This window comes from Pantoea sp. (assembly GCF_039594315.1).
Lineage (GTDB): Bacteria > Pseudomonadota > Gammaproteobacteria > Enterobacterales > Enterobacteriaceae > Pantoea.
Genome location: NZ_JBCNNP010000014.1, coordinates 1 through 57671 on the forward strand (window position 1 = coordinate 1; position 57671 = coordinate 57671).

The window sequence follows — 57671 nt, forward strand, 5'->3', positions numbered from 1 at the left end:
TTGCCAAGCTGGAAGCGCTCCAGGAACGCCACGAGGAAGTGGAAGCGTTGCTGGGCGATGCCGGCGTGATTGCCGATCAGGATCGTTTCCGTGCGTTATCACGCGAATATGCCCAGCTTAGCGACGTAACCCGTTGTTTCCGCGAATGGCAGCAAGTGCAGGAAGATGTCGAAACGGCCGAAATGATGCTGGACGACCCGGAAATGCGCGAAATGGCGCAGGAAGAGTTAAAACTGTCACGCGAGAAGCGCGAAGAGTTAGAACAGCAACTGCAAGTGCTGCTGCTGCCAAAAGATCCCGATGATGAGCGCCCCTGCTTTATCGAAGTGCGCGCCGGGACTGGCGGCGATGAAGCGGCGATTTTTGCTGGCGATCTGTTCCGTATGTACAGCCGTTACGCCGAAGCGCGTCGCTGGCAGGTGGAAATCATCAGCGCCAACGAAGGTGAGCACGGCGGCTATAAAGAAGTGATTGCGCGTGTGATTGGCGATGGCGCTTATGGTCGCTTTAAGTTTGAATCGGGCGGCCACCGCGTGCAACGCGTGCCGGAAACTGAATCGCAAGGCCGTATTCACACCTCAGCTTGCACCGTTGCGGTGATGCCGGAACTGCCGGAAGCAGAGATGCCGGAAATCAACGCGGGCGATTTGAAAATTGATACTTTCCGTTCGTCCGGTGCCGGTGGTCAGCACGTTAACACCACCGATTCCGCCATTCGCATCACCCACTTACCAACCGGTATCGTGGTTGAATGCCAGGATGAGCGTTCGCAGCATAAAAACAAAGCCAAAGCCTTGGCAGTATTGGGCGCGCGTATTCACGCTGCTGAAACCGCTAAGCGTAATGCCGCTGAAGCCTCAACGCGCCGCAATTTGTTGGGCAGTGGCGATCGTTCCGACCGCAATCGTACCTATAACTTCCCGCAGGGCCGCGTCACCGATCACCGCATCAACCTGACCGTTTATCGTCTCGACGAAGTAATGGAAGGCAAGCTGGATACGCTGATTGAGCCGATTGTGCAGGAATATCAAGCCGATCAGCTGGCTGCACTGGCTGGACAGGATTGATGAACATCCGTCGCTGGCTGCAACACGCTGTGGTTGCGCTGTGTGGCGGCGATAGCCCGAAGCGTGATGCCGAGATTTTACTTGGCTTCGTGACGGGCAAATCGCGCAGTTGGATCGTGGCGTTTGATAACGCAGAGTTGGATGACGCGCAGATAGCCCAATTGAATGCGCTGCTGGCGCGACGCGTCGAGGGCCAGCCGATTGCGCATCTGGTTGGTGAGCGTGAATTCTGGTCGCTGCCGCTGCGTGTTAACGCGGCGACGCTGATTCCGCGTCCCGATACCGAAGTGTTGGTCGAACAAGCGTTAGCACATTTGCCAGCTAACGCCGCCTCGCTGCTGGATCTCGGCACCGGCACCGGCGCTATCGCTTTGGCGTTAGCCAGCGAGCGGCCAGATTGTCAGGTCATCGGCTGCGATCGTATTCCCGCCGCGGTGGAACTGGCGCAGGAAAACGCACAGCGTCTGCACATCAATAATGCCCAGTTCATACTCAGCCACTGGTTTAACGATCTTCCCACTCGACGTTTTGACCTGATTGTCAGCAATCCCCCTTATATCGATGCCGCAGATGAACATTTGCAGCAGGGCGACGTGCGTTTTGAGCCGCTGAGTGCGTTGGTGGCCGACGATCAGGGTTTGGCCGATTTGCGTTACATCATTCACACCGCGCCGCAGTGGCTGCAAGCTGGCGGCTGGCTGCTGCTGGAACACGGTTGGCAACAAGGTGAGGCCGTACGCGCCATTATGACGCAGCACGGTTATCACGCGGTGAGTACCGTTGACGATTACGGCGGCAATCCGCGCGTCACGTTAGGACAATTTTTTCAATAAGGAAGCACCATGGCGAGCTGGTATCCCCTGATTAAACATTTTCATCTGTTGACGGTAGCGATTACCATCAGCCTGTTTTTACTGCGTTTTTACTGGCAGTGCACCGGTTCAGCGCTGCTGCAACGCAAGTGGGTGCGCATTGCGCCGCACATCAACGACACCTTTTTGCTGCTAAGCGGCGCATTGCTGGTGATGATTACCCACTTTTATCCGTTCACGCCACAAGGAAGCTGGCTGACGGAGAAGCTGTTAGCGGTTATTATCTACATCGCCTTAGGTTCCGTGGCATTGAGCCGTCGCCCACGTAAAATGGGGACCCGTTGGATCGCTTGCCTGATTGCAATCGTTGCATTGCTGTTTGTGATCAAGTTAGCGATGACCAAAATGCCGTTATTGGGGATTGTATGACCTCGCCAGAGCAACTCGATTACAGTGAAACACCGTTGAGTGAAGCGGTGATTGGCGCCACATGCGCCATACGTAATGATTTTTCCGCGCCGTCAGTGCAACAGCAGTTGGCGGCGTTAGTCGATGAAGCCCGCGCATTCATCAGCAATGAAAAGGATGCCGATCTGCAGCTCGAGAAGCTGCTTGAGCTGTTCTATCGTCAATGGGGATTTGGCGGCGCCAGCGGCGTCTACAATCTGTCTGACGCGCTGTGGATCGACAAAGTATTGAAGAGTCGTCAAGGTACTGCGGTATCGCTGGGCGTGATTCTGCTGCACATTGCCGATGAGCTGGAATTGCCGCTGATGCCAGTCATTTTCCCGACGCAACTGATTCTGCGAGCAGATTGGCTCGACGGCGAAATGTGGCTGATCAACCCGTTTAACGGTGAAACGCTGGACACCCACACGCTGGAAGTATGGCTAAAAGGCAATATCAGCCCAACTGCGAAGCTGTATAACGATGACCTCGACGAAGCAAAAACCGTCAACGTGATGCGCAAGATGCTGGACACCTTGAAGTCCGCATTGATGGAAGAGAAGCAAATGGAACTGGCGCTCAACGTGAGCCAGGTTCTGTTGCGTATCGATCCTGATGATCCCTATGAGATTCGCGATCGTGGTTTGATCTATGCGCAACTTGAGTGTGAACACATCGCGCTGACCGATTTGACCTATTTTGTTGAACAGTGTCCTGAAGACCCGGTCAGCGAAATGATTAAAGTGCAGATTCACGCTATTGAACAGAAACAGGTCACGCTGCACTAAGCGCGACCCGAAAACAGGAAAGGAAAGGGCATGACACAGAAAGTAGTGAAAATCGGCGATATCAAGGTCGCAAACGATCTGCCATTCGTTCTCTTCGGCGGCATGAACGTGCTGGAATCGCGCGATCTCGCCATGCGCATCTGCGAACATTACGTGAAAGTGACCGAAAAACTCGGCATTCCTTACGTGTTCAAAGCCTCTTTTGACAAAGCTAACCGCTCTTCCATCAAATCCTATCGCGGTCCGGGTTTGGAAGCGGGCATGAAGATTTTCCAGGAGCTGAAGCAGACCTTTGGCGTGAAAATCATCACCGATGTGCATGAAGCTTCACAGGCGCAGCCAGTGGCGGATGTGGTGGATGTGATTCAGTTGCCTGCGTTCCTCGCACGCCAGACCGATCTGGTGGAAGCGATGGCGAAAACCGGCGCGGTGATCAACGTGAAGAAACCCCAATTCGTTAGCCCAGGACAAATGGGTAACATCTACGACAAGTTTGTCGAAGGTGGTAACGATCAGGTGATTCTGTGCGATCGCGGTAGCAACTTCGGTTATGACAACCTGGTTGTCGATATGCTCGGCTTCAACGTGATGAAGAACGTTACGCAAAACAGCCCGGTGATCTTCGACGTCACGCACGCGCTGCAAACCCGCGATCCGTTCGGCGCGGCATCGGGCGGTCGTCGTGCACAAGTGGCTGAACTGGCACGAGCTGGTATGGCGGTGGGCATCGCTGGTCTGTTCATCGAAGCGCACCCAGAGCCAAACAGCGCGAAATGCGACGGTCCATCCGCGCTGCCGCTGGATAAGCTGGAGCCGTTCCTGGTGCAGATGAAAGCGATTGACGATTTGGTGAAAGGTTTCCCAGAGCTGGATACCAGCAACTGATTGTTTTCAGATGTGAAAAAGGCGCCGATGGCGCCTTTTTTTATTTTCTGATCACCCTAAATGGCAACCGACAACGTTAAAGCATAATCGTCAACAAATACCCTGCAAACAGCGCCAGATGCGCCGCGCCGTTCAACACGTTGGTGCGTCCGGTGGAGAACGAAATGTGGCACAGGATCAGCACCGCACTCATCATCACCATCTGCGGCGGCTCAAGACCAAATACCAGCTGCTGACCGGTTAAAGTGGCAATGATGGTCACCGCAGGAACGGTCAATGAAATCGTCGCCAGCACCGAACCAAAGAACAGGTTCATCGCACGCTGTACCTGATTCATCAATACTGCTCTGATCGCGCCCAATCCTTCTGGCGACAGAATCAATAGCGCGACCAGGAAGCCGGTGAACTGTTTTGGCGCATCCATGGTTGTCAGCAAGCTTTCCAGTGGATTCGCATTCATTTTGGTCACGCTGATAACCGCAATCAGGTGCACGATCAGCCATGCGGTGTGCCACAACGAACTGTGCGCAGAAGGTTTGCCGTGATGCGGATCGCCATCATCGCCTTCATCTTCATGCTCATAAATAAACAGGCTTTGGTGGGTTTTGGTCTGAATCAACAAGAACACGCCATACATCGCCGCTGAGATCGCTGAGATAATCAGTGCTTGCGTAGTAGTGAAATTGCCGCCAGGTAATGCATTGGGGAACACCAGTACAAGAATCGCCAACGGGAAAATGGCAATCATGTACTGTTTAACGCCCGCCAAATTGACGTACTGCGTAGCAAACTTGCGGCCACCGAGCAGCAGGGCAAAACCAACCAAACCGGCGGTGACAATCATGATGATCGAGTAGAGCGTATCGCGCATCAGGGCGGGTGCGGCATCGCCAGTGGCCATCAGCGCGGAGATCAGGCTGACCTCCAAAATCACCACGGAAAGACTCAGAATCAGCGAGCCAAACGGTTCGCCTAAACGGTGTGCCAGCACATCGGCGTGACGCACTACGCTAAAGGCACTGCTTAAAATGGCGACCAGCGCCAGTAAGTTGATGCCGATCACCGGCAATAGCGCTGTCTGGTTACCGAAGAAGCTCAGCACCGCCAGCGCAGCGACAGGGAAGATCAGTGAGTATTCCGTATGGCGGGTTTTTTCATGTGCAGGCATTTACCATCCTCTCCGGCAAAAAGAACAAATCAGGCATTCATTGCCTGATAAATATAATGAGTTTTCTAGCGCTTAGCAGTTTAACTTTTCATCAGCCTGACTGCTGAGGCTTTACGCGATTTTACCAAAACGGAAAAATAGCCATAACATGATGAAACCCAATGTTATCGTCAGATAAAGCCTAATTTTCATTATGTTGAGGAAGGGTTTAAAAACATATAAATCGACGATATAAGTGATTAATCCTCAATATAACTATTACTTATCTCACTTTATATTTATTTCCTATTTATTGTGGCCGAAAATCGATGTTTACCCGGCTTGAGGCTTCAATGCCAAGCCATCCACAACTTGAGCACGCCGCAGTGATTGCGGCACGCTTCGCAATTATTTGCGCGTTATTCAAGTTCCTCGCCAGGCAGCCGATGCTATTTACAAACAATTTCCCTTTTGTGATCGGGGTCAATCTTGAAATTTTTGTTAAAAATGAATTAATGTCTTTTATTAAGACGATGCAGTTAGCGTCGCCTGTAGACATCATTTCAGAGAACCACACCAATAAGATGTCAGCGCAGTAGAGGAGACCACAGTGTTAACGCGGGAATTTTTGTTAAAAGCAGATTGTAAAACATCCTTCGGCGATATCGATGAAGCGCTGTTGTGGAGCTGCGAAAAACGCGCGGCTTCGTTATCCGCGACGCTGGCGTGTCGTCCTGACCAAAGTCCAGTGTGGATTTTTGGCTATGGTTCGCTGATGTGGAACCCTATTTTTGAAGCAGAAGAAGTGGCATCGGGTCGACTGGAAGGTTGGCATCGCGCATTTTGCCTGCGTCTCACCGCTGGTCGTGGCACCGTGACCGCGCCTGGCCGCATGCTGGCGTTGAAAGAGGGCGGTTCAACCAGCGGATTGGCGTTCCGTCTGCCGGAATCTCGCTTGCATGATGAACTTGAACTGCTGTGGAAGCGCGAGATGATCACCGGCTGCTATTTACCCACCTGGTGCGAACTGGAGCTGGATGATGGGCGCAGCGTCACTGCGCTGGTGTTTATCATGGATCCGCGTCATCCGCTGTATGAAAGTGACTCTTGCCGCCGCACTATTGCGCCGCTGATTGCGCAGGCGAGTGGGCCGCTTGGCACCAACGCGCAGTATCTCTACGCGCTGGAGCAAGAATTAGGTAAGCGTGGCATGCAAGAAGACGCGTTAACGCGGTTGGCCGCCGAGGTTCGCGCGCTACAGCAGAATACCGCAGCGCGTTAAGCGATTATTGTGCGGGATTAATCAGCCAGGTTCCGGGTTTATCAATGGTCAGCGATTGGCTGTGCACTTCGCTGCCATTGTGAACTTCAATACGGTAATTTCCCGCAGCCAGATTCAATGACGCAAAGCCGCTGGTTGACGGTTTGACATCTTTAGCTTCACCATTCAGCACCACGTTCTCTCCCGCTTGCAAGCGCAGATAAACCGTTGCCATGGTCGGCGCACTAGTCGCCGCATTGCTGTTTGCTGCCGCAGGCGGCGCGGCTGGCGTGGTACTGGCAGCCACTGGCGGCACATCGCTATGACGATTGGTTTTCCACACCACCAAAATCACCGCCAGCAGTGCGACGGCGGCAGCCGCCACTAAGCCCGGCGACAAGCGGCGCACGTTGCGCGGCGTTAACGGTTCTACAGATGCAGAGGCATGATTGACCGCCAACACTTGCGGCTCTGGCGTCACCATTACAGGTTCAGCAGGGGCGACAGGTTCAGCCACGGCCGGGAAGGTGGTCGACAGAGCCTCCACATCGCTCACCGGCAAATCAATCAAATTGGCGAAGGCATCAATGCTTTGCGGACGATCTTGCGGCTTCATGGCTAACGCGCAGTCGATAGCGTGCAGCAGCGGCAGCGAATAGCCTTCTGGTTTACGTTCTACCAACGGCTGATAATTATCTTCGATGCAACGCACCACGCTGACCGGCGGCGCATGGCCGGTGATCAAGTTGTGCAGCACTGCGCCTAACGCGTAAATATCGGTCCACGGACCTTGCTCGATTTCACCTTCTTCGCTGTATTGTTCAATCGGCGCAAAACCGGGCTTCAGCATGATCTCGGTTTCGTCAGACAGGTTGCCGATCTCTTTACGTGCTGAACCGAAATCCAACAATACTGGCAGCTGATTTTCCTGAATCTGAATATTGTCTAAAGAGATATCGCGGTGCAGATAACCAGCGGCATGAATGGTATCAATGGCACCAAACAGCGGCGGCAACAGGCGGCGAATCCAGCTTTCATCAATGCTATCAGGGCTAGTGATTTGCCACTCTTTCAGCGTCATGCCGCTGTAATACAGCGTGCCCATGTAGGCGGTGCCATTCTCTTCCCAGAAGCGCAGCACATGCAGCAAACCCGGATGATTGAAGCGCGCCAGCAGACGCGCCTCCTGGATGAAGCTATTGCGACCGGCGGTGAACAGTTTATTAAAACGTTCGCCACGCAGTTCCAGCGTCATATCAGCCGCGCGAACTGCCAGTGAAACCGGCATGTACTCTTTGATGGCGATGGTACGCTCGAGCTGATGATCCCAGGCACGGTAAACAATGCCGAATCCGCCGCCGCCAATCACTTCCTTGATTTCAAATTCATTAAACCGGTAGCCCGCAGGCAGGGCGTTAGGTGTATGGTTTTCGTTTGCCGACATAGTGAACTCTCTGAACACGTCCTGTAGCGCCCCGCCAAGTTCTTGACGGTAGCGACGACCGCTAATTAATTAATGTTACGCCAGGCACCAATCGCCGGATCGGCCAGATCCGCATGCAGGGTGTCAATCAGTAACACAGTCACTTTTTGCTGTGGCATAAATTGCGGCGACCACACGCCGCGTAACGTCTCAACCCGCTGTTTGATCGTATCGTTATCTTGATCCGCGGTTTTATCCATCTTTACTAACAACGTGCCATTGAAACGCCAGACATGTTGTTGCGCGTCAAACGGCAGCACCAGCCAGCTATCCTCGGCATCCGGGCGCGAAACAATCATGCGCTGATTATTCACCGAAACCACTTCCAGCGGCGGCCCGCTGAGTTTCAGGTTAGCGATCGGATAGCCTTGATAGAAATTCAGCGCCACGCTACGAGCTTTGCCATCGCTCATCAGCGTCATGTCGCTTGGGCCTTCCAGCCAACCTTCGGTCGAGCAGTGCTGCTGTGGGTTGTCTGGGATGAACAGCGATTCACCTTTGTCATCCCACCAGGTACGGAAATGGCAGCCGCCGGGCAGGGCAAAATGCTGCAATGGCGTGCTATCTGCCGGGCGCGACAGATCGAGCGGCGCAGCGTTATTGGCGGTGGCGCTGGCAGTGGCATCGTTCAGGACAATCGGACGCCAGTTCTGCAATTTAGCTGCGCTACCGTTTGCTAACACGCTGCCGTCTTTGTTGGTCATTTGCCACGGAAGCTCATCCAGCAAGCCGCATTGATTCGCCAGCAACGTGCCGACGCGCGGCAAGAAACTGGTGAGAATACTGGAATCGGTGCTTTTACCCGACACAATGCGCAACGGTAGCGTCTCTTTACACCAGTCGTTTGGCGCCTTGCTGGCCACGTCATCAATGTAGACTTCCAATGACAGGCTGGGTGAATACACCACTCGATAATCTTCTGCCTGCGCATTAAAGGCCAGCAACAGGGTTGCAAAGCCCGTCAACCACACTTTCATAAGAGTCCTATCAATAACGTGACGGCATAAAACGTGCCGCATCAGCCTGGGAGTAAAGCAGCGTCGCTTCCTGCGGTTCGCCAATCCAGACTGCCAGGGCGCTGAGATTGTCGCTTTTCACACTGCGGTTAACGGCTTGTTCCATCAAAGTCAGCCACTCTTCGCAGGCATTCACCATGCGCAGTGCCAGTTCCATTTCGTGGGTGGTGAGATTGAGCCAAAATCCGTCGCTGCACACCAAAAACGCATCGCCGTCGGTCAAGGCGATCACCTCGCTAAAGGTGGCCGGACGGGCGGGCTCAATACCGAGCGCATTATAAAGTAAATTACTGTTAATGCCGGTATTTTCATAGCCCGCTTCGCGCAATTGCTGGGCCAAACTGTGATCGCGTGTGACCTGATTTAGCACCCCATGACGGAAGTGATAAACCCGGCTATCACCAGCGTGCGCCCACCATGCGAGCTGTTTTTCACGGTCAATAAATAGCGCGGCAAGGGTGGTGCTCATGCGTGAAAAATTCGGATTGTTTCCCTGCGCTTCAACCAGCACCTGCTGGCAGCGTTCAATCGCTGCACGGGTGCTTTCTGGCGTGAATACAGCACTTTCATGCAGCTGTTTCAGCAAGGTGTCACGCACCAACTGTGCCGCCATATCGCCGCCGGGCAGGCCAGCAACGCCATCGCACACTAAAAAACAGGCTTTGTGATCATCTAACTCAGCGCCGGTGCGATCTTGATTTTCATCGCGCATGCCTTGCTGGCAGCGGCTGGCAAACATCATTTTCATGCGTCTTCAGTCCGCGTTTGGGAATCTTTGTACTGATTCACTTCCATATCGTAGGCATGCAGGAAGGCTTCACCGAACAGCGTGTGGAAGTCATCTTCGATCTCGCCAGCGGTGCGCTGATAGTGGCGCGAGAAATAGTCCCACAGCGCTGCTTTACGCCCGCCGCTGAACGCCAGCTTTGGCAAAACGCCATCTTTGCGCGCTTCCTCTTCCAGGCGCTGCGGATTGAAGGATTGCAGCATCGCCGCAATGATGGCGCGGATGCCGGCAATCATACCGAGCTGATGCGCCTGCAAATCGACCAGCGCATCACGCACCGCTGGTTCTGGCGGCATAAAGCCGGGCATCTGGCTTTGGTACATCTGCATCAACACGGTTTTGCCCGACGGCAAAATTTTGAAGGGATTATTCGCTTCATTGAGGATCATCGTCATGTCGGCTTTCACGCCGCGTTTGAGAATCGAACGCGAAGACAGCAGGGCGACGGTGCCTTGGGAAAACAGGCTCAGCATGCGTCCGGTGACGCGCATTTGCTCTTCGGTAATGGCGGTTTGATGGCCGTTATTCAGCCCCATCCCTTCCAGCAACGCGGCAATGAGTTTGTCTTGATCGACACCCGGCTGCACGCTGGGCAACGTTGGCGCATCGCTTTGCGGATCAATCGCCAAACGCGGGTCGTTGCGGCGTTCCTGGCGTGCGGCGGGTTCGGGAACGATCTCCGGCTCCTGCAACATGCCCAGCGGATCTGCATGACTCTCAGCAAACAATGCCAGCGGATCATCATGCTGACCATTAAGTTGAAGGGGATCGCGCACTTCCAATCCATAATCGCCAATTTGCAGCGTATCGCCATCGTGCAGCGCCACTTGCGATCCGCGCGCCAACGCGACGCCATTCAGCACCACCGAGGTGACGCTGCCTTGATTGGTCAAGCGGCATTCACCCTCTGCAGACAGGTGCACCAGCGCCTGCAAACGCGATATTGCGCGCGATTCATCAGGCAAAACCAAATCGTTATCTTGACTGCGGCCAATGGTGCCGCCGGGCGGTTTAAAGGCAACCGTCTTTGCGGGCACATCCGTATTGCACTGCACAATGGTAAATTGCATGAGTCATCCCGTTACGAGGCAAACGCCACGGCCTATTCAAACATCGGTGGATAGAGGCCGTTGCGGCCCGGCTGTGCACCAGACGCCGGGTTAAATAACAGCGAAAAAAGTTGCGCAGTAAGCGGGCCACTGTGTTTATGCGTGGCATGACCAAAACCGTCACTGCGATTACTCCACCAGTAGCTAATGTGCTGCTGCGGATCGAACCTGTCAGCCACTTCACGCCAGCTTAGCGTGCAGGGTAAATCTTCAAAACCAATCACATCCATGATGTCGCTGCGCTGAGTATCCGGCACCAGCAGCGGTGATAAGTGTTGCATCTGCTGTTCCAACGCGTCGGGATTCAGCCGGTCGCGCACCGCATGTAGCAGCAACGCGCCTAACTCCTGAAACCAGTCGCCGGAAACGCCCAGTTGCGAACTGTGCCAGCTATTTACTGGAAAACTGCGCAACGCCAGCAGCGGCCACGCGCGACCTACGCGATCGCAGGACGGCAATAAGCAGCCCATCTGCACGTGCTGGCGTAATGGCGAGAGCGGCAACACAAAGTTCCACACCGGCGCGCGCAAAAATTGTGCGGTATTGGCATCCGGTTGCTGATGCCACTGCATCAAACCTTGCTGAAACCAATGACTCCAGGGCGTCACGGTATTTTCACTCAGACGCTGGCGCAAAAAATCGCCGGTTGCCGGTAATTTGCCATACCAGCCAGGCGCAGTGTGTGTCGGCATCGTTACCTCACCATTACTCACTGTGTTTGGTCAATCGCTGCGAAACGGCCTGCGGCGCAATCGCCAGCATATTGCTATTGTCACCGGCATTTTTCAGATTCTCCGCAAGCTTGCGCATCATTAGCGCATTGTCACGCGCATAGGGCGAAGACTGGATTTGCTGGTCTAATAGTTGGCTCAGATGCCAGTCAAGCTGCTGCAAATCACGCGCGCTGACATCATTCGGCAAGGTGCGTTGTAAGTTCTGCATCAACCAGCCGCGCAGAAACTCGCCATCATAATTGCGCGGTTGATACAGCATCTGATACGCCCGCAGCGCATTGCGGCTGTATTCGTTATCGTTGCCGGGATCGTCACGCAGCAAATTGGTGATCTGCTGGGCCACGCGTGGCAACAGTAAAGACTTAAGGGCATTTTGATAAAGCGCCCACGCCGCATCGCTCACCTGGTTGCCGCGATATAAACCTACGCGCATGGTAAGCGGTGGATTGTCGAGGGAAAAACGCTCGGATAGCGGCAGTTTCACCAGGTTATTTAAGAAGGGTAGCAGATCAAAAATATTATCGGCGGGCTGATGAATCACCTGTTGACTTTGCGTGGTAATCGGCACGATGCGCGCCGCAACCTGGTCCAGATAACGCTGGTTTTGGATGTAACTGGTGAGCCACAAACCTGAAAGCAGCAGCAACGCGCCGGTTAGCGCGCCGTAACCAATCCAGTGAAACAGGCGATTGCGGTATTCCCAATGGCGATTGCTGCCCGCCAGGCCGCTTTCGCGGAACACCAAATCACTCAGCAAATCGCGAATAAAGAAGCTCTGCCCTTTATTGCCCGGAATCGGGCTGCTGCGATTGACGCTATCCCACGCCGCCAGGCTGCTTTCGCCAGTATGCGGCAACTGCAATTTGCGGTTCAGTTCGCCCATGATGCGGTCAAACGGTAAGCCTTCCTGGGTGCCGCTGGTGAAGAACAGGCCGCGCGGTGACCAGGCAATCGGTTCTTGCTGGCTGGAAAACACCACATCAAGATATTCATTCAACAATGGGCGCAGCGAGCTGAACTCTTGCGGGAACAGGAAACTGTCGGCGCGCTGGGTCAGATCGCGTTCTGCCGACATCACATTCGCCAACTGTTGCTGCAAGCGCTGCTCAACGTGTTGGTATTGCTGGGCAAAGCTGCGATGCCAATTGTCTTTATGCGGTTTGCCGGGTTCCCACGGGAACGTGAAGCCCCAAATCGCATCGCGCTGCTGCTTGCTCTGCGCGCCGTAGAAACTCATAAAGCCTTTCAGCAGATCGGTTTTGGTCACCATCACATACACCGGGAAATGAATGCCGGTGTGTTGATGCAATTCCGCCATGCGAGCGCGTAACGCGCTGGCCTGAGCGTGGCGTGCTTCGGCGGAATCAGTCAGCAGATCGGAGACGCTGATGGTCATGATCACGCCATTGATCGGCTGACGGGTGCGATAGCGCTTCAGCAGATTGATGAAACTCTGCCACTCTGCACCGTCACGCGCGCGCTGGCTCTCCTGCAAGGCATAGCGTCCCGCGGTATCGATTAGAACTGCGCTGTCGGTGAACCACCAATCACAATGGCGCGTGCCGCCGACGCCGCGAATCGCCGTTTTACCAAGGCTATCGGTCAGCGGAAACTCTAATCCGGCATTGAGCAGTGCCGTGGTTTTACCGGCACCGGGCGCGCCAATCATCACGTACCACGGCAATTGATACAGGTAGTGGCTTTGAAAACGCGCCAGCCAGCTTTTCTGATGACGACGACCAAATTGGGTGCGTTTTAAACGCAGCGCGGCTTCGCTAAAACGCTGGTTTAATAAGGTTTCGGTGGCCTGGCGATCGGATAACTCTTCCTGGCTCATCTGCTGTAAGCGATTGAGTAATTTGCTGTTGAACCAGCCGCGCCACAACGCCGGGATGAACTGGAATAGCAGCCACAGGAAGAAGAGGAAACCCACCGCTAACTGGCGCGGCAAAACCGGCTCCAACGGACGCGTATCGCCCCAGCTCCACAATGGGCCGAGCATCCACAGCACGCAGCTCAATGCGGTGACGCCAATCAGGCTCCACAGCAGACGATGGGTTAACAGATGTTGCAGTGATGCGCGCATCATTGGTCTCCCTGATGATTGCCGAGGGTTTCCGGGGTCGCAAACAGAGTGATTTCCACGCGACGATTACGCGCGCGGTTTTCGTTGCTGTCATTGGGTAGCAGCGGATTGCTGTCGCCTCGGCCTTCGGCTTTCACGCTGTGACCTTCAGCCAACTGCGGATTCAGCAATTGCGTCACCGCGCGAGCGCGGGCCGAAGAGAATTCATAGCTTGAGGCGAAACGGCCATCAACCGGGCTGTTATCGGTATACACCGACACCAGCACCGTGCCTTTGACGGTTTTCATCGCGCTGGCGACGTGCGCTAACAGCGCGCGGCCGACTTGATTCACCACGGTGCCATCGCTGGCGAACAGTTTATCTGCGGGAATAATCACTTTGCTTCCGAACGCGCCATCGCTCACTTCCAGCTGACCAGCGGCAATCACATCATTTAAGCGTTGATGGAGATCGAGCAATGCTTGCGGCGAAGTGGGGCGACGTCCGGGGGTAATTTGCGGTAGCGGTGTTTGGTAGATGGCGCGCAGCAGCGGTTCCGCGGCATTGCCAAGTCGCCAATTCAGGCCACTGTAAATCAAACAGGCCACCAAAGTGGCTAAGGTCACGCACGCCCACAGCGGCACCATCGGACGCGTCAAAGTGCTGACCAGCGGATGCACTTCCACTAGCGGCGTAACGGGATTGGCGTTGGAGGGACGATTTTCAGCAATCAATTGTGCCAGGCGTTTGCGGATGCCGTCACACTGCGCCCGTCCGCTGTCACTGCCGCGATAACGGCCTTCGTAGCCTAGCAATAAGCAATAGTGAATCACTTCCAGCAGCCACAAATGTTGCTGTGGGCTTTGCGATACGCGCGACAAAAGCTGGAATACCTTTTCGCCGCCCCAGCTTTCGTTATGAAACGTGACTAACATGCCATTGCCGGACCACACGCCGCGTGTGCCCCACGGCGTTTGCGCGGCGGCTTCATCTAATACGCTGCACAGGCAATAGCGCGCGCCGATGATCATCTCAAACGGCAAGCCGGCTTGTTTACAACGCTGTTCAAATAGACGGATTTCTTCGATCAATAACTGACGTAAACCCGCGGGATCGTCATGTGTAGCGGCCTGCCGTATACGTACCACGGCATTCAGGATCGGTGCTGCGGCATTAAGCAAAAGGTTATCATTGCTCGCGACAATGCCATCGCGCGCAAGGGAATCCTGAGTCATTAAATCTCGATTGTCCTGGCAAGGGCGAAAATCACAGTCCGCGGCATCAGAACCGCCGCGGACGCTGTGCGCCGGATTGCATTATCAGTCTAAAATCCAGGTCGCGGTATCGTTAGTGCGACAAGCTTTACTGGCACCACCTACGGCGACGCAGACTTGCTTGCTATTACGGCGGGGACGCGGACGATCGCTACGGATGGTAGCGTCGTAGCGACTGCTTTCCACACCGGCTTTCGGTGGAATATACCCAATCAACTGGCCGTTAGGTTCATCAGCCACGGCTAACCAGCTGTGTTCAACCCGACCCAATACTTCAAATGGTTTGGCGTTATCCAGATAACGCACCACTTTGCCACCGAAATCGGGCGTGGTCATAACGGACGCGGCATACAGCGCACGATAGCTCTCATTCACGGGCGTAAACTCGCCTGGCGCGGCCACCGCATTACGATGAACCAGCTTTACGCCGTTCACTTCGCTGGTGACCAGCGTATCGTCGTTAACTGGCGGTGGCGGCGCTTTACAACCGGCCAAGGTTAAAACCGCCAGCAATGTAAGCACGAGACTCTTATTCACCATGATCCTCAAATTTCATCAGATTAGCTGCAGAGTAATCTGCGGCACGAGCCATGAAGGCGGGCAGATTAGGCAGCGAGAAAGCCATCAAAAAAACAGACAGATTACAGAAAGATAGTGCTGAAGTAAGTCTACCTAAGACTTTTGAGAATTCAAACCATTGCACCCTGATAAATCCCGTGCTACCGGGCGAAAAAGCGACGCAGGCCGATGATATAAAACGCATAGTCACGGTGATAGATAAGCTAGGTTAATTTATTTGTGCGAGTTAGCAATAAACGGCTGCGCAGTGGCTTTTAGTCACTGCCAGGTCCAATCAAAAATGGTAAATAAGATTAATCTATTTCTTAAGATTAAAAAAGATTGCTCAACGAAACAATTTTGTGACTTTCGGAATTTCCGGGCGCAAATCTGCCCATTAAAACTACAGCACGGCATGGCTTTTGCTTTGAGTGGCATTTAAGACAAATTAAGGTGAATTGCACAGAAAATGTGCAGCTTTGCTTCGTCACTGTGCAAACCTGCCATTCAAATCAGCTCGCTCAAGGCAAAACCGCCCGAAATTCACAGTTTGGTGATTGGCACACACTTTGCAAAACACTACTGACATTGTGCATTTGTTTGGTTTACGGCAAAACGAGTGCTTTGGATAAAGGCGTCCTACACATGCTTAGTCATGGCGCAGGACGCCTTTTTTTATGCCTTTATTGTGTGGCTGTTATTCTGCACCTCAACGCAATTTCACTTATGGCTAAATAAACTCACATTTCTCCCCTTTAATCCGCGCTTTAGCCTGACCGGCTTTTGGCATTCTATGCTCAGAATTCCTGCTGGCTGAGGTTGTGCCGTGTCTGAAGAGAGTAACGAGGACAAAACAGAATCGCCCACACCCCACCGACTTGAAAAGGCGCGTGAGGAAGGGCAGATTCCGCGTTCGCGCGAACTGACTTCAGTGATGATGCTGTTGATTGGCTTACTGATTTTGTGGGTGGGTGGCAACAGCATGGCGGAACGGTTGGCCAGTATGGTTGCCACCGGATTCCGTTTCGATCACGGCATGGTGACGGATGACAAAGTGATCATCGCCCATATCGGCAGCCTGATTAAAGAAGCGATGATCGCAGTGCTGCCGCTGATGGGCGGTTTGGTGGTGGTGGCGATTGCGGCACCGATGGCGCTCGGCGGCCTGAATATCAGCGGGAAATCCATCAAGTTCGATGTGAAAAAGCTTAACCCGCTGAGCGGTATTGGTCGCATGTTCTCCGGTCAAACCGCCGCGGAGTTACTGAAGTCGATCATGAAAGCGACGTTGGTAGCTTTGGTGGCCGGTTGGTACATCTGGAGCCATTGGCAAGAGATGCTGCGTTTGATGAGCGAACCGCCGATTAACGCGCTGCATCACGGCTTGTCGCTGATGGCCGCTTGCTGCGGATTGGTGATGTTGGGGCTGTTCCCAATGGTCGGCTTTGACGTGTTCTGGCAGCTGTATAGCTACTTCAAAAAGCTGAAGATGACGCGCCAGGAAATCCGCGACGAACACAAACAGAATGAAGGCGACCCGCACGTTAAAGGACGTATTCGCCAGGCAATGCGCGCCGCTGCACGTCGTCGCATGATGGCCGATGTGCCAAAAGCGGACGTTATCGTCACCAACCCAACACACTACTCCGTGGCACTGAAATATCAGGAAGGCAAGATGAGTGCACCGAAAGTGGTGGCAAAAGGTGCCGGTGATATCGCCCTAAAAATTCGTGAACTCGCTAAAGAGCATCGCATCCCGATTCTGGAAGCACCGCCGCTGGCGCGTGCGCTATATCGACACACAGAAATTGGTCAGTTCATCCCCGGCGCGCTGTATGGCGCGGTGGCAGAAGTGCTGGCATGGGTTTGGCAGCTGCGGCGCTGGAAGCGTGAAGGCGGCCTGATTCCAAACAAACCAAAAAACCTGCCGGTTCCGGCAGACATGGACTTTGCAGGAGAGAACAGAAACGATGGCTAACTTAGCCGAGAAGCTGCGTTTACCGGGCAACTTTAAAGATACGCAGTGGCAGGTGCTGGCCGGTCCAGTCCTGATCATGTTGATCCTGTCGATGATGGTGCTGCCGTTGCCAGCCTTCATTCTCGACCTGCTGTTCACCTTTAACATTGCACTGTCAATCATGGTGCTGCTGGTGGCGATGTTCACCCAGCGCACGCTGGAATTCGCCGCGTTCCCCACCATTCTGCTGTTCTCGACGCTACTGCGCCTGGCGCTGAACGTCGCCTCAACGCGTATTATTTTGCTGGAAGGTCATACCGGTGCGGATGCGGCGGGACGCGTGGTTGAAGCCTTTGGTCACTTCCTCGTTGGCGGCAACTTCGCCATTGGTATCGTGGTGTTTATCATCCTCGTTATCATCAACTTCATGGTTATCACCAAAGGTGCCGGACGTATCGCCGAAGTTGGCGCGCGTTTTGTGCTGGATGGTATGCCCGGTAAACAGATGGCGATCGATGCCGATCTCAACGCCGGTTTGATTGGTGAAGAAGAAGCCAAAAAGCGCCGTACCGAGGTCACGCAGGAAGCCGACTTCTACGGTTCGATGGACGGTGCGAGTAAATTCGTGCGTGGTGATGCCATCGCCGGCATTTTGATCATGGTGATCAACGTCATCGGCGGGTTGCTGGTTGGCGTGGTGCAGCACGGTATGGATCTCGGCCATGCGGGCGAAACCTACACGCTGTTAACCATCGGTGATGGCCTGGTGGCGCAGATTCCGGCGCTGGTTATCTCAACCGCCGCCGGTGTTATCGTTACGCGCGTCGGCACCGATCAGGATGTCGGCGAACAGATGGTTTCCCAGCTGTTCAAGAATCCACAAGTGCTGATGCTCAGCGGCGGCGTGATTGGGTTACTTGGCCTGGTGCCGGGCATGCCAAACTTTGTCTTCCTGTTGTTCACTGCTTCATTACTGGGTCTCGCTTGGTGGCTGCGCGGTCGTGAAATGCAGCCGAAGAAACCGGCAGAATCCGCCAGTTTGGTGAAAACTCAGGAAACGCCGGCCACGGTCGAAGCCTCGTGGACCGATGTGCAACTGGAAGATTCGCTGGGTATGGAAGTCGGTTATCGCCTGATTCCGATGGTCGATCACCTGCAAAATGGCGAGCTGCTGGGACGTATCCGCAGTATTCGTAAGAAGGTGGCGCAAGAGGTTGGTTTCCTGCCGCCGGTGGTGCATATCCGCGACAACATGGAACTGCCGCCCGCGCGCTATCGCATCCTGATGAAAGGGGTGGAAATCGGCAGCGGCGATGCGTATCCGGGCCGCTGGATGGCGATCAACCCAGGTACCGCAGCCGGTTCGCTACCGGGTGAACCGACCGTCGATCCTGCTTTTGGCTTGGCGGCGATCTGGATCGACAGCGCCTTGAAAGAGCAGGCGCAGATTCAGGGCTTTACCGTGGTCGAAGCCAGCACCGTGGTAGCGACACATCTCAACCATTTAATTGGTCAATACGCCAGCGAGCTATTTGGTCGTCAGGAAGCGCAGCAACTGTTGGATCGCGTCACGCAAGAGATGCCGAAGCTGACGGAAGATTTGGTGCCGGGTGTCATCACCTTAACCACACTGCATAAAGTGCTACAAAATCTGCTGACGGAGCGCGTATCGATTCGCGATATGCGCACCATTATCGAAACGCTGGCGGAACATGCGCCAGTACAAAACGATCCGCAAGAGTTGACCAGCGTGGTGCGTGTGGCGCTGGGTCGTGCGATTACTCAGCAGTGGTTCCCAGGCAATGGCGAAGTGCAGGTCATTGGTCTGGATGCCACGCTCGAACGCTTGCTGCTGCAAGCGTTACAGGGTGGCGGTGGACTGGAACCTGGCCTGGCTGATCGTCTGATGGTGCAGGCGCAAGGCGCATTGCAGCAACAGGAAATGGCCGGCGCGCCGCCAGTGCTGCTGGTGAATCATCCGCTGCGTGCGCTGCTGGCGCGCTTCCTGCGTCGCAATTTGCCGCAGTTGATTGTGTTGTCGAATATGGAGTTGACCGACAATCGCCAGATCCGCATGACCGCCACCATTGGAGGCAAATAATGCGTCGTTGGTGCTGGGCGTTAATGATGTTGCCGATGATGTCATTACCGTTGGCAAGCGATGCCGCTGACGGTGCCTGGACCGCGAATGCCAGCGGGCCGAGCCTGGGTGTGCGTGGCAACTGGTTGATGACGCCCGCGCTGAAAGCACCTTCGGCCGCGCCGGGCAATATCTCGATTGTGAACTGGCGCTATCAGCTTAGCCGTCCCGCGCCATCGGGGTTAGTGGTGCGATTATGTGCGACTGACCGTTGTGTCGAAATTGAAGGGGCTAACGGCAGCACGCGCGGTTTAGCCAATGTCGCGGCGGATGAGACATTGCATTTAGCATTTGGTTTTCAAGGGCAGGGTGCGTTACCACCGGGTTTGCGGGTGATTAGCAGCCAGGTGACGGTGAATTATCAGTAGCTCGCTATTCGTCCTCAATAAGTATCAGTAGTAGAGAATGTGCCGCCGATGATATTTGGCGGCATTTTTTATCACTGTGTTTAATTTAAACCCTGTCATCACCGCCAACTGTTAAATTTCCCGTATGGTTTAAAAAACCGTCACGCATTCCGCTTACTGCGTTTTATCTTAAACTCAACAGCAATTGTTTTGATTGGTGCTAAATTTCATTATCCATTTCGTTTCGCTTGCCACAGCGCGATAGCTTACGGCTATGCGAGGAAATTAATGAAAGCGCTCATTTGGCTATCACTCATATTACTGGTTGGCTGCGATGCCAATGCGCCATATCGTAATGATATTGGGCAAACCTGCAGTGAACACAAAAGTGGCTGCGGCAGTTTTCTCGAACATCATAAAAATTATGATTTAGGTTTTATTGAATTTACCGAAAGAGGCAATGATTTCCATCCGGAAAATACCGCTAAGCTGATGGATGAAATTAAAAAATACGCGCAGGATCCTGGCGTAGCCGTGATTGTGTTTGTCCACGGCTGGAAAAATAATGCCAGCACTGAGAATGATAACGTTAAACAATTCCAACAAACGTTAGCGCTGGTTAGCAGTCCACGCGTAATTGCTAGTCGGCGCTTAATTGGGATTTATATCGGCTGGCGCGGCGAGAGCTTAAGCGGTTGGGGCGTGAAAGAGTTAACCTTCTGGGATCGCAAAGCAGTAGCGGAGGAAGTCGGACGGCGTGGTGTCACCAGCGCATTTCTTGATCTTCGTAGTGCGATTGGCGAAAAGAATAATAGCCTGTTGCTGATTACTGGTCACAGCTTTGGTGCGGCTGTTACGTTATCAGCTTTGCAAAGTACCTTAATGGAACGGATGCGCGTGGCGGAAAATGGCGGTGAATTGAAGCCGTTCAGTGATGGCGTGGTGCTGCTGAATCCAGCAATTGAAGCCAATCAAGGATTGATTTTAAAAGAGAGCAGCATGCGCATTGGCTATTTGGATAAACCGCAACCCACCATGATGTATGTGCTCAGTTCACGTGCAGATTACGCCACCAATCGACTCTTTCCACTCGGTCAGAATTTAGGCGTTAATCTGACGTGGAGCCACACCGTGCTCCAGCGTAACTATTATGGTTTTAAATATGCTTTATCAGAAATGGATTTAGATAACACCACTATTGGTAATTATGCGTTATTCAATACTGAATATATCAAAGATCAGGATACGACTCAGGTTGAAAAGCTCCCGCCTATTACCGCGTTGTCTGAAGAGAACATGCCAAAACTGGGTAAGTGGGAATTTATTTCCTATTGTGTTCCTAAAGCGAAATTAGCGACTCTAAAAAATAATTTTACTGATCGTTTGCCTTGCTTCGATCAAGATCCGATTAATTTCATATCCGTCCCGGCTTCGTTTATTGCCAGTCATAATGATGTGTTTAACAGCCATGTGAATGCGTTTATTGTCAGCGTGGTGTTAAAGGCGCGCTTTTATAATTTTGATGGCGCTATGACAGATCGTTTAAAACGCGTGCCGGCGGCATGCAGAAAAGGGGAACAGTTTGATTTCGAAGGCTGCTTCAACCTTTATCAGCCGATTCTTGAGGCGATGGAGCAAAAAAATACTCAGGCCAACTAGCCTGAGTATTTAATGACGCGAAATATTACATACGTTCGACGGTTTTGATGCCCAGCGTATCCAGACCTTGTTTCAGCGTTTTCGCGGTTAACGCGGCCAGCTGCAAGCGGCTTTGACGGATGTTCTCGTCCTCGGCAGAGAGAATTGGGCAATGTTCGTAGAAGCCAGAGAACTGACCGGCCAGGTCGTACAGATAGGCGCACATCACGTGTGGCGTACCATCGCGCGCAACCTGAGTGATCACTTCTTCGAATTGCAGCAAACGTGTGGCTAACTGAGCTTCACGCTCTTCGGTCAGCACGATGTCGCCGCTCAGGCTGTCGGCATCAATACCGGCCTTGCGGAACACTGACAACACGCGAGTATAGGCGTACTGCATGTACGGCGCGGTGTTGCCTTCGAAGGCCAGCATGTTGTCCCAATCGAAGATGTAATCGGTGGTGCGGCTTTTCGACAAATCGGCGTATTTCACCGCGCCGATACCGACCACTTCTGACAGATCTTTCAGCTCTTGCGCTGACATCTCAGGATTCTTCTCGCTGACCAGCGCATGTGCGCGTTCAACCGCTTCATCCAGCAAATCGGCCAGACGAATGGTGCCGCCGCTGCGGGTTTTGAACGGACGTCCATCTTTGCCCAACATCATGCCGAACGCGTGATGCTCGAGCGGTACCGATTCTGGTACATAACCGGCTTTACGCACGATGGTCCACGCTTGTTGCAGATGCTGATGCTGGCGTGAATCGATGTAATACAGCACGCGATCGGCGTGCAGCGTTTCGAAACGGTATTTGGCGCAGGCGATATCGGTGGTGGTGTAAAGATAACCGCCATCTTTCTTCTGAATGATCACGCCCATCGGTTCGCCTTCCTTGTTTTTGAACTCATCAAGGAACACTACGGTGGCGCCTTCACTGGTGACGGCTAAACCTTTCTCACGCAGATCGGCGACGATGCCTGGCAGCATGTCGTTGTACAGGCTTTCACCCATCACATCTTTACGCGTCAACGTGACGTTGAGACGGTCATAGACCAGCTGGTTCTGGCTCATGGTGATGTCGACTAACTTCTTCCACATGCTGCGGCAATATTCATCGCCGCCTTGCAGTTTCACCACGTAACCACGCGCACGCTCGGCAAAGGCTTCGTCGGCATCATAAGTGAGTTTGGCTTCGCGGTAGAAGGCTTCTAAATCAGCCAGCGCGATCTCTTCGTGATTTTCGTTTTGCTGCTTTTCCAGATAGGCGATCAGCATGCCGAACTGGGTGCCCCAATCGCCAACGTGGTTAGCACGGATAACGTTATGGCCAAGGAACTCCAGCGTACGCACCGCGGCATCACCAATGATGGTGGAACGCACGTGACCCACGTGCATCTGCTTAGCCACGTTGGGTGCCGAGTAATCCACCACGATAGTTTGTGGCGCGATGGCGCTGACGCCGAGACGCGGCAGTTGCAGCGCTTGTGCGGTTTGCGCCGCCAGCCATTGACGATCGAGGAAGATATTGATGAAGCCCGGGCCGGCAATTTCCACTTTGCTGGCGATGCCGTGCAGATCAAGATGCTGAATCACCTGTTCAGCCAGTTGTCGCGGTGCCTGACCGAGTTTTTTCGCCACGGCCATGATGCCGTTCGCCTGATAATCACCGAACTGAACCTTTGCAGACTGACGAACCTGGGGTTCGCAATCGGCAGGCGCACCCGCCGCTACCATTGCCTGACTGACTTTGTCGGAAAGAAGAGCCTGAATATTCACCGCGTTACCTTCATATGCTGAAAAGGCCCGCCAGCAGGCGGCGAGCCGATGTCGTCATCCCGCAACTGCGCGGCGGGACGGAAAAATAAGACGGGAAGTATACGTGAAATGTTAAAGTGCGTCAGCTTTTCGCGCGGATGAAAGGGGCACATCGGGCCTCGGCGCCGATTAACGGCGCCGTGGGTGACGACGAGGATTTTTAACGCTTTTGTCTTCTCGCACCTTCCAATGGCGGGAAATGGCAAATCCCATTAATGCAATCAGGACTGCGACAACAATGAGCATGGACATAAGGCCGTTCCTTGTAGTTGTGAACCACAAATTTATAAGAAAGGGTATCAAGCTGCAATTGTTTGTATCTTAAATAAGAGTTATCTCATTGTATTAACTATTCTGATTAATAACAGTGAGTTAAGCCACTTTCATAAAGTAACTGCTGGACCTGATTTGGCGATAAATCCGAAATGAATAAGCGATTTATGCGGTTTTCAGCCGATTCTGTGCTGAAATCGGATGAATCCGACAATTTTGTCAAGCGGAATCAATGCGTATCATTTTTTGAATTGATTAATAAACTTGAACTGATGTAGAGGTAATAGCGTGATGCAGAGCCACTTTCCTACGGAACTGGACGATTTAAAACAAGACCTGACTCGTTTTGAGCACTCTTTGGCAGAATTTGCTAATCGTTTAGGCATTAATCTGGCTGAGCACGAAGCCGATCACCTTGCCGTGCGCTGCCATCAATTCGCCACGGCGGAACGCTGGAAAGCGGGATTTTTGCAAATCGGCGCGCAATTTTCTGAAGCCATCATCAATGGACGCCCAATTTGCCTGTTCAAATTGCATCAACCCCTCAATGTGGCGGGTTGGCAAGTGGATGTGATTGAACTGCCTTGGCCGGGTGAGAAACTGTATCGCCATGAAGGGTGGGAGCATGTGGAGATCGTGCTGCGCGGTGAGCCGGAAACATTGGGTGTGCGCGCCATGGCGCTACTTGCAGATACTGCGCTGACGCAGCCGGGAATATCGTTTAAAACCAGTGCGCCGAAAGGGGAAAACGAGCGTTTGCCCAATCCGACGCTGGCCGTCACGGATGGGCAAACCACCATCAAGTTTCATCCGTGGCGACTGGAAGAGATCGTCGCCAGCGAACAGGGCTAACGGCGCGCCATTACGGCTTTTTGTAAGCGTGCAACCGCCTGTTCGAGCGTTGCGCGCGTGCAGCCAAAATTGAAGCGCACAAAGTTATCATCGCCAAAATCGCGCCCTGGCGAGAAGCCAAGACCGTGTTGCTCAAAGTAGTTGGTCGGGTTATCGACGTGCAGTTGGCTGGCATCGATCCAGCCAAGATAGGTCGCTTCTGGCGAGGCCATCTGCAATTCTGGCAACACGTTTACTTGCTCAACCAGCCAATCGCGATTGGCGCGCAGATAATCAAGCTGCGCAGCAAGCCATTCGTCACCTTCACGCCAAGCCGCTTCTGCCGCCACCAAGGCCAAAACATCCACGCCAGGCACAATGCCTTCACGCACGCGTTTGAAACGCTGGCGCAAATCGCGATTGGGAATGATCGCCATCGATGCGCCCAATCCGGCAATGTTGAAGGTTTTTGACGGTGAGATCAGTGTGATGCTGCGCTGGGCGGCATCTTCACTCAAGGCGGCGAAAGGAATGTGTTGAACATCGGGCGACAGCAATAAATCACAATGAATTTCATCGGAGCAAACGATTAAATCATGCTGCTGGGCGAAGGCTAATTGTGCTGCCAACTCCTCGCGGCGATAAACGGTGCCACCCGGATTTTGCGGATTGCACAGCATCAATAAACGCTCGTTACCCTGCATCGCATGATGGTCGAGATCCATCAGCCAACGATCATCCTGTAACTGCATCGGGAGATTAACCTGCACGCGGTCGGCTAATTTTGCTGCGCTGCGAAACGGTGGGTAAATTGGCGTGGGCGCTACCGTTGCTTGGCCTGATTCCGTGAATGCGCGGACCGAAAGATTCAAACCGCACACCACACCGGGCAGCAGCACAATCCAGTCCGGCTGAATCTGCCAGTTGTAGCGCTGCGCTAGGCGAAAAACTGTGATATCAATCAATCCGCTTGGCGTATCGCCATAGCCAAACACACCATGATCTGCACGCTTTTTAATGGCCTCAATCACACAGGGTGGCGAGCGAAAATCGGTGTCGGCGACCCACAAAGGCAGCACATCGCGATCACCATATTTGTGCCATTTCAAACTATCGCTGTGACGACGGTCTATCCATTGATTAAAATCGAATGCCATAGTGCGAGTTCCACGTAAACTGTTTAATTAAGCAGACTAACTGAAGCATTCCTCACGAGCCAGAAGTCATGAAAAGGAGAATGGTATGACGAAACTGGAAATTTGTTGCTACGGCATCGACTGTGCAATGACTGCGCAGCTGTCCGGTGCCGATCGCGTGGAGCTGTGCAGTGCGCCGCGCGAAGGTGGGTTGACGCCTTCAGCTGGCGTGCTGGAAGCCGCGCGCCGTGAAATTTCAATACCGGTACATCCAATCGTTCGCCCGCGCGGCGGCGATTTTTGCTATACCGCGCACGAGTTCGAGACGATGAAATCCGACGTTGCGCTAATGCGTGAACTCGGTTTTCCCGGCCTGGTGATTGGCATGCTCGACGAAGATGCACATGTTGATGTGGCGCGCATGCAGCAGATTATGACGCTGTGCGCTGGCATGGACGTCACTTTCCATCGCGCTTTCGATTTGTGCCACAGCCCCAAACGTTCGCTGGAAGTGCTGGCTGATTTAGGCATCGCGCGCATTCTAACTTCTGGGCAGCAACAAAGTGCCGAAGCAGGAATTGCATTGTTGCGGGAACTAAATGAACACAGCACGGGTCCGATTATTATGGCCGGTGCGGGCGTGCGTTTAAGCAATATCCAGAAGTTTATCGACAGTGGATTGCAGGAAGTACACAGCTCCGCCAGCCGCTTAGTCGCTTCGCCGATGCGCTACCGTAAAGCCGGTGTTTCCATGTGCTCCGAAGCGGAAACCGATGAATTCAGCCGCTATTGCGTTGATGGCGATGTGGTCGAAGCGATGAAAAGCATGACGCAAATGAGCGCCGTCCGCGTCGCCTGAGTTCTCACCAGTTTTGCCGCGCAGCACGCCAACGTTAATGACGTGATGTTTGCAAGTACCAAGCCCCAGTCCATCTTGCTGGGGTTCTTTTTATCTATCCCCTTCATAATTCAAACTACAGCTGCGTTGGCTGCATGTACTCGCCCAGGTCACTTACTTTAGTAAGCTCCCTGGGACTTCTACATTTGCCGCCTTGCTGTAGCTCGAATTATTTTGGGGATACTGAGCAGGGGGAGATAGCGCGATAGAGTAAATGATGCTTTGATTACTTGATGACTTAGCGCGGATAACCCTCATGAAATCCACTCCTTGTGCTGTTTTAGTGCTGTGTTTGGCTGGCTGCGGCAGTGCGCTGGCAGTCAGTACTGCGTGTCCGCCGATGAGTAAAAATATCACCAGCAGCAATAACTGGATCATGCTAGGTGGTGATGCCAAAGGCGCGGTGCGTCAGGTGGTGGCGGGTGAGTTTGGCAAAGATGTCGATTCACAAAAACGCGTGCTGGGGCAATTCGATCAGTGTGGTGATTTAATGGTCGCCGACATTTCCTATGACAAAAACGAAGGCAATGTGTTGCTGTCGATGGAACAGCACATCGCTCGCGTGCAGCGCGGTTGGGTGGCGGAATATGCCTACATGGTTAAGGTGATCAAAGCCGGGGAAGAGGAAGTGGTTGATAACCGTCAGGGCACCATCAGCTGGCAAATCGGTCAGCACGGCAATATTGTCAGCTCAACCGATAAATTCACCAGCATGGGCAAAGAGGGATTTACTGATACCACCTATCGCTACGACAAAAAGTTTAGGCTGGAGAAAAGTGTGGCGCGCGGCAGCGATAGCGCCAGTAATGGCGAAAACAGCTGGCGTTGGAATGCACAAGGATTGGTCACAGCAGCCAGCAGTGCGCGCAGCAAAGATACTTATAGCTATGACAACCAATGGCGGGAGATGCGGCTTAATGGCACCTCAACCACACCGGTAAGTACTTTGCGTTCGGTAGACGAATGCCAGTTGTGGGATGAAATCGGTAACTGCACGTTGAGTTATCTGCACGAGACCGAAGTGTTTGCCAAAGGCACCATCGAACGCCACTTGAGTTCGGCTTACAAGTATCAGTATTGGGACAAATCGCCATTGGCGGATGCGGATAACTGAGCATTGTTTCGCGCCGCGCACCTGAAAAGTTTGCGGCGCTAACCGCTTATTTTACCGTTTTACTGAAGGCATCAACCGCCACAATCGCGTTTGCGATATCTTCTGGTGACAGATTTGGATTGAGGTTTTTCAGCGTATCGCCTTCACTGTTCGCCAGCGCGCCAACCCGCACCAAATTCTCCCAGCTCTCGTTCTCCAGATGCAGCTCTTTCAAGGTGGTCGGCATTTTGATCGCGCGATAGAAACGAATATAACGCGCGATCTCTTCATCCGGACGCTGTTCCAGCACCATTTGTGTCAGCGTGCCATAAGCCACTTTCTCGCCGTGCGTCAGATGATGAATATCACCATCAATCGCGGTAAAGCCGTTATGAATGGCATGCGCACCCGCCAAACCGGCGTTTTCAAAGCCCAATCCCGAAAGCAAGGTATTTGCCTCCACGACGGCTTCAACCGCAGGCGTCACGCGCTTCTCGCTCACGGCGGTGTAAGCACTGAAACCCCAGGTCAACAGAGTCTCTTCACAGGCACGCGCAATGGCGGTACCGGCAATAGTTGGATCGCCATTCACCATCGATTTAGCATGGGAACGCAGCACCGCTTGTGCCTCAACCCAGGTCGCCAGGCCATCGGCGATGCCCGATGCGAACAGACGTGCAGGCGCACTGGCGCATACGGCGGTGTCCACCAACACTAAATCCGGATTTTTGCTGTAGAAGCGATAGCTTTCGAATACGCCGCTATCTGAATAGATCACTGACAGCGCGCTGCACGGCGCATCGGTTGAGGCAACGGTCGGCACAATCGCCACCGGTTGTTTTAATTCATCCGCAATGGCTTTGACCGTATCCAGCGTTTTGCCGCCGCCCAAACCCACTACTACATTGCTGCCTTGAGATTTCGCCAGTTGGGTTAGGCGGTTGATCTCATTGCCTGATGCTTCGCCATTAAACTGCTGCCAGTGAAATTCAATCCCGGCCGCTTTTAAGGTTTTTTGCGTGCGCTCACCGACCAGCTTCCAGACAATTTCGTCGGCAACTAAAAACGCATGCTGGCCGAGCTCGGCGACATAAGTTCCCAGTTCATCCAGCACACCGGCGCCCTGTACATATTTACGTGGAGAAGAAAAAATGAATTTACTCATAACAACAACTCCTTGATGTGAAAAAAGCCGCTGCAGGTAAAGTGGCACAGAACGGTGACGGAAATTTAACCATTACTGGCAAGTTGAGAATTATTATCAGTTGCTGACGGGAGGTAACAAAAATCTTAAAAGGGCGGGAGAGAAGCAAAGACGCCGCGCGGTGGGGGCCGACGCGGCGGAGAATTTTACGGTTTGCGAGCGACTAACACGGCACGCAATGGCGCAGGATAACCTTCAACGGTTTTGCTGCTGTCGTTGGGATCCAAAAACTCGGCCAACGATTCGCTGGTCATCCAGCTAGTGCGACGTTGTTCTTCAACCGATGTCACTGCGTAATCGGCGATGCGTACATCAACAAAGCCGCACTTTTCCAGCCAGCTTTTAAGCGCCGCCGCGGACGGGATGAAGTACACGTTGCGCATTTGCGCATAGCGTTCACCCGGCACCAGCACCGCGTTCTCATCACCTTCAATCACCAGCGTTTCCAGTACCAATTCGCCGTCGCTGACCAACTGATTTTTTAACTGCATCAGATGATCAAGCGGCGAGCGACGGTGATACAACACGCCCATCGAGAACACTGTATCAAACGCTTGTAACGCAGGAAGTTGCTCGATGCCCAATGGCAGCAAATGCGCCCGGCGATCGTCACCTAACAATTTGCGCACTGCTTCGAATTGGCACAGGAACAGCTGCATCGGATCGATGCCGACCACCAACTTCGCGCCTGCGCCAATCATGCGCCACATGTGATAGCCGCTGCCGCAGCCAACATCTAGCACCGTGCGATGCTGCAATGGCGAGATGTGCGGCAATACGCGGTCCCATTTCCAGTCGGAACGCCATTCGGTATCAATTTCCGTGCCGTACAGTGAATACGGGCCTTTGCGCCACGGCATCAAATTACGCAGTAGGTTTTCAATGCCAAGGCGTTGGCGATCGGTGAGATCGTTGCGTTGCGCGCTGACGCTGTTAATCAGATCGAGCTTTTGAGGTTCCAGCAACGGCAGATAATCCACCGACTTTTCCCAATCACGAAACTTGCCGTGCAGGTTTTCACGTTGCCACTCGGCGACTTGCGCGGGTAAAACTTCCAGCCAGCGAGCGAGCGGCCCGGTGGCGATTTGCTGGTAAAACAGGCCAAAATCAATCATTTCAAAGCAACCAAAGAACCAAAGTTAAAGCACTGGAACCACAACTCCGCATGGGCAAAACCGGCGGTTTTCAGGCGCGCTTTATGCGCTTCCACGCTATCGGTCAACATCACGTTTTCCAGCATGCTGCGTTTCTGGCTGATCTCCAGTTCGCTGTAACCGTTGGCGCGTTTGAAATCGTGATGCATGTTGAACAGCAGTTCACCGACATCGGCATCTTCAAAGCTGAACTTCTCGGATAGCACCAGCGCGCCGCCTGGATTCAAGCCCTGAACAATCTTTTTCAACAGTTCAAGACGGGCCGGTGGTTCAAGGAATTGCAGGGTAAAATTCAGTACCACCAACGAGGCATTCTCGATATGGATATTCTGAATATCCGCTTCGATGACCTGCACCGGCGTATCGGCACGGAACGCGTCGATGTGGCGGCGGCAGCGTTCAACCATCGCCGGAGAATTATCCACGGCAATGATCTGACAACCTGGCACATGAATATTGCGACGCACCGAAAGCGTGGCGGCACCCAGCGAGCAGCCGAGATCGTAAACCTGACTGTTAGGCTGGACAAAACGTTCTGCCAGCATGCCAATCATCGAAATGATGTTGGAATAGCCCGGCACCGAGCGCTGAATCATATCGGGGAAGACTTCAGCCACGCGCTCGTCAAAGGTCCAGTCGCCCAATTTATCAATGGGCGCGGAAAATAGCGTATCGCGATCAGACATAATGATAGGTCCGGAGAGAAAACGGAAAGGGCGCTATTTTGGCAGAAACCGACCCAAGGTGCATCCGCTTTGCGTTTAGAACAAACTCGTTTGTTGCGGCCAGTCGGGCAAATCGCGCAATGTGGGTTCTAACTGCTGCAATTGCGGCCACAGCGCCTGGATTAGTGGAAACACTTCGCCCATATCCGGTGTATGAATAAACAGCATCGGATCGCTGTCTCTTTGCCACTCAGCAATTTTACTGATCCATGGCTGAAACAGTGGCACGCTCTCTGCAACGCTGTCGCTGCCGATAAAACGCACCATCGGCTGCGTGCTGGTGCGTACCGCATGCGGTGGCACGCGCGGCTTTTTGGATCGGGCATCCACGGCGGCGGCAGTTTGCGAGGTGGAGGCGTGTACCGGGCGGCTATCCAAAATCACGCGATTCACGCCGCGATCCAGCAAACCCCGATTCAATGCGCGTTCGGCTTCACCTTTAGCGAAAAATGCCGGATGGCGCACTTCAACGCCATAGCGAAAATTACGCGGCAAACCATCAAGGAAAGACCACAAATCGCCGAGCTGTGCCGGCGAAAACGCGGCGGGTAGTTGCAACCAATACTGACCGATGCGCTGACTGAGCGGATCGAGCAGGCGGAAAAACTCGCTAAGCAGTTCATCACAATCGCGCAGCGCCGATTTGTGACTGATGCTGTCGGGAAATTTAAAGCAGAAGCGGAAATCATCGTGCGTCATATCGCGCCAGCGCAGCACCACTTCGGGCTTGGGCAACGCATACAGCGTGGTGTTGCCTTCTACACAACCAAACAGTTGCGCGTAATCGGCCAGGGTTTCGAGGCCAAACTGTTTCCACTGCGCGTGCTGCCATTGCGGTAATCCAATACGAAGTGTCAAACGCGAACTCCTGAATCCTTTAGGGGCGGGAAAGTGCGGCTTAATGTAACCTGTTTTGATGTCGGCAGGAAAAACAGCGCGATAAAGCGTAATGAATTGTCCGCTTTGATCTGGCTCCACTTATCCTGCCTGGGTTTTTCCATTATAATAGCCGCCTTTTTTGCGGCAGCATCTCATAAGGTTACGCGGCCTGATGTTGTCTGGCAGCAGCGGCGAAGTTAAAAGGATACGTTATGCGTACAGAATATTGCGGACAGCTCAATCTGTCTCATGTGGGTCAGCAAGTCACTCTCTGCGGTTGGGTCAATCGCCGTCGCGATCTGGGTAGCCTGATTTTTATCGATATGCGCGACCGTGAAGGTATCGCTCAGGTGTTCTTCGATGCCGATCGTCAGGACGCTTTCCAGCTGGCATCTGAACTGCGTAACGAATTTTGCATCCAGATCACCGGTACCGTGCGTGCACGTGACGAAAAAAACAAAAACAGCGATTTGGCGACCGGTGAAGTCGAAGTCTTCGCCCATGAGCTGAACATCATCAACCGTGCGGAACCGTTGCCGCTGGACTCCAACCAGATCAACAGCGAAGAAGCGCGTTTGACCTATCGCTATCTTGACCTACGCCGTCCGGAAATGGCACAGCGTTTAAAGACACGCGCTAAAATTACCAGCTTTGTGCGTCGCTTTATGGACGACCAGGGCTTCCTCGACATCGAAACGCCGATGCTGACCAAAGCCACGCCGGAAGGTGCGCGTGACTATTTGGTGCCAAGCCGCGTGCATAAAGGCAAGTTCTACGCCTTGCCGCAGTCACCACAGCTGTTCAAGCAGTTGCTGATGATGTCCGGCTTTGATCGCTACTATCAGATCGTTAAGTGCTTCCGTGACGAAGATTTACGTGCCGATCGTCAGCCAGAATTTACCCAGATTGACGTAGAAACCTCGTTCATGACGGCCGAGCAGGTGCGTGAAAAGATGGAACGTCTGATTCGCGAACTGTGGATTGATATTAAAGGCGTGGATCTCGGTGACTTCCCGCAGATGACCTTTGCGGAAGCGATGAACCGTTACGGTTCCGATAAGCCAGATTTGCGTAACCCAATGGAGCTGGTGGACGTTGCCGACCTGCTGAAGAACGTGGAATTCCAGGTCTTCGCTGGCCCGGCTAACGACGCCAAAGGCCGCGTTGCAGCGTTGCGTGTGCCAGGTGGCGCGGCGCTGACGCGTAAGCAAATTGATGAATACGGCAAGTTTGTTGAAATCTACGGCGCGAAAGGTTTGGCGTGGATGAAGATCAACGAACGCACCAAAGGTTTTGACGGTGTACAAAGTCCGGTCGCTAAGTTCCTGACGCCGGAAATTGTTGAAGCGATTCTGAACCGTACCTCAGCGCAAGATGGCGACCTGATCTTCTTCGGTGCTGACCGTGCCAAAGTGGTGGCGGATGCACTGGGCGCGCTGCGCTTGAAAGTCGGCCGCGATCTGCAAATCACCGATGACAAAGCGTGGGCGCCGTTGTGGGTTATCGACTTCCCGATGTTCGAAGAAGATGAAGAGGGCGGTTTGGCTGCGATGCACCATCCGTTCACCTCACCGAAAGAGATGAGCGCTGAAGAACTGGCGAAAGATCCGGTGCAAGCGGTAGCGAATGCCTACGATATGGTGATTAACGGCTACGAAGTGGGTGGCGGTTCGGTGCGTATCCACAGCGGCAAAATGCAGCAAACGGTGTTCAGCATTCTCGGTATCACTGAAGAAGAGCAGCGTTTGAAGTTTGGCTTCCTGCTGGATGCGTTGAAATACGGTACGCCGCCGCACGCGGGCCTGGCGTTTGGTCTGGATCGTCTGACCATGCTGTTGACCGGCACCGATAACATCCGTGATGTGATCGCGTTCCCGAAAACCACTGCAGCAGCCTGTCTGATGACTGAAGCACCAAGCGAAGCCAACCCAGCGGCACTGCTGGATTTGGGCATTTTGGTCGCACCGAAGAAAGACAAGTTAGAGAATAAATAATGGGCTATAAACATCCGGTATCAGTGCTGGTGGTGATTTTTGCGCGAGATACTGGCCGGGTGTTAATGCTGCAGCGACGTGATGATGACAGTTTCTGGCAGTCAGTGACGGGCAGCCTGGAAGCGGGAGAAACCCCGCGCCAGGCGGCTGAACGTGAAGTGTCAGAAGAACTGGCTATCAACATCGCGGATGAAAAGTTAGTGCTGGACGATTGCCATAAACACATTGAGTTTGAAATCTTCCCGCACTATCGCCATCGCTATGCACCCGGCACCACGCACAATCGTGAACACTGGTTCCGATTAGCGTTGCCCGCCGAACGTGAGTTGTTGCTCAGCGAACATCTCGCCGCATGCTGGCTCGAACCCGCCGCTGCCGCAGCCCTCACCAAGTCCTGGAGTAACCGCCAGGCAATTGAAGAATTTATCTGAATGCTCGTCGCCGCGCGTTTTTCCCGCGGAGGATGAGCTAGTTTTTTAGGAATCTGGTGCGTGCTAAATGAACGCGCCAAGCAATATTAAACAGTCAGGCGTAATCGGCGCCGCGAGGTTGTTCACCGCCAGCGCACAGCAACCGGAGCGTACTTTTGTACGTGAGGATTGCGAGCACTGCCGGGGGACAAGATCGCAAGCAAGATAGCCTGCACCCTGTAAAGATCGGAGAGAAAGTAAGATGGCTGGACACAGTAAATGGGCAAACACCAAGCACCGCAAGGCTGCTCAGGATGCGAAGCGCGGTAAAATCTTCACCAAAATCATTCGTGAGCTGGTGACCGCAGCGAAATTAGGCGGCGGCGATGCCGGTTCTAACCCGCGTCTGCGCGCGGCGATGGACAAAGCGCTGTCCAACAACATGACGCGCGACACCATGAACCGTGCTATCGCACGCGGCGTAGGCGGTGAAGACGATTCCAACATGGAAACCATCATCTATGAAGGTTACGGTCCTGGCGGCTCAGCGGTAATGATTGAGTGCCTGAGTGATAACCGTAACCGTACCGTTGGCGAAGTGCGTCATGCCTTCACCAAAACCGGCGGCAACCTGGGTACCGATGGCTCAGTTTCTTACCTGTTCAGCAAAAAAGGGGTGATCTCTTTTGCGCCAGGCCTGGATGAAGATGCAGTGATGGAAGCGGCGCTGGAAGCCGGTGCTGAAGATGTGGTTGCCTATGACGATGGCGCGATTGACGTGTTCACCGCATGGGAAGAGTTGGGTGCGGTGCGTGATGCACTGGAAGCTGGCGGCCTGAAAGCGGACACGGCTGAAGTCTCCATGATTCCATCAACCAAAGCGGAAATGGATGCGGAAACGGCACCGAAACTGCTGCGTTTGATCGACATGCTGGAAGATTGCGACGATGTGCAGGAAGTTTACCATAACGGTGAAATCTCTGATGAGATCGCAGAAACGCTGTAATGGCGTTGCTTAATAACCCACTCACCGGAGACGCGCTGTGGCGATAATTCTCGGGATCGATCCCGGCTCGCGCGTCACCGGTTACGGTGTCATCCGCCAAACCGGCCGCCAACTGAGCTATTTGGGTAGCGGCTGTATCCGCACCAGCGTCACCGATCTGCCGTCACGCCTGAAGCTGATTTATGCGGGCGTCAGCGAAATCATCACCCAGTTCTCGCCCGACTATTTCGCCATCGAACAAGTGTTTATGGCAAAGAATGCCGACTCAGCGCTGAAGCTGGGCCAGGCACGCGGTGCAGCGATTGTCGCGGCAGTGAATCATGATTTGCCGGTTTTTGAATACGCGGCACGGCAGGTGAAGCAAACCGTAACCGGTACTGGCGGCGCAGAGAAAAGCCAGGTGCAGCATATGGTGCGCACCTTGCTGAAACTGGCGGCCAATCCGCAAGCCGATGCTGCCGATGCACTGGCCATCGCCATTACGCATTGCCATATGAGCCAGAATACGGCACGTATAAGCGATACCAAATTGGTGATGACGCGCGGGCGGATGCGATCAGGTTAAAACAATCATCTATAAGGCTGGATATGCATCCAGCCTTTTTTATGATATATAAACAGGCTTACTTACAGATTAAGGAATTGCTCAGGTGATTGGTCGTTTACGAGGCAATATTCTGGAAAAACAGCCGCCGCTGGTGTTAATTGAGGCGCACGGTGTCGGTTATGAAGTGCACATGCCAATGACCTGCTTTTATGAACTGCCGGAGATCAATCAGGAAGCGATTATCTTTACGCAGTTTGTAGTGCGTGAAGATGCGCAGTTGCTGTTTGGTTTCAATAACAAGCAGGAACGTACGCTGTTCCGTGAGCTGGTAAAAGTGAATGGCGTTGGGCCAAAACTGGCGCTGGCGATTCTCTCGGGCATGTCGGCTCAGCAGTTTGTTACCGCAGTGGAACGACAAGAGATTGCATCCCTGATTAAACTGCCTGGCGTGGGTAAAAAAACCGCCGAGCGCTTGATCGTCGAAATGAAAGACCGCTTTATTGGCATGCACGGCGATCTGTTTGGTGGTGATTCGACCTTTACGTTGACCACGCCTTCAGAAGCGCAGGAGAGCAACGATGCCGAAGCCGAAGCGGTATCAGCCTTGGTAGCATTGGGTTATAAGCCACAGGAAGCCAGCCGTATGATCAGCAAAGTTGGTAAACCAGATGCGGATTGCGAAACCCTGATTCGTGAAGCCTTGCGCGCAGCTATTTGAGGTAAAGCATGATTGAAGCCGATCGCCTGGTGTCGGGCAGTTCCTTTAATGAAGAAGAAACGCTCGACCGCGCCATTCGTCCCAAGCTACTGACTGAATATGTCGGCCAGCCGCAAGTGCGTGAGCAGATGGAGATTTTTATCCAGGCTGCGAAACTGCGTGGCGATGCGCTCGATCATCTGTTGATCTTCGGCCCTCCGGGATTGGGTAAAACCACGCTCGCCAACATTGTAGCCAACGAAATGGGCGTCAATCTGCGCACCACCTCGGGTCCGGTGCTGGAAAAAGCCGGCGATTTGGCGGCCATGCTCACCAACCTTGAACCGCATGACGTGCTGTTTATCGATGAAATCCACCGTTTGTCGCCGGTGGTCGAAGAAGTACTGTATCCAGCGATGGAAGATTATCAGCTGGATATCATGATTGGTGAAGGCCCGGCAGCCCGTTCAATCAAGCTCGATCTGCCACCGTTTACCTTGATTGGCGCCACGACGCGCGCCGGTTCTCTAACGTCGCCGTTGCGCGACCGTTTTGGCATCGTGCAACGTCTGGAGTTCTACAATGTGCCTGATTTGCAGCACATTGTTGGACGCAGCGCAGCGTGTCTGGGCCTCGCATTGAGCGAAGAGGGCGCGTTGGAAATTGCCCGACGTGCGCGCGGTACACCGCGTATCGCTAACCGCCTTCTGCGTCGGGTACGTGACTTTGCCGAAGTGCGCGCCAACGGCAACCTGAGTGGTGAAGTGTCAGCCAGCGCGCTGGATATGCTCAACGTCGATAATCAAGGCTTTGATTATATGGACCGCAAACTGTTGCTGGCGATTATTGATAAGTTCTCTGGTGGACCGGTTGGTTTAGACAACCTTGCGGCAGCGATTGGTGAAGAGCGCGAAACCATTGAGGATGTGATTGAACCCTTCCTGATCCAGCAAGGATTCATTCAACGCACGCCGCGTGGCCGGATGGCAACGCAGCATGCTTACAAACATTTTGGTATCAGTCGCGAAGAGTAAACCGGCATTATGCCGCCGGTTTTTTTGTCATGCTGATGATGAACAGCACGGCGGCGCACAACACCACTGAAGGACCGGCAGGCGTATCGTAGGTCGCCGAGAACGCTAGCCCGCCGGTTACCGCAATCACACCGACCATCACCGCAAAACCGGCCATCTGTTCCGGCGAACGCGAGAAACGGCGCGCGGTGGCAGCTGGAATGATCAGCAGCGAAGTGATGATCAGCGCACCGACAAACTTCATTGCCACACCAATAGTTAACGCCGTCACCAGCATCAACATCAGACGTGTGCGCTGGATATTAACGCCATCAACCTGCGCCAGTTCCGGGCTGATAGTCATCGACAATAATGAATTCCACTGCCACGCCATCACTGCCAGCACAATCGCGACGCCGCCGCCCATCATCCATAAGTCATCTGGCGTGACGGCCAGCAGATCGCCAAACAGGTAAGCCATCAAATCCACGCGCACGTTTTGCATCAGACTGACAACTACTAAGCCCAATGAAAGCGCACTGTGCGCCATAATGCCGAGTAGCGTATCGATAGCCAAATGAGGGCGACGTTCCAGCCATACCAATCCCAACGCCAGACAAACCGTCACCAGAATCACGGCGTAATAAGGATTTACGTTAAGTAGCAAACCAAATGCCACGCCGAGCAACGATGCGTGGGCGAGGGTATCGCCAAAGTAAGACATGCGGCGCCAGACCACAAACGAGCCAAGCGGACCTGCCGCTAATGCCAGCAGCACACCACCGAGCCAGCCGGGTAATAACAATTCAATCATAACGGGCCATTTCCTTTGCGCAGAACAATGCGTCCCTGTAAATCGTGACGGTGATTATGATGGTGGCGGTAAATCGCCAGTTGTTGCGCGCCGCGTGGACCAAACATCGCAATAAACTCGGGATGCTGTGACACCGCTTCTGGTGTGCCGGAACAGCAAATATGGTGGTTAAGACAAAGCACTTCGTCGGTCTTTGCCATGACCAGATGCAGATCGTGGGACACCATCAGCACACCACAATTGAGTTCGCGGCGCAGCTGGTCGATCAAATCGTACAGCGCGACCTGGCCGTTAACATCGACGCCTTGCGTGGGTTCATCCAGCACTAAAAGCTGCGGTTCGTTGAGCAGCGCACGTGCCAATAACACCCGCTGCGTTTCGCCCCCCGATAACTTTTGCAGCGGGGCATTGAGCAGATGTCCCGCCTGCACGCGTTTCAACGCGGGCAAAATGCCGTCACGTTTGGTGCCGCGCGAAAGACGCATAAAGCGCTCAACGGTGATGGGTAACGTCGGATCGATATGCAGCTTTTGTGGTACATAACCAATGCGCAAATTAGCGGCGCGCTTGACGCTGCCAGTGGTTGGTTTTAGCAGCCCAAGTACGGCGCGCACCAACGTGGATTTACCCGCGCCGTTTGGGCCGAGTAGGGTGAGAATTTTCCCCGGTTCGAGCGTCAGGCTAATGTTGGCAAGCACTGGACGCTGGGAGAACTTCACAGAGATGTTTTCGAGTGTGACAAGTGGCGGCATCATATTTACGGGTTGCATTGAATTTCGAATGTTATAATATCACATTCCATCACTTGGTCACGATGGAATGAAGTATTATGTTACACAATAAAAAACGTCTTATTTTTACCCTTACTGCGGCGACAATTGCGGCTGCCAGCGCGTTACCTGCCCATTCAGCCGTAGTGGCTTCAATCAAACCTCTAGGATTTATCGCAGCCGCGATTGCAGATGGTGTTACGCCGGTTGAAGTTTTGCTGCCAGACGGCGCTTCAGAACACGATTATGCATTACGCCCATCCGATGTAAAACGTATAAAAAACGCAGACTTAGTGGTATGGGTCGGTCCAGAGATGGAAGCCTTTTTAACCAAGTCAGCGGCAGAGTTACCCGCCACTAAAAACCTCGAAATTGCGGCCTTACCGGGCATTAAACCACTATTGATAAGCGGCCATGATGATGATGAAGAAGATGAGCAGGGTCACACTCATGGTCTCGACTCAGAAAATTCTGATCACCAAGACCCGTCTGATACTCATCATCATCACGGCGAGTTTAATATGCACCTGTGGATGTCTCCTGAGATGGCAAGGCAATCTGCGGTTGCAATCCATGGAAAATTATTGGAACTTATGCCGCAAAGCAAAGCCAAACTTGACGCTAATCTGCAGCAATTTAAGGCAGAATTAGCCGATGCAGACAAACACATTGGCGCGCAGCTCGCGCCGGTGCGGAATAAGGGTTATTTCGTTTTTCACGATGCTTACAGCTACTTTGAAAAACATTACGGTTTGTCACCTTTAGGTCATTTTACCGTCAATCCTGAGATCCAACCGGGCGCCCAGCGTTTACATCAAATACGAACACAGTTGGTTGAGCAGAAAGCCGTATGCGTTTTCGCTGAGCCACAATTCAGACCGGCCGTCATCGATGCCGTGTCCCGTGGAACCTCCGTGCGTAAAGGCACACTTGATCCGTTGGGCATGGATATCAGCTTATCCAAAGACAGCTATGTGAAATTCCTTTCACAGCTGTCGAGCCAGTATGCGAGCTGCCTGAATGGAGCATGAGGAATAGGTAAAAGTGCAGCAGATAGCCCGCTCTGTCGCCCTCGCATTTAATAATTTGCCGCGCCCCCACCGCGTTATGCTGGGTTCATTAACTGTTGTTACGTTGGCCGTCGCTGTATGGCGGCCGTACGTTTATCATCCCCATGATGTCGCGCCCATCGTAAAGACCATTGCGTTGGATAAAGACGAACTGCGCACGTTACTGCCTGAAGCCAGCGAGCCAATAGATCAGACTACGGAAGAGCCGGAGGAAGACATTCCTGCGGATGATATCGACAAAGATGTGCCGGATAATCCTAACGTACACGAATACACCGTTTCGTCTGGCGACACCTTAAGCAGCGCGTTGAACCAGTACGGCATTGAGTTAGGCGATATCAATGCGCTGGTGAGCAGCGATAAAGATCTGCGCAACATGCGTGTGGGTCAGCAGCTCAGCTGGACGCTGGATGCAGATGGTCAGTTGCAAACGTTCACTTGGGAAATGGATCGTCGTGAAACTCGTACTTATCAGCGTGCCGAAAATGGTAGCTTTAAGATGCAGCAAGAGCTGCAAAAGGGTGAATGGCAAAACAATGTCCTGAAAGGTGAAGTGCGCGGCAGCTTTGCCGCCAGCGCGCAACGTGCCGGTTTAAGCAGCGCAGAAACCAGCAACGTGATCAAAGCGATGCAGTGGCAGATGGATTTCCGCAAGCTGCGTGCAGGCGATGATTTCAGCGTGCTGATGTCACGCGAAATGCTCAACGGTAAAAGTGCGCAAAGCCAATTGCTTGGCGTGCGTCTGCGCACCGGCGGTAAAGATTATTATGCTTTCCGCGCGGACGACGGCAAATTCTACGATCGCAACGGCTCCGGCCTCGCGCGTGGTTTTATGCGCTTCCCAACGGTGAAACAGTATCGCGTTTCGTCCAACTTCAACCCGCGTCGTCTCAATCCGGTAACGGGCCGCATCGCACCGCATAAAGGTGTCGATTTTGCACTGCCAATCGGCACGCCAGTATTAGCGGTCGGCGATGGTGAAGTAGTGATGGCGAAGAACGGCGGTGCAGCCGGTAATTACGTTGCCATCCGTCACGGTCGCCAATATATGACGCGCTACATGCACTTAAGCAAAGCGCTGGTGAAACCAGGACAGAAAGTGAAACGTGGCGATCGTATCGCGCTGTCGGGCAACACCGGACGTTCCACCGGGCCACATCTGCATTATGAAGTGTGGATCAACAATCAGGCGGTTAATCCGTTAACGGCCAAGCTGCCGCGTATGGAAGGATTGACCGGCAAAGATCGCAGCACCTACATGGCGCAGGTGAAAACCTGGCAGCCTCAGCTGACGCTGAAATAACGCATTATTGCGGGCAACACGATAAAACCGACGGATTCTTCGTCGGTTTTTTGCTATCTGGCGCATGAAGATTGCAAAATTAGCCATCGTCACTATTATTGTCCGGTCATTGACAGAGGCGAGTGCATGGAAACCCGAAAAAAAAATAACAGTGAGTTTATTCCCGTTTTTCAACGATCTTTTCTGAAGCCGAAATACTGGGGCAGCTGGTTGGCGGTTGGTGCGCTGGCTGGCATGGCATTGCTTCCTGCCAAAGTACGCGATCCGATTTTGGGCGGATTGGGAAAGTTCGCCGGTAAGCTGGCGAAAAGTGCGCGCCGTCGTGCGTTGATCAATCTCTATTATTGCCTGCCTGAACTGAGTGAAGCGCAGCGCGAAGAGATTGCTGATCGTATGTTTGCTACTGCGCCGCAAGCGATGGCGATGATGGTCGAGCTGGGATTACTTAATCCGGCGCACGTGAGAAAACGCGTCGACTGGCATGGACGCGAGATTATCGAGCAGTTACAGGCGAAAAAAGAAAACGTCATTTTCCTCGTGCCACACGGTTGGGGCGTGGATATTCCGGCAATGCTGTTGGCTTCTGAAGGCCAAATGATGGCGGCCATGTTCCACAATCAAAGCGATCCGTTGATGGATTATCTGTGGAATACTGTTCGACGCCGTTTTGGTGGCCGTATGCATGCGCGTAATGACGGCATCAAACCGTTTATCGCCTCGGTGCGTCAAGGTTATTACGGTTACTACCTGCCGGATCAAGATCACGGCCCAGAGCACAGCGAATTCGTCGATTTCTTTGCGACTTACAAAGCCACCTTGCCGGCGGTAGGTCGCTTGATGAAAGTGTGTCGTGCGCGCGTGGTGCCGTTGTTCCCGGTGTATAACAGCGAAACCCATCGGCTGGAAATTTACGTGCGTCCGCCAATGGATGATCTGTTGGATGCTGATGACAACACGCTGGCACGGCGTATGAATGAAGAAGTGGAAGTGTTTGTCCGACCGCATCCTGAACAGTACACGTGGATTTTGAAACTGCTGAAAACCCGCAAGGACGGCGATATCGAGCCGTATGCGCGCAAAGAACTTTATCCACGCAAGAAGTAAAAAAGGGGCCGTTTGGCCCCTTTGTCATTCAATCGCTTCCACATGACTACGACGCTTGCGTTCGCGCAGGAATAACGTTACCAAGCCAAACCACAACACGCCCGCGGTAAAGTTGATGCCGCTAAACCACGGTGTGCCGCCGCTGAAATAGCCGCTTTTCGCCAGTTCGATGCCAATTGCCAAGGTCAGAATACTGATCATGCCGAGCATCGCCGCCACGCTGCCTTTGCCTTCGTTACTGGAGTAAAGCGTCAAACGATACAGTCCAGCATTCACCATCCCCGCACCAAATGCATACAAACTCAAACCGGCAGTCAGCAACAGATAAGTATGGCTATTGAGCAGGTTTGCCAGCAACGCGATGCTCAAGCCAATTAAAATCGGCCAGGCGGCAAATTTCACCGGTTGTTCAATCGGTACGCGGCCTGCCAGTTTACCCAGCGTGATGTTACCGGCAATCATCGCCAGAAAGACTGGCAGTTGCAGTAACGCATACTGCATGCGCGATAAGCCTTCATCGTGCATCAAAATCACTGGCGACAGCGCCACCCACGTCAGAATCGGGATAAACACCAATCCAATGGCAAACGATCCGTACATCACCTGACGATCACGGAACAAACGGCCGTAGCCGCGAGCCAGAGTCGGCAAGGCGATGGAATGGCTGCGATCGCCCGCGGTTTCTGGCATCACTTTCAGCAGCATGGTAAAGGCGATCACGCTGCAAATGGCGAACAGCCAGAACATGCTGCGCCACTCGCCAACGGTCAGCCACGCGGCACCTGCGAGAGGACCTGCCAACGGTGCTAGCAACGCGACATTGGCCATCAGCGCCATCATGCGCACAGCTAAAGCTTCATCAAACGCTTCCTGCACGGCCGCATAGCTGACCGCCCCAATGAAACACAAGCTGATGCCTTGCACGAATCGCAGTGCGACGAACTCTTCAATATTGCTGACCCATGTAGTCAGGATGCAAGCCGCCGCAAAAAACAGGATGCCAAACAGCAACACCGGGCGGCGACCATATTTGTCTGACAGCGGCCCCAGCAGCCATTGCAGCACTACGCCGCCCATCAAATAGGCGGTAAGCGAAGTTGAAACCCATTCCGGGCCAACACTGAACTCAGAGGTGACCAGCAGCATGCCGGGCTGGATCATGTCATGGGCGATATAGGTGGCGAACTCAAACAGCACCAGCGCGAGCGGGAACAGCAGCACGCGCCCAGTGAGTTGGGTTATAGGTTGATAGCGGGCCATCTGGCCTCCTTGTCAAAAAAATAAAAACGCGACTGCCAGGCAGTCGCGTTTGTCCATGTTGTTACAGCCGCTGTCAGAAAGGCGTATTAATCTACGCGCAGAACACGGCTGGTATTAGTGGTGCCGGTGGTCGCCATCACGTCGCCCTGGGTAACAATCACCAGATCGCCAGAGACGAGGAAACCTTTGTCGCGCAGCAGATTGACTGCATCGTGCGCAGCGGCAACACCATCATTGTTGCTGTCGAAGAACACCGGCGTCACACCGCGATACAGGGCGGTGAGGTTCAGCGTACGTTCGTGACGTGACATTGCGAAGATCGGCAAACCGGACGTGATACGAGAAGTCATCAGCGCGGTACGGCCCGATTCGGTCATGGTGATAATTGCCGAAACGCCTTGTAGATGGTTGGCGGCATACATCGCTGACATGGCAATCGCTTCTTCAACGTTATCGAACTGCACGTCAAGACGGTGCTTAGACACGTTAACGCTTGGGATTTTTTCCGCGCCGATACACACTTTCGCCATCGCAGAAACGGTTTCTGCTGGATATTGGCCCGCCGCGGTTTCCGCTGACAGCATGACCGCATCGGTGCCATCCAGCACGGCGTTCGCCACGTCCATCACTTCGGCGCGGGTTGGCATTGGATTGGTGATCATTGATTCCATCATCTGCGTTGCAGTAATGATGGTGCGGTTCAACTGACGTGCACGTCGGATCAACGCTTTCTGGATACCAACCAATTCTGGATCGCCAATTTCCACGCCGAGATCGCCACGCGCCACCATCACTACGTCAGAAGCGAGGATGATGTCATCCATGGCTTCTTGTGATGCGACGGCTTCAGCACGCTCTACTTTGGCCACCAGTTTGGCATCGCAACCGGCATCGCGCGCCAGACGACGTGCGTAGTTCATGTCTTCACCGTTACGCGGGAAAGAAACGGCCAAATAATCCACGCCAATTTTGGCAGCGGTGATGATATCGACTTTATCTTTCTCAGTCAGCGCGTCCGCAGACAAGCCGCCGCCGAGTTTATTGATGCCTTTATTGTTGGACAGCGGGCCGCCGACGGTGACTTCGGTGAACACTTTTACGCCCTGAACTTCCAACACTTTCAACTGTACGCGGCCATCATCCAGCAGCAGGATGTCGCCTGGTACCACGTCTTCTGGCAGGCCTTTATAGTCGATGCCGACTTTTTCTTTGTCGCCTTCGCCTTTGCTCAAATCGGCATCCAGCAGGAAGCGGTCGCCGACGTTCAGGAATACTTTGCCTTCTTTGAAGGTCGATACGCGGATTTTAGGACCCTGCAAGTCGCCGAGAATGGCAACGTGGCGGCCAAGTTTTGCAGCAATCTCACGTACTTTATTGGCACGCTGTTGGTGATCTTCTGGTGTGCCGTGAGAGAAATTGAGTCGAACAACGTTAGCACCCGCCGCGATGATTTTTTCGAGGTTATTGTCACGATCGGTAGCTGGACCGAGGGTAGTAACGATCTTGGTTCTTCTGAGACGTCTAGACATGAAGGACTCCGTTGGCAAAGTAGCGTGCCGCTCTCAAGTGACACGTTGTGTTCATCTATTCTATAGATTGATGGGCTGTGATTCGACTCACATTGTGAATGTGATGTTAATTATTTTCCTGCATCTGCTTTTTCCAGGCGCGAATCTTTCAGTGCTTCTTTCACTCGCTGCAAATTTTCACGAAAAGCGCTGCCGCGCTCAAGGGAAAAACCCGTCGCCAGCACATCTATCATGGTCAGTTGGGCCAGGCGGGACACCATCGGCAGGTAGATATCGGTATCTTCAGGGACGTCCAGCGTTAAAGCCAGCGTCGCTTCTGCCGCCAGCGGTGAACCCGGAGACGTAATTGCCAGCACAGTGGAAGCGTTTACACGCGCCAGGCGAGCAAGTTCTATCATATTTTTGGTGCGACCTGTATGCGAGATAAGAACAAACACATCATTTGGACCACTATTTATGCAACTCATGCGCTGGATCACAATATCTTCCGACCAGATGACCGGCAGATTAAAGCGCAGAAATTTATTGGTGGCATCGTGCGCCACCACGGCGGACGCACCTAAGCCAAAAAAGGCGATTTTATGCGCCTGCGTCAGCGCTTCTACCGCTTGCTGAATCACGGCTAAATCGAGTTGCTGGCTGACGCGGCTTAAACCTGCCAAGGCGGAGTCGAATATTTTATGGCTATAACTTTCGACACTGTCATTTTCTTCCACATCGCGGCTCACCCAGCTCGGAGCTTTAACCAGGCTTTGCGCGAGTTGCAGTTTGAAGTCGGGGAAGCCGCGCGATCCCATGCGATGGCAGAAGCGATTGACGGTGGGTTCGCTCACATCAGCGGCACGCGCCAGCGTTGCAATGCTTGAGTGCATCGCCTGTTGTGGATCAGCCAGAATTTGCTCTGCCACTTTGCGTTCTGATTTACTCAGCGAATCCAATTGCGTCTGAATCTGTTCCAGCATGGTTTAACCTAATGACCGTTAATCACTTTTCTGCGCTCACCCTAAAGTGAAATCGCTGCCAATTCTCAAGAATATACCGTGTAATACCGGTGCGCACGCAGCGGAGGACAAATGTAAACGCGAATTTTTTGCGATACTTTGATCGCTGACGTGTTTTGCCTCGACAACAATCGAAACAGAAAATCTGGATAAAACGCACACGACAACACACGTAACACCTTTATTACGTTCACAGTTAACGCCAGCAAACCGCGCGTTCGGGTTGTCCTGAACCAGCGAAAAACGTACATTGTGCTGTAAGAAAATTACAATAAGGACCCGGCGTGAAATGAATGTTAAGCCGGGTATATCCTGCAACGAGGAGAGGAAAATGGCGGTTACACAAACAGCCCAGGCATGCGATCTGGTGATTTTCGGTGCCAAAGGCGATCTTGCGCGCCGTAAACTGTTGCCATCACTGTATCAGCTGGAAAAAGCCGGTCAGATTCATGAAACCACACGCATTATTGGCGTTGGTCGTGCGGATTGGGACAAAGCCGCGTATACCAAAGTGGTTCGTGAAGCGCTGGAAACCTTCATGAAAGAGAAGATCGACGAAGCCCTGTGGGATACCCTCAGCAGCCGTCTCGACTTCTGTAACCTCGACGTAAATGACACCTCGCATTTCACCAAACTGGGCAAGATGCTTGACCAGAAAAACCGCGTCACCATTAACTACTTCGCGATGCCGCCGAGCACCTTTGGCGCGATTTGTGATGGCTTAGGCGCCGCCAAACTGAACGCCAAACCTGCACGTGTCGTGATGGAAAAACCGCTCGGCACCTCATTGGAAACCTCGCAAGAGATCAATGACAGCGTCGGCAAATATTTCGAAGAGAGCCAGGTTTTCCGTATCGACCACTATCTCGGCAAAGAGACGGTATTGAACCTGCTGGCGTTGCGCTTCGCCAACTCAATCTTTGTCAACAACTGGGACAACCGCACCATCGACCACGTGCAGATCACCGTGGCGGAAGAGGTCGGTATCGAAGGCCGTTGGGGTTACTTCGATAAAGCTGGCCAGATGCGCGACATGATTCAGAACCACCTGTTGCAAATCCTCACCATGATTGCCATGTCGCCGCCGTCGGATCTCAGCGCCGATGCGATTCGTGATGAGAAGGTGAAAGTGCTGCGTTCGCTGCGCCGTATCGATCAAACCAACGTGCGCGACAAAACCGTGCGCGGCCAATACACTGCGGGCTTTGTGCAGGGTAAAAAAGTACCGGGTTATTTGGAAGAAGAGGGCGCGAACAAGCAGAGCGCAACCGAAAGCTTCGTGGCGATCCGTGTCGATATCGATAACTGGCGTTGGGCTGGCGTGCCGTTCTACCTGCGTACCGGTAAGCGTTTGCCGACCAAATGTTCTGAAGTGGTGGTTTACTTCAAGAACCCAGAAATGAACCTGTTCAAAGATTCCTACGCTGAACTGCCGCAGAACAAGCTAACCATTCGTCTGCAACCGGACGAGGGCGTGGATATCGAAATCCTGAATAAGGTGCCGGGACTCGATCACAAGCATAAGTTGCAGACCACCAAACTGGATCTGAGCTACTCCGAAACCTTCAACCAGTCGCATTTAGCCGATGCTTATGAGCGTCTGCTGCTGGAAACCATGCGCGGCATTCAGGCGCTGTTTGTGCGTCGTGATGAAGTTGAAGCGGCTTGGGGTTGGGTCGATTCGATTATTGATGCGTGGAATGCCGATGCAGAAGCGCCGAAACCGTATCAGGCTGGCACCTGGGGACCAGTAGCTTCGGTGGCGATGATCACGCGTGATGGTCGTTCCTGGAACGAGTTCGAATAATTAAATGATGCAGAGCCCGCCGAATGTGCGGGCTTTTTTTTGCCCATAATTCATTTTTCTTAAAAATGAACTCGAGTTTCAAAAAAAATTGATATCCAATGGACGCCGCTCCAGCCAATCTTGTATGGTAGGTCCCAATTATCGACAGCGTGGTCATACGCCGTGCTGATGCTCTTAAGGAAACGTGATGAAGAACTGGAAAACGAGTGCTGAACAGATCCTGACAACTGGCCCGGTTGTGCCGGTTATCGTCGTTAATAAGCTGGAACATGCAGTGCCGATGGCCAAAGCGTTGGTTGCGGGCGGCGTGCGCGTGCTGGAAGTGACGCTGCGTACCCCAGTCGCAATGGATGCGCTGCGCGCGATGATCAAAGAAGTGCCTGAAGCGATTGTCGGCGCAGGTACGGTTATCAACACCCAGCAATTGAAAGAAGTCACCGATGCGGGCGCGCAATTTGTCATTAGCCCGGGCTTAACTGAGCCATTGCTGAAAGCGGCGGTAGAAGGTCCAGTACCGTTAATTCCTGGCATTAGCACGGTTTCAGAGCTGATGCTCGGCATGGATTACGGTCTGCGTGAGTTCAAGTTCTTCCCGGCGGAAGCTAACGGCGGTGTGAAAGCGCTGTCGGCGATTGGCGGCCCGTTCCCGCAAGTGCGTTTCTGCCCGACCGGCGGCATTTCTCCGGCTAATTATCGTGATTATCTGGCGCTGAAAAGTGTGCTGTGTATCGGTGGATCGTGGCTGGTGCCGAACGATGCGCTGGAAAGCGGCGACTGGGATCGTATTACACGCCTGGCGCGTGAAGCGGTCGAAGGCGCGAAATAAACGATGTGGCGGCCCAATTACGGGCCGCCCATATTGACTAACCTGTAACTTTCACCGCTGCCGCACTGGCTACAGCGCGCGCAATCGCTTCATCGGTATTTTCACCCGTCGCCAATGCCACGCCTAAACGGCGCTGCCCAGCAATTTCCGGTTTACCAAACAGACGCAACTGCAAACCTGCACCCAACGCGGCTTCGATATTCACGAATTGCACGTTGTTGCTGTTCAGTTCTGGCAGGATCACCGCCGATGCAGCAGGACCATATTGACGAATACCGCCAATCGGTAAGCCGAGGAAGGCGCGCACATGCAAGGCAAACTCAGAGAGATCCTGCGAAATTAGCGTCACCATGCCGGTATCGTGCGGACGCGGGGACACTTCGCTGAACACCACGTCATCACCACACACGAACAGCTCAACGCCAAACAAACCGTAACCACCCAGCGCTTTCACCACGTTGGCGGCGATGTCTTGCGCACGCTGCAGAGCCAGATCGCTCATCTGTTGCGGCTGCCACGATTCACGATAATCACCCTCTTCCTGGCGATGTCCAATCGGTGCGCAGAAGTGAATGCCGTCAACGGCGCTGATGGTCAGCAAAGTGATTTCGAAATCAAATTTCACCACGCCTTCAACGATCACGCGACCGGCGCCAGCACGACCGCCTTGCTGCGCGTAATCCCAGGCTTTATCCAGTTGGCTGGCTTCGCGAATGAAGCTCTGGCCCTTGCCGGATGAACTCATCACTGGTTTCACGATGCACGGGAAACCAATTTCGTGCGCAGCCGCGACAAAATTCTCTTTGCTGTCAGCAAACTGATACGTTGAGGTAGGTAAAGACAACTCTTCCGCCGCCAGACGACGAATGCCTTCGCGGTTCATGGTCAAGCGGGCCGCACGCGCGGTAGGCACCACTTTCTGGCCTTGTGCTTCTAATTCCAGCAGCTTTTCAGTGGCGATAGCTTCAATTTCGGGCACCACGAAGTGTGGCTTTTCCAGCGCAATCAACGCGGCCAGCGCATCGCCATCCAGCATGCTGATCACATGGCTACGATGCGCCACATGCATTGCTGGCGCATCGGCATAACGATCCACCGCGATCACTTCCACACCGAGACGTTGGCACTCCAGCGCCACTTCTTTGCCGAGTTCGCCTGAACCTAACAGCATGACACGCGTGGCAGCAGGGCGCAGCGCGGTTCCGAGAGTTGTCATAATTTCACCTTAGCAGTCAAAATGCGCGCGCAGTATATACGAAAACGTTTGCGTACTCACGTTTTCAGCCGATTATTCGGTGCGTTCGTCATCGCTCACAACTCCCGCCGCTTGCCTGGCATGTTAATGCGCAATCTGCTAATTCTTGCTGACGGTTTCGGGTTCTCCATAACGGAAGGGAAGAGATGAGCAGCCACTATTTCATCGGTATTGATGTCGGTTCAGCCAGCGCGCGTGCCGGGATTTTTGACGTTAACGGCGAGTTAATCGCCTCGGCCAAGCATCCAATTGCGGTGTTTCATGCCGATGGGCATCGGGTGGAGCAATCAAGCAACGATATCTGGCGCGCGGTGTGCCATTGCGTGCGCGCTGTCATGCAACAATCGGCGATTGCTCCCGCTCAGATTGGCGGCATTGGTTACGATGCGACCTGTTCATTGGTGGTGATTGATAAACAGGGCACGCCGCTGCCGGTTAGCGTGCAGGGTGACGCTGAGCGCAATATCATTATGTGGATGGATCACCGCGCCATTGCACAGGCTGATGCGATTACCGCGACACAATATCCGGTGCTGCGTTATGTCGGCGAGCGCATCTCACCGGAGATGGAAGTGCCGAAACTGCTGTGGTTAAAGCAGCACAATCCTGAGACGTTCCAACGCGCATGGCAGTTTTTCGATTTGGCGGATTATCTAACCTGGCGTTCAACCGGCGATTTAACCCGTTCGCTCTGTACCGTGACCTGCAAGTGGAACTATCTCGCGCATGAAAATCGCTGGGATGACGATTACTTTCACGCGGTGGGATTAGCAGAATTTCCAGAAGAAGCCTACGACCGAATAGGGCAACATATTGCTGCGCCGGGCACAGCGTGTGCCAACGGGCTGAATGCGCAAGCCGCCAAAGAAATGGGATTGATGCCGGGCACGCCGGTGGCAATTGGTATGATCGATGCGCATGCGGGTGGCATCGGTACGCTGGGTGTTGAAGCATCACCTGAAGGGCAGCTGGCTTATGTTTTCGGCACTTCGTCATGCACCATGACATCCACGCGCAATGCGGCTTTTGTGCCCGGCGTATGGGGACCCTATTTTTCGGCGATGGTGCCAGACTTCTGGCTAAGCGAAGGCGGGCAAAGCGCGGCAGGTGCGGCGATTGATCGCCTGCTGGAATTGCATCCCGCGGCGGTCGAAGCGCAATCGTTGGCACAACAGGCAAAGCTGCCGCTGCCGGTGTATTTGGCAAGCCTGGCTTTGCAGCGGATTGAAAACCCATCCGAAACGGTGCGGCTGGCAACCGAGCTGCATATTGTGCCGGAGTTTAACGGCAATCGTGCGCCCAACGCCGATCCGCACGCTCGCGCGCTGATTTATGGCTTGGGCATGGAACGCGATGTGGATAGCTTGATCAGCCAATATATCGCCGGGATTTGTAGCCTGGGATACGGCTTGCGCCAAATCATTAATGCGCAACGTCAAAACGGCATTCACACGCGCAGCATCGTGATCAGCGGCGGTGCAGGGCAGCATCCGCTGGTACGGCAATTAATGGCCGACAGCTGCGATTGCCCAGTTATCTCTACTCAATCTGCGGAGCCCGTATTGCTGGGTTCGGCCATGTTGGCGGCGGTGGCGAGTGGGCAGTTCAGTTCGCTGATTCACGCCATGCGCGCTATGACCAAGTCTGAGCAGACCTATCAACCCAGCGCATCACAGCAGGAAGTGCATCGCAAACGCTATCAGGCTTTTTTGCTGTTACAACAAACCGCCAAAACGGTGCGCGAGAACGGCCAATAAACGCGTATCAAACCTCACTTACACTTCGCGTGCGCTTGTCGCTTGGCATCGCGCGCGATCGGTGCCACGCTTGCAGCATGTTGTCTTTCAGGAAGAAGAGCCGCGATGAATCAACCCCAAGCGAAAAAAATCCCCTACGAAATGTCTCTGCACGGTGAAACACGCATCGATAACTATCACTGGCTACGTGACGACGATCGAGAAAATCCGGAGGTGCTGGCGCATCTGCACGCGGAAAACGATTACGGCAAAGCGATGATGGCCTCGCAGAACGCATTGCACGATCGGGTGTTGAAAGAGATTGTTGATCGCATCCCGCAACAAGATCACTCGGTGCCGTATGTGAAAAACGGTTATCGCTATCAAAGCCGTTATGAAGTGGGCAATGAATATCCGGCCTATTTCCGCCAGGCGATTGATGCGCCTGCGGATGAGCCGTGGCAACTGTTGTTGGATGGCAATCAACGTGCAGCTCACAGCGATTTTTACACCATGGGCGCGCTGGCCATCACGCCAGATAATCAAGTGATGGCGCTGGCGGAAGATTTCCTGTCACGTCGTCAATACGGTATTCGTTTCCGCAATCTTGAAAGCGGCAGTTGGTATCCGGAAGTGCTGAGCAATGTCTCTTCCAGCGTGGCGTGGGCCAACGATTCCCGCACGCTTTATTACGTGCGCAAGCATCCAAAAACGCTGCTGGCGTATCAGGTATGGCGACATGAATTGGGCCATCCGCAGTCCGATGATCAACTGGTGTATGAGGAGAAAGATGACACGTTCCATCTCAGCGTGCATAAAACCACCTCCGAACATTTCATCCTGATCGCGTTGTACAGCACCACCACCAGTGAAATTCTGCTGATTGATGCTGAATATCCTGATGCGCAACCGCAAACCTTCTGCCCGCGCCGCCGCGACCACGAATACAGCATCGATCATTACAATCATCAGTTCTTTATTCGCTCAAATCGCGATGGCAAAAATTTCGGCTTGTACCGCAGCGCGTGGCTGGCCGAATCGCGCTGGCAGGCGCTCATTCCAGCCCGTGACAACGTGGTGCTGGAAGATTTCCAACTGTTCCGACATTGGCTGGTGGTGGAAGAACGCCAACGTGGCGTTAACACCTTGCGGCAGATTAATTGGGAAAGCGGTGAAAGTGTCGGTATCGCCTTTGACGATCCGGCATACGTGACGTGGCTGGCTTACAATCCTTCGCCAGAAAGTGACACGCTGCGTTACGGTTACTCTTCAATGACCACGCCGACCACGCTGTTCGAACTGAACATGGAAACCGGCGAGCGGCGGGTGTTGAAACAGACGCCAGTGCCAGGTTTCAATTCCGATGATTATAAAAGCGAGCATCTGTGGATCCCGGTGCGCGATGGCACCGAAGTGCCGGTGTCGCTGGTCTATCATCGCAAACATTTCCAACGCGGCAACAATCCGCTGCTGGTTTACGGCTACGGCGCGTACGGCAGCAGCATGGATGCCAGCTTTGGTACCAGCCGCATCAGTTTGCTGGAACGCGGCTTTGTCTACGCGATCATTCACGTACGCGGTGGCGGTGAGTTGGGCCAGCAATGGTATGACGATGGTCGCCTGAAAAACAAAATCAACAGCTTCACTGATTTTATTGATGTCACCAACGCGTTGGTGGCGAAAGGCTACGGCAATCCACAACAACTGTATGGGATGGGCGGCAGCGCGGGCGGATTGTTGATGGGCGGCGTGCTGAATATGGCGCCAGAGCTGTTCCACGGCGTGGTGGCACAGGTGCCTTTTGTCGATGTGGTGACCACCATGCTGGATCCCACCATTCCGCTCACCACCGGCGAATACGATGAGTGGGGCAATCCTGAACAGGCCGAGTTTTATCACCTGATTCGCCAATACAGTCCGTATGACAACATCGAGGCCAAAGCTTATCCTCACCTGCTGGTTACCACCGGCTTGCATGATTCTCAGGTGCAATATTGGGAGCCGGCGAAGTGGGTGGCGAAACTGCGCGAGCTGAAAACCAACGATACGTTATTGCTGCTCTGCACGGAGATGGATTCGGGGCATGGCGGCAAATCGGGGCGCTTTAAAGCGTATGAAGGGGTGGCGCAGGAGTTCACTTTCTTGATTGGTCTGGCGCAGGGCAGCTTGCCAGACCGCGTCGATTATTGATCGTCCTTCACGTACTTGCGCAGCGTCTGCCGTAACGGTGGGCGCAAATCGCGCACATTCTCCAGCACCCAACGCAGATAGCCGGGATCTTTGCGCGCGATGCTGCCAATACTTTGGCCGCGATATTTGCCAAACGGGAACACATCGCCGCTGATGGGCGCAGGTTGACATAAACTCGCCATCTGCTCGGCATTCCAACCCGAGGTTTCCATAATGCGGATCAGCAGCGCGGCGGTGACGTAACAGTCGTAAAGCGCGCGGTGTGCGTGCAGATCGGCGGGCGGCGTGACATCCAACTTCAAACTATGGCGCAACGCCTGGTTGCCGTATTTGATGCCGGGCCACAGCTGGCGCGCCAGTGTCATGGTGCAGATCCATTCGCCTGGCATGGTGGGCAACATGCGACGATCAAAACTGGCGTTGTGCGCCACGTAATGCGGGCTGCCGTGATAACGGCCAATCGCTTCTTCGATGGTCGGCTTATCCGCGACCATCGCTTCAGTAATGCGATGTACCGCCATCGCCTGGCGACTAATTGGGCGATCGGGACAAATCAAATCACTCATGGGATTAACGATTTGACCAGCAATGACATCCACCGATGCCACTTCCACCACGCCACCTTGCAGGCCGCAGGTTTCGGTATCAATAACACGTAACATAAATTACTTCTGCTTAGGTTCGTAGGGCAGGCGCGACAGGCTAAGCGATGCCTGGCGATATTGCATCAAGCGCTGGCGGAACCAATCGCGCAGTGCTTCAGGTTGCTCGCGCTCTACCATTTCAGCCACCACCGGCATGTTGTAGCGCTCTTTAAACGCCACGCCAGCCGCGGCCAGCTCGACATTCACTTTGTCTTTCTCTTCCTGCGACAGCAGGGCAAGGTTTTGACTCATGTTTTTCTCCTGATAATCAGGGGCAAAAGTAATGGTTTCAGCCTCGAGGATCAAGGGAATTGGATCGCACCGCAAGTCTCGACACCTGCGGATCGGCGGCGTATCCTGCTGCCACGTTTGCGGAGCTTTGCCGCATGTAATAGGGAAGAAGTGATGAACAAAACTGCGTTTAGCCGTGGCGTAGCGTTGCTGTTGGCGTTCTCTGCGCTGACCTTCAGCCAGTTTGCACTGGCGCATGCCCATCTGAAAACTGCGGTTCCTGCCGATAAAATGGTGGTGCATAGCTTCCTGCATAATGCATCGCTGACTTTTACTGAAGATGTTGAGCCGGCATTCAGTGGCGTTGAAATACTGAATGCGCAGCATCAGCCGGTTGCGGCCGGCAAAGCCAAGCTGGCGGAGAACCAACACAATAAGTTGGTAGTGCAATTCGATCCGCCGCTGCAATCCGGCCAATATCAGGTCAACTGGCATGTATTGTCGGTTGATGGACACAAAACCAAAGGCAGCTACTCCTTTAGCATCAAATGAGTTTAAGCAGCGTGTGGATTGCCTTGCGGGCGATCCATTTCCTGGCCATTTTGCTTCTGACCGGCAGCGCTTTTTATACTGCGCTGCTGGCGCCTCGTCGCTATCGTCCGGTGTTGGCTAAGCGCCTGGCGCGGATGTTGATCATTTGCGTGGTCATCAGTTTTATCAGCGCAGTATTGATGCTGGCGACGCAAACCGGCTTGATGAGTGGTGATTGGCGCAATGTCAGCGACGTGGAGATCTGGCGTGCGGTGCTCGGCACGCGTTTCGGCCAGGTGTGGCGCTGGGAAATAGGTTGGGCTGCATTGAGCGTCATGGCGCTCCTGCTGCACGGTTCGCTGCGTCAAAACGCATTGCTGTTCAGTGGCGTTTTGCAATTGATCGCCTTAGCGGGCGTGGGCCATGCCGCGATGCGCGAGGGTTGGCCCGGCGTGCTGCAACAAGCGAATCACTCGCTGCATCTGATCTCTGCTGCATTCTGGGCCGGCGGTTTGTTGCCACTGTTGGTATTGATGCGCGAAGCGCGGCAGAGTGAATTTCGCATTGATGCGATTCGTTGCATGATGCGCTTCTCGCGCTATGGTCATCTGGCCGTGGCGTTGGCGTTGTTAACCGGCATCATTAATAGCCTGTTGATTGCCGGGACGCCGCTGAATTGGCAAATCACATTGTGGAGCGAACTGCTGGTGGCGAAAGTGGTGCTAGTGATGCTGATGATTTTGCTCGCAGTGATCAATCGTTATCTGCTGGTGCCGCGTTTTCACCGCGCGGCGGATGTGGCACCGCGACTATTTATTCGCCTGACGCTGCTTGAGCTGTTGCTGGCGATTGGGGTTATTGGGTTGGTGAGCGTGTTTGCCACGCTGGCACCGGCTTGAATGTGTCATTAAAGAAGATGAAATGAGGTCGATATTTTGCTGAAGAAACTGATTCCAGCTTGCGTATTGATGGCGCTGTGCAGCCAGGCGATGGCCGCGCAGATTATTACCGTCAGCCGTTTTGAAATTGGTAAAGACAAGTGGCCGTTCACCCGTGAAGAGGTGATGCTGACCTGTGAAAAAGATGGCGCGCTGTTTGCCATTAACCCAAGCACCTTGCTGCAATATCCGCTAAACGACAAAGCGCTGGCGCGTAACACCGCCGGGCAGGGTACATTGCAATCCATCGACACCATTGTGGCTGAAGATAAAGCCCATCCAGGCCAGAAAATGAGCCTGCAACCGATCATTGATCGTGCGCAGCAGCTGTGCGGTAAGTAATCCCTTAATTTATCAGGCGTAGCGCACAATTTTGTCGCTACGCTTGCTCTCACGTAGTGTCAGCGCGATCACAGAGTTGAACGCTTTTCATCCCGTTTATGACAGTTGGCTGGAAATTAATCACCCTTGGTCTACCTTTAAATGGCAAGGCGTCCTCGCCTGCAAAAAATGCCAACTTTTAGCGCACGGCTCTCAAAGAGCCATTTCCCTGGACCGAATATAGGAATCGTATTCGGTCTTTTTTTGTTTAGTATTTGGCATCAATGACTTATCGTAAAATCAATGAGTTAAAACCCATCCTGTTGCCTTCTGTTCTACTCTGCTGGAACCTCTGCCGCCACTTTGCCGCCATTATTCTTAGCCATTAACGCCAATGGATTACAGCGAATTGCATCTTCCAGATGATCCGGTGCGAAGTGGGCATAACGCATTGTTACTCTGATGTCTGAATGTCCTAGGATGCGCTGCAGAACGATGATGTTTCCCCCGGCCATCATGAAGTGGCTGGCGAAGCTGTGTCGCAGGACGTGACTCATTTGCCCCTCAGGCAACTCGATGCCTGCCAGACGAATGACGCGGTAAAACTGGCGATAGCACTCGTTAAAATAACGGTCTTTCCTTTCCTTCAATTCTTTATACAGTTCATCGCTGATCGGCACAGAGCGATTCTTTTTCCCTTTGGTATTGATGAAGGTGAGTTTATTCGGGGAAAGTTGAGTCGCCTTTAATGACGCAGCTTCACTCCAGCGGCATCCAGTTGAAAGGCAGATTTTAATTATGAGTGTCAGGTCATCATTGCCGTGAACTTTACAAGCGGCGAAAAGTTTTTGTATTTGCTCGCCGGTTAGCCAAGCCATTTCTTTTTCTGGCTGGTCAAATTCACGAATGTTTTTGAGCGGGTTGGGGTAAGAGATTTCACCGAGCCGCTCCAGTTCGTTAAACAACGCGCGCAGGAATGCATGCTCACAGTTAACGGTGCCAGGCGAGACTTTCAAGGATTTTAAGCTAGTCTTATAACCGTTCTGAATTTTGCCTTCCAACCGGTCATCACGATAGTGTGCCCAATCCTTTGCTGTTATCTCGGATGCAACAGGATTTCCCATTCCATTGCTGATGATATAAAGCTTTG

General features: G+C 53.4%; 54 protein-coding genes (1 of these 54 running past the window's edge). 30 read left to right on the forward strand and 24 right to left on the reverse strand.

What is annotated here, in order from left to right; translation table 11 throughout:
- The 5 genes from prfA to kdsA form a co-directional block, all read left to right on the forward strand.
- Positions 1–1067, forward strand: a 1067-nt coding sequence (gene prfA, locus ABDW13_RS10960; RefSeq protein WP_343552594.1) for a peptide chain release factor 1, incomplete at its 5' end; no start/stop codon positions are given.
- Positions 1067–1900 (forward strand): peptide chain release factor N(5)-glutamine methyltransferase, encoded by an 834-nt coding sequence (prmC, locus tag ABDW13_RS10965; protein WP_343552595.1) that lies wholly within the window; start codon positions 1067–1069, stop codon positions 1898–1900. The genes prfA and prmC, both read left to right, overlap by 1 nt.
- Before the next feature lie 9 nt (positions 1901–1909).
- On the forward strand, positions 1910–2308 hold the full coding sequence (locus ABDW13_RS10970; protein WP_343552596.1) for a SirB2 family protein: 399 nt from the start codon (positions 1910–1912) through the stop codon (positions 2306–2308).
- The gene (gene sirB1, locus ABDW13_RS10975) at positions 2305–3114 is read left to right on the forward strand and encodes an invasion regulator SirB1 (protein WP_343552597.1); all 810 of its coding nucleotides are present in this window, start codon (positions 2305–2307) and stop codon (positions 3112–3114) included. Before ABDW13_RS10970 ends, sirB1 begins: the two co-directional genes overlap by 4 nt.
- 30 nt (positions 3115–3144) lie before the next feature.
- Positions 3145–3999 carry a 3-deoxy-8-phosphooctulonate synthase gene (gene kdsA, locus ABDW13_RS10980; protein WP_343552598.1) on the forward strand — a complete coding sequence of 285 codons (855 nt, stop codon included), beginning with the start codon at positions 3145–3147 and terminating at the stop codon, positions 3997–3999.
- Positions 4000–4075: 76 nt separating this feature from the next.
- On the opposite strand, the gene chaA is transcribed toward kdsA, so the two are convergent.
- On the reverse strand, positions 4076–5167 hold the full coding sequence (chaA, locus tag ABDW13_RS10985) for a sodium-potassium/proton antiporter ChaA (RefSeq protein WP_343552599.1): 1092 nt from the start codon (positions 5165–5167) through the stop codon (positions 4076–4078).
- A 308-nt stretch (positions 5168–5475) separates the two neighbouring features.
- On the opposite strand from chaA, the gene ABDW13_RS10990 reads away from it, so the two are divergent.
- Together ABDW13_RS10990 and ABDW13_RS10995 are read left to right on the forward strand one after the other, a co-directional pair.
- Positions 5476–5745, forward strand: a complete 270-nt coding sequence (locus ABDW13_RS10990; RefSeq protein WP_343552600.1) for a hypothetical protein — start codon at positions 5476–5478, stop codon at positions 5743–5745.
- Between the two features lie 11 nt (positions 5746–5756).
- Positions 5757–6428: a gamma-glutamylcyclotransferase gene (locus ABDW13_RS10995; RefSeq protein ID WP_343552601.1), complete on the forward strand. Its 672-nt coding sequence runs from the start codon at positions 5757–5759 to the stop codon at positions 6426–6428.
- Between the two features lie 4 nt (positions 6429–6432).
- Here ABDW13_RS10995 and ABDW13_RS11000 read toward each other — a convergent pair whose 3' ends face one another.
- The 8 genes from ABDW13_RS11000 to ABDW13_RS11035 form a co-directional block, all read right to left on the reverse strand.
- On the reverse strand, positions 6433–7851 hold the full coding sequence (locus ABDW13_RS11000; protein ID WP_343552602.1) for a serine/threonine-protein kinase: 1419 nt from the start codon (positions 7849–7851) through the stop codon (positions 6433–6435).
- A gap of 65 nt (positions 7852–7916) precedes the next feature.
- Positions 7917–8867, reverse strand: a complete 951-nt coding sequence (locus ABDW13_RS11005; RefSeq protein WP_343552603.1) for a hypothetical protein — start codon at positions 8865–8867, stop codon at positions 7917–7919.
- 10 nt (positions 8868–8877) lie between these two features.
- Positions 8878–9654 (reverse strand): PP2C family serine/threonine-protein phosphatase, encoded by a 777-nt coding sequence (locus ABDW13_RS11010; RefSeq protein ID WP_343552604.1) that lies wholly within the window; start codon positions 9652–9654, stop codon positions 8878–8880.
- Complete coding sequence (tagH, locus tag ABDW13_RS11015; RefSeq protein ID WP_343552605.1) at positions 9651–10763, reverse strand: type VI secretion system-associated FHA domain protein TagH; 1113 nt, start codon at positions 10761–10763, stop codon at positions 9651–9653. Before tagH ends, ABDW13_RS11010 begins: the two co-directional genes overlap by 4 nt.
- A gap of 32 nt (positions 10764–10795) precedes the next feature.
- Positions 10796–11494, reverse strand: coding sequence for a type VI secretion system-associated protein TagF (gene tagF / locus ABDW13_RS11020; RefSeq protein WP_343552606.1), 699 nt, complete (start codon positions 11492–11494; stop codon positions 10796–10798).
- A 13-nt stretch (positions 11495–11507) separates the two neighbouring features.
- Entirely contained in the window at positions 11508–13622 is a 2115-nt protein-coding gene (gene tssM / locus ABDW13_RS11025) for a type VI secretion system membrane subunit TssM (protein WP_343552673.1), read from the reverse strand.
- Complete coding sequence (gene icmH, locus ABDW13_RS11030; RefSeq protein ID WP_343552607.1) at positions 13622–14836, reverse strand: type IVB secretion system protein IcmH/DotU; 1215 nt, start codon at positions 14834–14836, stop codon at positions 13622–13624. The genes tssM and icmH overlap by 1 nt, the downstream gene beginning before the upstream one ends.
- An 84-nt stretch (positions 14837–14920) precedes the next feature.
- On the reverse strand, positions 14921–15415 hold the full coding sequence (locus ABDW13_RS11035; RefSeq protein WP_343552608.1) for an SH3 domain-containing protein: 495 nt from the start codon (positions 15413–15415) through the stop codon (positions 14921–14923).
- An 844-nt stretch (positions 15416–16259) separates the two neighbouring features.
- On the opposite strand from ABDW13_RS11035, the gene flhB reads away from it, so the two are divergent.
- The 4 genes from flhB (at position 16260) to ABDW13_RS11055 (ending at position 21536) form a co-directional block, all read left to right on the forward strand.
- Positions 16260–17411 (forward strand): flagellar biosynthesis protein FlhB, encoded by a 1152-nt coding sequence (gene flhB / locus ABDW13_RS11040; RefSeq protein ID WP_343552609.1) that lies wholly within the window; start codon positions 16260–16262, stop codon positions 17409–17411.
- On the forward strand, positions 17404–19491 hold the full coding sequence (flhA, locus tag ABDW13_RS11045; protein WP_343552610.1) for a flagellar biosynthesis protein FlhA: 2088 nt from the start codon (positions 17404–17406) through the stop codon (positions 19489–19491). Before flhB ends, flhA begins: the two co-directional genes overlap by 8 nt.
- Complete coding sequence (locus ABDW13_RS11050; RefSeq protein WP_343552611.1) at positions 19491–19898, forward strand: flagellar protein FlhE; 408 nt, start codon at positions 19491–19493, stop codon at positions 19896–19898. The genes flhA and ABDW13_RS11050 overlap by 1 nt, the downstream gene beginning before the upstream one ends.
- Before the next feature lie 267 nt (positions 19899–20165).
- Positions 20166–21536, forward strand: a complete 1371-nt coding sequence (locus tag ABDW13_RS11055; protein ID WP_343552612.1) for a hypothetical protein — start codon at positions 20166–20168, stop codon at positions 21534–21536.
- A 25-nt stretch (positions 21537–21561) separates the two neighbouring features.
- On the opposite strand, the gene argS is transcribed toward ABDW13_RS11055, so the two are convergent.
- Positions 21562–23292, reverse strand: coding sequence for an arginine--tRNA ligase (gene argS, locus ABDW13_RS11060; RefSeq protein ID WP_343552613.1), 1731 nt, complete (start codon positions 23290–23292; stop codon positions 21562–21564).
- Positions 23293–23895: 603 nt separating this feature from the next.
- Between argS and ABDW13_RS11065 the strand changes: the two genes are divergently transcribed.
- Entirely contained in the window at positions 23896–24456 is a 561-nt protein-coding gene (locus ABDW13_RS11065; RefSeq protein WP_343552674.1) for a VOC family protein, read from the forward strand.
- Here ABDW13_RS11065 and ABDW13_RS11070 read toward each other — a convergent pair.
- Positions 24453–25592: a PatB family C-S lyase gene (locus ABDW13_RS11070; RefSeq protein ID WP_343552614.1), complete on the reverse strand. Its 1140-nt coding sequence runs from the start codon at positions 25590–25592 to the stop codon at positions 24453–24455. The two genes, ABDW13_RS11065 and ABDW13_RS11070, sit on opposite strands and share 4 nt — an antisense overlap.
- An 85-nt stretch (positions 25593–25677) precedes the next feature.
- Between ABDW13_RS11070 and cutC the strand changes: the two genes are divergently transcribed.
- Together cutC and ABDW13_RS11080 are read left to right on the forward strand one after the other, a co-directional pair.
- A complete protein-coding gene (gene cutC / locus ABDW13_RS11075) occupies positions 25678–26430 on the forward strand; it encodes a copper homeostasis protein CutC (RefSeq protein WP_343552615.1) in 753 nt (250 codons plus the stop codon).
- Positions 26431–26725: 295 nt separating this feature from the next.
- A complete protein-coding gene (locus tag ABDW13_RS11080; protein WP_343552616.1) occupies positions 26726–27583 on the forward strand; it encodes a hypothetical protein in 858 nt (285 codons plus the stop codon).
- 46 nt (positions 27584–27629) lie between these two features.
- Here the strand turns inward: ABDW13_RS11080 and ABDW13_RS11085 are convergent, their stop codons facing one another.
- From ABDW13_RS11085 to ABDW13_RS11100, 4 genes are all read right to left on the reverse strand, one after another.
- Positions 27630–28727, reverse strand: coding sequence for a glycerol dehydrogenase (locus ABDW13_RS11085; RefSeq protein ID WP_343552617.1), 1098 nt, complete (start codon positions 28725–28727; stop codon positions 27630–27632).
- A 185-nt stretch (positions 28728–28912) separates the two neighbouring features.
- Positions 28913–29881 (reverse strand): tRNA 5-methoxyuridine(34)/uridine 5-oxyacetic acid(34) synthase CmoB, encoded by a 969-nt coding sequence (cmoB, locus tag ABDW13_RS11090; protein ID WP_343552618.1) that lies wholly within the window; start codon positions 29879–29881, stop codon positions 28913–28915.
- Positions 29878–30606, reverse strand: coding sequence for a carboxy-S-adenosyl-L-methionine synthase CmoA (gene cmoA, locus ABDW13_RS11095; RefSeq protein WP_343552619.1), 729 nt, complete (start codon positions 30604–30606; stop codon positions 29878–29880). Before cmoA ends, cmoB begins: the two co-directional genes overlap by 4 nt.
- A 75-nt stretch (positions 30607–30681) precedes the next feature.
- A complete protein-coding gene (locus ABDW13_RS11100; protein ID WP_343552620.1) occupies positions 30682–31503 on the reverse strand; it encodes a DUF72 domain-containing protein in 822 nt (273 codons plus the stop codon).
- Positions 31504–31736: 233 nt separating this feature from the next.
- On the opposite strand from ABDW13_RS11100, the gene aspS reads away from it, so the two are divergent.
- The 6 genes from aspS (at position 31737) to ruvB (ending at position 37212) form a co-directional block, all read left to right on the forward strand.
- Complete coding sequence (aspS, locus tag ABDW13_RS11105; RefSeq protein ID WP_343552621.1) at positions 31737–33518, forward strand: aspartate--tRNA ligase; 1782 nt, start codon at positions 31737–31739, stop codon at positions 33516–33518.
- A complete protein-coding gene (gene nudB / locus ABDW13_RS11110) occupies positions 33518–33949 on the forward strand; it encodes a dihydroneopterin triphosphate diphosphatase (protein WP_343552622.1) in 432 nt (143 codons plus the stop codon). The genes aspS and nudB overlap by 1 nt, the downstream gene beginning before the upstream one ends.
- A gap of 241 nt (positions 33950–34190) precedes the next feature.
- A complete protein-coding gene (locus ABDW13_RS11115) occupies positions 34191–34934 on the forward strand; it encodes a YebC/PmpR family DNA-binding transcriptional regulator (RefSeq protein ID WP_343552623.1) in 744 nt (247 codons plus the stop codon).
- A gap of 37 nt (positions 34935–34971) precedes the next feature.
- Positions 34972–35499 (forward strand): crossover junction endodeoxyribonuclease RuvC, encoded by a 528-nt coding sequence (gene ruvC, locus ABDW13_RS11120; RefSeq protein WP_343552624.1) that lies wholly within the window; start codon positions 34972–34974, stop codon positions 35497–35499.
- Positions 35500–35584: 85 nt separating this feature from the next.
- A complete protein-coding gene (ruvA, locus tag ABDW13_RS11125; RefSeq protein WP_343552625.1) occupies positions 35585–36199 on the forward strand; it encodes a Holliday junction branch migration protein RuvA in 615 nt (204 codons plus the stop codon).
- A gap of 8 nt (positions 36200–36207) precedes the next feature.
- Positions 36208–37212: a Holliday junction branch migration DNA helicase RuvB gene (gene ruvB, locus ABDW13_RS11130; RefSeq protein WP_343552626.1), complete on the forward strand. Its 1005-nt coding sequence runs from the start codon at positions 36208–36210 to the stop codon at positions 37210–37212.
- Positions 37213–37219: 7 nt separating this feature from the next.
- On the opposite strand, the gene znuB is transcribed toward ruvB, so the two are convergent.
- A complete protein-coding gene (gene znuB, locus ABDW13_RS11135; protein WP_343552627.1) occupies positions 37220–38005 on the reverse strand; it encodes a zinc ABC transporter permease subunit ZnuB in 786 nt (261 codons plus the stop codon).
- Positions 38002–38757, reverse strand: a complete 756-nt coding sequence (gene znuC / locus ABDW13_RS11140; protein ID WP_343552675.1) for a zinc ABC transporter ATP-binding protein ZnuC — start codon at positions 38755–38757, stop codon at positions 38002–38004. Before znuC ends, znuB begins: the two co-directional genes overlap by 4 nt.
- Before the next feature lie 77 nt (positions 38758–38834).
- Between znuC and znuA the strand changes: the two genes are divergently transcribed.
- The 3 genes from znuA (at position 38835) to lpxM (ending at position 42252) form a co-directional block, all read left to right on the forward strand.
- Positions 38835–39806: a zinc ABC transporter substrate-binding protein ZnuA gene (znuA, locus tag ABDW13_RS11145; protein WP_343552628.1), complete on the forward strand. Its 972-nt coding sequence runs from the start codon at positions 38835–38837 to the stop codon at positions 39804–39806.
- Positions 39807–39819: 13 nt separating this feature from the next.
- Entirely contained in the window at positions 39820–41148 is a 1329-nt protein-coding gene (gene mepM / locus ABDW13_RS11150) for a murein DD-endopeptidase MepM (protein ID WP_343552629.1), read from the forward strand.
- A gap of 126 nt (positions 41149–41274) precedes the next feature.
- Positions 41275–42252, forward strand: coding sequence for a lauroyl-Kdo(2)-lipid IV(A) myristoyltransferase (lpxM, locus tag ABDW13_RS11155; RefSeq protein ID WP_343552630.1), 978 nt, complete (start codon positions 41275–41277; stop codon positions 42250–42252).
- A 24-nt stretch (positions 42253–42276) separates the two neighbouring features.
- Here lpxM and ABDW13_RS11160 read toward each other — a convergent pair whose 3' ends face one another.
- The 3 genes from ABDW13_RS11160 to ABDW13_RS11170 all read right to left on the reverse strand — a co-directional run bounded on the left by ABDW13_RS11160 (position 42277) and on the right by ABDW13_RS11170 (position 46003).
- Positions 42277–43512: an MFS transporter gene (locus ABDW13_RS11160; RefSeq protein WP_343552631.1), complete on the reverse strand. Its 1236-nt coding sequence runs from the start codon at positions 43510–43512 to the stop codon at positions 42277–42279.
- Between the two features lie 86 nt (positions 43513–43598).
- The gene (gene pyk / locus ABDW13_RS11165; protein WP_343552632.1) at positions 43599–45041 is read right to left on the reverse strand and encodes a pyruvate kinase; all 1443 of its coding nucleotides are present in this window, start codon (positions 45039–45041) and stop codon (positions 43599–43601) included.
- 110 nt (positions 45042–45151) lie between these two features.
- Positions 45152–46003 (reverse strand): MurR/RpiR family transcriptional regulator, encoded by an 852-nt coding sequence (locus tag ABDW13_RS11170; RefSeq protein ID WP_343552633.1) that lies wholly within the window; start codon positions 46001–46003, stop codon positions 45152–45154.
- Positions 46004–46373: 370 nt separating this feature from the next.
- Here ABDW13_RS11170 and zwf point away from each other — a divergent pair, with 370 nt between their 5' ends.
- Positions 46374–47849, forward strand: a complete 1476-nt coding sequence (zwf, locus tag ABDW13_RS11175) for a glucose-6-phosphate dehydrogenase (protein ID WP_343552634.1) — start codon at positions 46374–46376, stop codon at positions 47847–47849.
- Positions 47850–48036: 187 nt separating this feature from the next.
- Positions 48037–48675, forward strand: a complete 639-nt coding sequence (locus ABDW13_RS11180) for a bifunctional 4-hydroxy-2-oxoglutarate aldolase/2-dehydro-3-deoxy-phosphogluconate aldolase (RefSeq protein ID WP_343552635.1) — start codon at positions 48037–48039, stop codon at positions 48673–48675.
- A gap of 37 nt (positions 48676–48712) precedes the next feature.
- On the opposite strand, the gene purT is transcribed toward ABDW13_RS11180, so the two are convergent.
- Positions 48713–49891: a formate-dependent phosphoribosylglycinamide formyltransferase gene (gene purT, locus ABDW13_RS11185; RefSeq protein WP_343552636.1), complete on the reverse strand. Its 1179-nt coding sequence runs from the start codon at positions 49889–49891 to the stop codon at positions 48713–48715.
- 185 nt (positions 49892–50076) lie between these two features.
- On the opposite strand from purT, the gene ABDW13_RS11190 reads away from it, so the two are divergent.
- Together ABDW13_RS11190 and ABDW13_RS11195 are read left to right on the forward strand one after the other, a co-directional pair.
- Positions 50077–51687, forward strand: coding sequence for an FGGY-family carbohydrate kinase (locus tag ABDW13_RS11190; RefSeq protein ID WP_343552637.1), 1611 nt, complete (start codon positions 50077–50079; stop codon positions 51685–51687).
- A gap of 105 nt (positions 51688–51792) precedes the next feature.
- Complete coding sequence (locus tag ABDW13_RS11195; protein ID WP_343552638.1) at positions 51793–53856, forward strand: prolyl oligopeptidase family serine peptidase; 2064 nt, start codon at positions 51793–51795, stop codon at positions 53854–53856.
- On the opposite strand, the gene exoX is transcribed toward ABDW13_RS11195, so the two are convergent.
- Together exoX and ABDW13_RS11205 are read right to left on the reverse strand one after the other, a co-directional pair.
- On the reverse strand, positions 53850–54518 hold the full coding sequence (gene exoX, locus ABDW13_RS11200; protein WP_343552639.1) for an exodeoxyribonuclease X: 669 nt from the start codon (positions 54516–54518) through the stop codon (positions 53850–53852). The two genes, ABDW13_RS11195 and exoX, sit on opposite strands and share 7 nt — an antisense overlap.
- Before the next feature lie 3 nt (positions 54519–54521).
- A complete protein-coding gene (locus ABDW13_RS11205) occupies positions 54522–54752 on the reverse strand; it encodes a DNA polymerase III subunit theta (protein WP_343552640.1) in 231 nt (76 codons plus the stop codon).
- Positions 54753–54905: 153 nt separating this feature from the next.
- On the opposite strand from ABDW13_RS11205, the gene copC reads away from it, so the two are divergent.
- The 3 genes from copC to ABDW13_RS11220 are packed head-to-tail and all read left to right on the forward strand — an operon-like array spanning position 54906 to position 56542.
- A complete protein-coding gene (gene copC, locus ABDW13_RS11210) occupies positions 54906–55283 on the forward strand; it encodes a copper homeostasis periplasmic binding protein CopC (protein WP_343552641.1) in 378 nt (125 codons plus the stop codon).
- Complete coding sequence (gene copD / locus ABDW13_RS11215; protein ID WP_343552642.1) at positions 55280–56161, forward strand: copper homeostasis membrane protein CopD; 882 nt, start codon at positions 55280–55282, stop codon at positions 56159–56161. The genes copC and copD overlap by 4 nt, the downstream gene beginning before the upstream one ends.
- Before the next feature lie 33 nt (positions 56162–56194).
- The gene (locus ABDW13_RS11220; protein WP_343552676.1) at positions 56195–56542 is read left to right on the forward strand and encodes a YebY family protein; all 348 of its coding nucleotides are present in this window, start codon (positions 56195–56197) and stop codon (positions 56540–56542) included.
- 314 nt (positions 56543–56856) lie between these two features.
- Here the strand turns inward: ABDW13_RS11220 and ABDW13_RS11225 are convergent, their stop codons facing one another.
- Positions 56857–57671, reverse strand: partial view of a tyrosine-type recombinase/integrase gene (locus ABDW13_RS11225; protein WP_343552643.1) — the 3' portion only. The gene runs 250 nt beyond the window's last position; the window shows 815 of its 1065 coding nt (coding positions 251–1065); the start codon falls outside the window, past its right edge; it ends in the stop codon at positions 56857–56859.

Excerpts from the sequence above, each read along its gene's own strand:
- prmC (WP_343552595.1), top strand. The coding sequence starts at position 1,067 with ATGAACATCCGTCGCTGGCTGCAACACGCTGTGGTTGCGCTGTGTGGC.
- ABDW13_RS10970 (WP_343552596.1), top strand. The coding sequence starts at position 1,910 with ATGGCGAGCTGGTATCCCCTGATTAAACATTTTCATCTGTTGACGGTA.
- sirB1 (WP_343552597.1), top strand. The coding sequence starts at position 2,305 with ATGACCTCGCCAGAGCAACTCGATTACAGTGAAACACCGTTGAGTGAA.
- kdsA (WP_343552598.1), top strand. The coding sequence starts at position 3,145 with ATGACACAGAAAGTAGTGAAAATCGGCGATATCAAGGTCGCAAACGAT.
- chaA (WP_343552599.1), bottom strand. The coding sequence starts at position 5,167 with ATGCCTGCACATGAAAAAACCCGCCATACGGAATACTCACTGATCTTC.
- ABDW13_RS10990 (WP_343552600.1), top strand. The coding sequence starts at position 5,476 with ATGTTTACCCGGCTTGAGGCTTCAATGCCAAGCCATCCACAACTTGAG.
- ABDW13_RS11000 (WP_343552602.1), bottom strand. The coding sequence starts at position 7,851 with ATGTCGGCAAACGAAAACCATACACCTAACGCCCTGCCTGCGGGCTAC.
- ABDW13_RS11005 (WP_343552603.1), bottom strand. The coding sequence starts at position 8,867 with ATGAAAGTGTGGTTGACGGGCTTTGCAACCCTGTTGCTGGCCTTTAAT.
- ABDW13_RS11010 (WP_343552604.1), bottom strand. The coding sequence starts at position 9,654 with ATGAAAATGATGTTTGCCAGCCGCTGCCAGCAAGGCATGCGCGATGAA.
- tagH (WP_343552605.1), bottom strand. The coding sequence starts at position 10,763 with ATGCAATTTACCATTGTGCAGTGCAATACGGATGTGCCCGCAAAGACG.
- tagF (WP_343552606.1), bottom strand. The coding sequence starts at position 11,494 with ATGCCGACACACACTGCGCCTGGCTGGTATGGCAAATTACCGGCAACC.
- tssM (WP_343552673.1), bottom strand. The coding sequence starts at position 13,622 with ATGCGCGCATCACTGCAACATCTGTTAACCCATCGTCTGCTGTGGAGC.
- icmH (WP_343552607.1), bottom strand. The coding sequence starts at position 14,836 with ATGACTCAGGATTCCCTTGCGCGCGATGGCATTGTCGCGAGCAATGAT.
- ABDW13_RS11035 (WP_343552608.1), bottom strand. The coding sequence starts at position 15,415 with ATGGTGAATAAGAGTCTCGTGCTTACATTGCTGGCGGTTTTAACCTTG.
- flhA (WP_343552610.1), top strand. The coding sequence starts at position 17,404 with ATGGCTAACTTAGCCGAGAAGCTGCGTTTACCGGGCAACTTTAAAGAT.
- ABDW13_RS11050 (WP_343552611.1), top strand. The coding sequence starts at position 19,491 with ATGCGTCGTTGGTGCTGGGCGTTAATGATGTTGCCGATGATGTCATTA.
- ABDW13_RS11055 (WP_343552612.1), top strand. The coding sequence starts at position 20,166 with ATGAAAGCGCTCATTTGGCTATCACTCATATTACTGGTTGGCTGCGAT.
- ABDW13_RS11065 (WP_343552674.1), top strand. The coding sequence starts at position 23,896 with ATGCAGAGCCACTTTCCTACGGAACTGGACGATTTAAAACAAGACCTG.
- ABDW13_RS11070 (WP_343552614.1), bottom strand. The coding sequence starts at position 25,592 with ATGGCATTCGATTTTAATCAATGGATAGACCGTCGTCACAGCGATAGT.
- cutC (WP_343552615.1), top strand. The coding sequence starts at position 25,678 with ATGACGAAACTGGAAATTTGTTGCTACGGCATCGACTGTGCAATGACT.
- ABDW13_RS11080 (WP_343552616.1), top strand. The coding sequence starts at position 26,726 with ATGAAATCCACTCCTTGTGCTGTTTTAGTGCTGTGTTTGGCTGGCTGC.
- ABDW13_RS11085 (WP_343552617.1), bottom strand. The coding sequence starts at position 28,727 with ATGAGTAAATTCATTTTTTCTTCTCCACGTAAATATGTACAGGGCGCC.
- cmoB (WP_343552618.1), bottom strand. The coding sequence starts at position 29,881 with ATGATTGATTTTGGCCTGTTTTACCAGCAAATCGCCACCGGGCCGCTC.
- cmoA (WP_343552619.1), bottom strand. The coding sequence starts at position 30,606 with ATGTCTGATCGCGATACGCTATTTTCCGCGCCCATTGATAAATTGGGC.
- aspS (WP_343552621.1), top strand. The coding sequence starts at position 31,737 with ATGCGTACAGAATATTGCGGACAGCTCAATCTGTCTCATGTGGGTCAG.
- nudB (WP_343552622.1), top strand. The coding sequence starts at position 33,518 with ATGGGCTATAAACATCCGGTATCAGTGCTGGTGGTGATTTTTGCGCGA.
- ABDW13_RS11115 (WP_343552623.1), top strand. The coding sequence starts at position 34,191 with ATGGCTGGACACAGTAAATGGGCAAACACCAAGCACCGCAAGGCTGCT.
- ruvB (WP_343552626.1), top strand. The coding sequence starts at position 36,208 with ATGATTGAAGCCGATCGCCTGGTGTCGGGCAGTTCCTTTAATGAAGAA.
- znuB (WP_343552627.1), bottom strand. The coding sequence starts at position 38,005 with ATGATTGAATTGTTATTACCCGGCTGGCTCGGTGGTGTGCTGCTGGCA.
- znuC (WP_343552675.1), bottom strand. The coding sequence starts at position 38,757 with ATGCCGCCACTTGTCACACTCGAAAACATCTCTGTGAAGTTCTCCCAG.
- znuA (WP_343552628.1), top strand. The coding sequence starts at position 38,835 with ATGTTACACAATAAAAAACGTCTTATTTTTACCCTTACTGCGGCGACA.
- lpxM (WP_343552630.1), top strand. The coding sequence starts at position 41,275 with ATGGAAACCCGAAAAAAAAATAACAGTGAGTTTATTCCCGTTTTTCAA.
- ABDW13_RS11160 (WP_343552631.1), bottom strand. The coding sequence starts at position 43,512 with ATGGCCCGCTATCAACCTATAACCCAACTCACTGGGCGCGTGCTGCTG.
- pyk (WP_343552632.1), bottom strand. The coding sequence starts at position 45,041 with ATGTCTAGACGTCTCAGAAGAACCAAGATCGTTACTACCCTCGGTCCA.
- ABDW13_RS11170 (WP_343552633.1), bottom strand. The coding sequence starts at position 46,003 with ATGCTGGAACAGATTCAGACGCAATTGGATTCGCTGAGTAAATCAGAA.
- zwf (WP_343552634.1), top strand. The coding sequence starts at position 46,374 with ATGGCGGTTACACAAACAGCCCAGGCATGCGATCTGGTGATTTTCGGT.
- ABDW13_RS11180 (WP_343552635.1), top strand. The coding sequence starts at position 48,037 with ATGAAGAACTGGAAAACGAGTGCTGAACAGATCCTGACAACTGGCCCG.
- purT (WP_343552636.1), bottom strand. The coding sequence starts at position 49,891 with ATGACAACTCTCGGAACCGCGCTGCGCCCTGCTGCCACGCGTGTCATG.
- ABDW13_RS11190 (WP_343552637.1), top strand. The coding sequence starts at position 50,077 with ATGAGCAGCCACTATTTCATCGGTATTGATGTCGGTTCAGCCAGCGCG.
- ABDW13_RS11195 (WP_343552638.1), top strand. The coding sequence starts at position 51,793 with ATGAATCAACCCCAAGCGAAAAAAATCCCCTACGAAATGTCTCTGCAC.
- exoX (WP_343552639.1), bottom strand. The coding sequence starts at position 54,518 with ATGTTACGTGTTATTGATACCGAAACCTGCGGCCTGCAAGGTGGCGTG.
- ABDW13_RS11205 (WP_343552640.1), bottom strand. The coding sequence starts at position 54,752 with ATGAGTCAAAACCTTGCCCTGCTGTCGCAGGAAGAGAAAGACAAAGTG.
- copC (WP_343552641.1), top strand. The coding sequence starts at position 54,906 with ATGAACAAAACTGCGTTTAGCCGTGGCGTAGCGTTGCTGTTGGCGTTC.
- copD (WP_343552642.1), top strand. The coding sequence starts at position 55,280 with ATGAGTTTAAGCAGCGTGTGGATTGCCTTGCGGGCGATCCATTTCCTG.